This is a genomic window from Bdellovibrio bacteriovorus (genome assembly GCF_002208115.1).
GTDB classification, from domain to species: domain Bacteria; phylum Bdellovibrionota; class Bdellovibrionia; order Bdellovibrionales; family Bdellovibrionaceae; genus Bdellovibrio; species Bdellovibrio bacteriovorus_C.
The window spans coordinates 453,362-511,032 of record NZ_CP020946.1; the positions used below are offsets into that span (position 1 = coordinate 453,362).

Annotated in this window: 50 protein-coding genes (2 of these 50 running past the window's edge); 23 read left to right on the top strand and 27 right to left on the bottom strand. The window is 50.8% G+C overall.

Translation table 11 applies throughout. The features are described 5' to 3' along the window. The 3 genes in view from B9G79_RS02320 to B9G79_RS02330 are tightly spaced (each overlapping or abutting the next) and all read right to left on the bottom strand, a layout consistent with a single transcriptional unit that may run on beyond the window. A protein-coding gene (locus tag B9G79_RS02320; protein WP_088564118.1) for a PAS domain-containing sensor histidine kinase crosses the window boundary here: on the bottom strand, positions 1 to 1,703 show its 5' portion. 145 nt of this gene lie to the left of the window's left edge; only the first 1,703 of its 1,848 coding nucleotides appear in the window; it begins with the start codon at positions 1,701 to 1,703; its stop codon lies off the left edge, out of view. Beyond that, positions 1,691 to 2,374: an HAD family hydrolase gene (locus tag B9G79_RS02325; protein ID WP_088564119.1), complete on the bottom strand. Its 684-nt coding sequence runs from the start codon at positions 2,372 to 2,374 to the stop codon at positions 1,691 to 1,693. Before B9G79_RS02325 ends, B9G79_RS02320 begins: the two co-directional genes overlap by 13 nt. Further along, positions 2,375 to 3,070, bottom strand: coding sequence for a M14 family murein peptide amidase A (locus B9G79_RS02330; RefSeq protein ID WP_088564120.1), 696 nt, complete (start codon positions 3,068 to 3,070; stop codon positions 2,375 to 2,377). It abuts the gene before it with no gap. A 57-nt stretch (positions 3,071 to 3,127) separates the two neighbouring features. On the opposite strand from B9G79_RS02330, the gene glmU reads away from it, so the two are divergent. Further along, positions 3,128 to 4,528, top strand: a complete 1,401-nt coding sequence (glmU, locus tag B9G79_RS02335) for a bifunctional UDP-N-acetylglucosamine diphosphorylase/glucosamine-1-phosphate N-acetyltransferase GlmU (RefSeq protein WP_088564121.1) — start codon at positions 3,128 to 3,130, stop codon at positions 4,526 to 4,528. Between the two features lies 1 nt (position 4,529). Continuing rightward, complete coding sequence (glmS, locus tag B9G79_RS02340; RefSeq protein ID WP_088564122.1) at positions 4,530 to 6,416, top strand: glutamine--fructose-6-phosphate transaminase (isomerizing); 1,887 nt, start codon at positions 4,530 to 4,532, stop codon at positions 6,414 to 6,416. On the opposite strand, the gene B9G79_RS02345 is transcribed toward glmS, so the two are convergent. The 3 genes from B9G79_RS02345 to mltF are packed head-to-tail and all read right to left on the bottom strand — an operon-like array spanning position 6,399 to position 8,923. Continuing rightward, entirely contained in the window at positions 6,399 to 6,956 is a 558-nt protein-coding gene (locus B9G79_RS02345) for a DUF1772 domain-containing protein (protein ID WP_088564123.1), read from the bottom strand. The two genes, glmS and B9G79_RS02345, sit on opposite strands and share 18 nt — an antisense overlap. 57 nt (positions 6,957 to 7,013) lie before the next feature. Further along, positions 7,014 to 7,502 carry a DUF1772 domain-containing protein gene (locus B9G79_RS02350; protein WP_088564124.1) on the bottom strand — a complete coding sequence of 163 codons (489 nt, stop codon included), beginning with the start codon at positions 7,500 to 7,502 and terminating at the stop codon, positions 7,014 to 7,016. Then, the gene (mltF, locus tag B9G79_RS02355; protein ID WP_088564125.1) at positions 7,499 to 8,923 is read right to left on the bottom strand and encodes a membrane-bound lytic murein transglycosylase MltF; all 1,425 of its coding nucleotides are present in this window, start codon (positions 8,921 to 8,923) and stop codon (positions 7,499 to 7,501) included. Before mltF ends, B9G79_RS02350 begins: the two co-directional genes overlap by 4 nt. Before the next feature lie 231 nt (positions 8,924 to 9,154). Here mltF and B9G79_RS02360 point away from each other — a divergent pair, with 231 nt between their 5' ends. After that, positions 9,155 to 9,769: a thymidine kinase gene (locus B9G79_RS02360; protein WP_038448527.1), complete on the top strand. Its 615-nt coding sequence runs from the start codon at positions 9,155 to 9,157 to the stop codon at positions 9,767 to 9,769. On the opposite strand, the gene B9G79_RS02365 is transcribed toward B9G79_RS02360, so the two are convergent. The 3 genes from B9G79_RS02365 to trmFO all read right to left on the bottom strand — a co-directional run bounded on the left by B9G79_RS02365 (position 9,766) and on the right by trmFO (position 16,540). Then, positions 9,766 to 13,983, bottom strand: a complete 4,218-nt coding sequence (locus B9G79_RS02365) for a LamG-like jellyroll fold domain-containing protein (protein WP_088564126.1) — start codon at positions 13,981 to 13,983, stop codon at positions 9,766 to 9,768. The two genes, B9G79_RS02360 and B9G79_RS02365, sit on opposite strands and share 4 nt — an antisense overlap. Next, the gene (locus B9G79_RS02370) at positions 13,980 to 15,005 is read right to left on the bottom strand and encodes a LysM peptidoglycan-binding domain-containing protein (protein ID WP_088564127.1); all 1,026 of its coding nucleotides are present in this window, start codon (positions 15,003 to 15,005) and stop codon (positions 13,980 to 13,982) included. The genes B9G79_RS02365 and B9G79_RS02370 overlap by 4 nt, the downstream gene beginning before the upstream one ends. Before the next feature lie 212 nt (positions 15,006 to 15,217). Next, positions 15,218 to 16,540 carry a methylenetetrahydrofolate--tRNA-(uracil(54)-C(5))-methyltransferase (FADH(2)-oxidizing) TrmFO gene (gene trmFO, locus B9G79_RS02375; protein WP_088564128.1) on the bottom strand — a complete coding sequence of 441 codons (1,323 nt, stop codon included), beginning with the start codon at positions 16,538 to 16,540 and terminating at the stop codon, positions 15,218 to 15,220. Positions 16,541 to 16,662: 122 nt separating this feature from the next. On the opposite strand from trmFO, the gene B9G79_RS02380 reads away from it, so the two are divergent. Further along, a complete protein-coding gene (locus B9G79_RS02380; protein WP_232469013.1) occupies positions 16,663 to 16,959 on the top strand; it encodes a DUF721 domain-containing protein in 297 nt (98 codons plus the stop codon). Positions 16,960 to 17,095: 136 nt separating this feature from the next. On the opposite strand, the gene B9G79_RS02385 is transcribed toward B9G79_RS02380, so the two are convergent. The 8 genes from B9G79_RS02385 to B9G79_RS02420 form a co-directional block, all read right to left on the bottom strand. After that, entirely contained in the window at positions 17,096 to 19,669 is a 2,574-nt protein-coding gene (locus tag B9G79_RS02385) for a hypothetical protein (protein WP_088564130.1), read from the bottom strand. A gap of 12 nt (positions 19,670 to 19,681) precedes the next feature. Further along, complete coding sequence (locus B9G79_RS02390) at positions 19,682 to 20,833, bottom strand: hypothetical protein (RefSeq protein WP_232469015.1); 1,152 nt, start codon at positions 20,831 to 20,833, stop codon at positions 19,682 to 19,684. Positions 20,834 to 20,997: 164 nt separating this feature from the next. After that, positions 20,998 to 21,831: a S1 family peptidase gene (locus tag B9G79_RS02395; protein ID WP_232469016.1), complete on the bottom strand. Its 834-nt coding sequence runs from the start codon at positions 21,829 to 21,831 to the stop codon at positions 20,998 to 21,000. An 81-nt stretch (positions 21,832 to 21,912) separates the two neighbouring features. Then, positions 21,913 to 22,209: a hypothetical protein gene (locus tag B9G79_RS02400; protein ID WP_232469018.1), complete on the bottom strand. Its 297-nt coding sequence runs from the start codon at positions 22,207 to 22,209 to the stop codon at positions 21,913 to 21,915. 148 nt (positions 22,210 to 22,357) lie between these two features. Continuing rightward, positions 22,358 to 23,173, bottom strand: coding sequence for an MlaD family protein (locus tag B9G79_RS02405; protein ID WP_088564134.1), 816 nt, complete (start codon positions 23,171 to 23,173; stop codon positions 22,358 to 22,360). Continuing rightward, positions 23,173 to 23,919 (bottom strand): ABC transporter ATP-binding protein, encoded by a 747-nt coding sequence (locus tag B9G79_RS02410; protein WP_088564135.1) that lies wholly within the window; start codon positions 23,917 to 23,919, stop codon positions 23,173 to 23,175. The genes B9G79_RS02405 and B9G79_RS02410 overlap by 1 nt, the downstream gene beginning before the upstream one ends. Next, positions 23,916 to 24,704: an MlaE family ABC transporter permease gene (locus B9G79_RS02415; protein ID WP_088564136.1), complete on the bottom strand. Its 789-nt coding sequence runs from the start codon at positions 24,702 to 24,704 to the stop codon at positions 23,916 to 23,918. Before B9G79_RS02415 ends, B9G79_RS02410 begins: the two co-directional genes overlap by 4 nt. Further along, positions 24,704 to 25,105 carry a hypothetical protein gene (locus tag B9G79_RS02420; protein WP_232469020.1) on the bottom strand — a complete coding sequence of 134 codons (402 nt, stop codon included), beginning with the start codon at positions 25,103 to 25,105 and terminating at the stop codon, positions 24,704 to 24,706. The genes B9G79_RS02415 and B9G79_RS02420 overlap by 1 nt, the downstream gene beginning before the upstream one ends. Before the next feature lie 677 nt (positions 25,106 to 25,782). Between B9G79_RS02420 and B9G79_RS02425 the strand changes: the two genes are divergently transcribed. The 19 genes from B9G79_RS02425 (at position 25,783) to B9G79_RS02515 (ending at position 47,357) form a co-directional block, all read left to right on the top strand. After that, positions 25,783 to 28,563, top strand: coding sequence for a tetratricopeptide repeat protein (locus B9G79_RS02425; RefSeq protein WP_232469022.1), 2,781 nt, complete (start codon positions 25,783 to 25,785; stop codon positions 28,561 to 28,563). An 8-nt stretch (positions 28,564 to 28,571) separates the two neighbouring features. Continuing rightward, on the top strand, positions 28,572 to 29,414 hold the full coding sequence (locus B9G79_RS02430) for a sigma 54-interacting transcriptional regulator (RefSeq protein WP_088564139.1): 843 nt from the start codon (positions 28,572 to 28,574) through the stop codon (positions 29,412 to 29,414). Next, positions 29,411 to 29,821 (top strand): flagellar basal body rod protein FlgB, encoded by a 411-nt coding sequence (flgB, locus tag B9G79_RS02435; protein ID WP_088564140.1) that lies wholly within the window; start codon positions 29,411 to 29,413, stop codon positions 29,819 to 29,821. Before B9G79_RS02430 ends, flgB begins: the two co-directional genes overlap by 4 nt. Positions 29,822 to 29,824: 3 nt before the next feature. Next, complete coding sequence (gene flgC, locus B9G79_RS02440) at positions 29,825 to 30,268, top strand: flagellar basal body rod protein FlgC (protein ID WP_015092407.1); 444 nt, start codon at positions 29,825 to 29,827, stop codon at positions 30,266 to 30,268. Positions 30,269 to 30,348: 80 nt separating this feature from the next. After that, entirely contained in the window at positions 30,349 to 30,684 is a 336-nt protein-coding gene (fliE, locus tag B9G79_RS02445; RefSeq protein ID WP_088564141.1) for a flagellar hook-basal body complex protein FliE, read from the top strand. A 24-nt stretch (positions 30,685 to 30,708) separates the two neighbouring features. After that, positions 30,709 to 32,358 (top strand): flagellar basal-body MS-ring/collar protein FliF, encoded by a 1,650-nt coding sequence (fliF, locus tag B9G79_RS02450; protein WP_088564142.1) that lies wholly within the window; start codon positions 30,709 to 30,711, stop codon positions 32,356 to 32,358. Then, positions 32,358 to 33,392 (top strand): flagellar motor switch protein FliG, encoded by a 1,035-nt coding sequence (gene fliG / locus B9G79_RS02455; protein WP_011165739.1) that lies wholly within the window; start codon positions 32,358 to 32,360, stop codon positions 33,390 to 33,392. Before fliF ends, fliG begins: the two co-directional genes overlap by 1 nt. Further along, a complete protein-coding gene (locus B9G79_RS02460; RefSeq protein WP_088564143.1) occupies positions 33,379 to 34,164 on the top strand; it encodes a FliH/SctL family protein in 786 nt (261 codons plus the stop codon). Before fliG ends, B9G79_RS02460 begins: the two co-directional genes overlap by 14 nt. Next, entirely contained in the window at positions 34,164 to 35,492 is a 1,329-nt protein-coding gene (locus B9G79_RS02465; protein WP_011165737.1) for a FliI/YscN family ATPase, read from the top strand. Before B9G79_RS02460 ends, B9G79_RS02465 begins: the two co-directional genes overlap by 1 nt. Before the next feature lie 12 nt (positions 35,493 to 35,504). Continuing rightward, positions 35,505 to 35,954, top strand: a complete 450-nt coding sequence (gene fliJ, locus B9G79_RS02470; protein ID WP_015092402.1) for a flagellar export protein FliJ — start codon at positions 35,505 to 35,507, stop codon at positions 35,952 to 35,954. 4 nt (positions 35,955 to 35,958) lie between these two features. Continuing rightward, positions 35,959 to 36,762, top strand: a complete 804-nt coding sequence (locus B9G79_RS02475) for a MotE family protein (RefSeq protein WP_088564144.1) — start codon at positions 35,959 to 35,961, stop codon at positions 36,760 to 36,762. A 38-nt stretch (positions 36,763 to 36,800) separates the two neighbouring features. Continuing rightward, the gene (locus B9G79_RS02480; RefSeq protein WP_232469024.1) at positions 36,801 to 38,624 is read left to right on the top strand and encodes a flagellar hook-length control protein FliK; all 1,824 of its coding nucleotides are present in this window, start codon (positions 36,801 to 36,803) and stop codon (positions 38,622 to 38,624) included. Between the two features lie 67 nt (positions 38,625 to 38,691). Further along, positions 38,692 to 39,696 (top strand): flagellar hook assembly protein FlgD, encoded by a 1,005-nt coding sequence (locus B9G79_RS02485; RefSeq protein ID WP_088564146.1) that lies wholly within the window; start codon positions 38,692 to 38,694, stop codon positions 39,694 to 39,696. Next, positions 39,696 to 40,127: a TIGR02530 family flagellar biosynthesis protein gene (locus B9G79_RS02490; protein WP_088564147.1), complete on the top strand. Its 432-nt coding sequence runs from the start codon at positions 39,696 to 39,698 to the stop codon at positions 40,125 to 40,127. The genes B9G79_RS02485 and B9G79_RS02490 overlap by 1 nt, the downstream gene beginning before the upstream one ends. 170 nt (positions 40,128 to 40,297) lie before the next feature. Next, on the top strand, positions 40,298 to 41,581 hold the full coding sequence (locus B9G79_RS02495; protein ID WP_088564148.1) for a flagellar hook protein FlgE: 1,284 nt from the start codon (positions 40,298 to 40,300) through the stop codon (positions 41,579 to 41,581). A gap of 251 nt (positions 41,582 to 41,832) precedes the next feature. Further along, complete coding sequence (locus B9G79_RS02500) at positions 41,833 to 42,507, top strand: response regulator transcription factor (protein WP_088564149.1); 675 nt, start codon at positions 41,833 to 41,835, stop codon at positions 42,505 to 42,507. Beyond that, positions 42,488 to 43,900 (top strand): ATP-binding protein, encoded by a 1,413-nt coding sequence (locus tag B9G79_RS02505; RefSeq protein WP_232469026.1) that lies wholly within the window; start codon positions 42,488 to 42,490, stop codon positions 43,898 to 43,900. Before B9G79_RS02500 ends, B9G79_RS02505 begins: the two co-directional genes overlap by 20 nt. A 231-nt stretch (positions 43,901 to 44,131) precedes the next feature. Further along, positions 44,132 to 46,156, top strand: coding sequence for a hypothetical protein (locus B9G79_RS02510; RefSeq protein WP_232469028.1), 2,025 nt, complete (start codon positions 44,132 to 44,134; stop codon positions 46,154 to 46,156). Continuing rightward, on the top strand, positions 46,140 to 47,357 hold the full coding sequence (locus B9G79_RS02515; protein ID WP_232469029.1) for a hypothetical protein: 1,218 nt from the start codon (positions 46,140 to 46,142) through the stop codon (positions 47,355 to 47,357). Before B9G79_RS02510 ends, B9G79_RS02515 begins: the two co-directional genes overlap by 17 nt. On the opposite strand, the gene B9G79_RS02520 is transcribed toward B9G79_RS02515, so the two are convergent. The 10 genes from B9G79_RS02520 to B9G79_RS02565 all read right to left on the bottom strand — a co-directional run. Beyond that, positions 47,349 to 50,519, bottom strand: a complete 3,171-nt coding sequence (locus tag B9G79_RS02520) for a hypothetical protein (protein WP_232469031.1) — start codon at positions 50,517 to 50,519, stop codon at positions 47,349 to 47,351. The genes B9G79_RS02515 and B9G79_RS02520 overlap by 9 nt on opposite strands. Positions 50,520 to 50,742: 223 nt before the next feature. Then, positions 50,743 to 51,456 (bottom strand): ABC transporter ATP-binding protein, encoded by a 714-nt coding sequence (locus B9G79_RS02525; RefSeq protein ID WP_088564153.1) that lies wholly within the window; start codon positions 51,454 to 51,456, stop codon positions 50,743 to 50,745. Beyond that, positions 51,453 to 52,229 (bottom strand): ABC transporter ATP-binding protein, encoded by a 777-nt coding sequence (locus B9G79_RS02530; RefSeq protein WP_232469033.1) that lies wholly within the window; start codon positions 52,227 to 52,229, stop codon positions 51,453 to 51,455. Before B9G79_RS02530 ends, B9G79_RS02525 begins: the two co-directional genes overlap by 4 nt. Further along, entirely contained in the window at positions 52,210 to 53,181 is a 972-nt protein-coding gene (locus tag B9G79_RS02535; protein ID WP_088564155.1) for a branched-chain amino acid ABC transporter permease, read from the bottom strand. Before B9G79_RS02535 ends, B9G79_RS02530 begins: the two co-directional genes overlap by 20 nt. Beyond that, on the bottom strand, positions 53,181 to 54,083 hold the full coding sequence (locus tag B9G79_RS02540; protein WP_088564156.1) for a branched-chain amino acid ABC transporter permease: 903 nt from the start codon (positions 54,081 to 54,083) through the stop codon (positions 53,181 to 53,183). Before B9G79_RS02540 ends, B9G79_RS02535 begins: the two co-directional genes overlap by 1 nt. Before the next feature lie 8 nt (positions 54,084 to 54,091). Continuing rightward, a complete protein-coding gene (locus B9G79_RS02545; RefSeq protein ID WP_088564157.1) occupies positions 54,092 to 55,213 on the bottom strand; it encodes an ABC transporter substrate-binding protein in 1,122 nt (373 codons plus the stop codon). A gap of 89 nt (positions 55,214 to 55,302) precedes the next feature. Beyond that, entirely contained in the window at positions 55,303 to 56,292 is a 990-nt protein-coding gene (gene pfkA, locus B9G79_RS02550) for a 6-phosphofructokinase (protein ID WP_088564158.1), read from the bottom strand. 91 nt (positions 56,293 to 56,383) lie between these two features. Next, entirely contained in the window at positions 56,384 to 56,656 is a 273-nt protein-coding gene (locus tag B9G79_RS02555) for an HU family DNA-binding protein (protein ID WP_015092386.1), read from the bottom strand. A 161-nt stretch (positions 56,657 to 56,817) separates the two neighbouring features. Then, a complete protein-coding gene (locus B9G79_RS02560; protein WP_088564159.1) occupies positions 56,818 to 57,039 on the bottom strand; it encodes a DNA gyrase inhibitor YacG in 222 nt (73 codons plus the stop codon). A gap of 46 nt (positions 57,040 to 57,085) precedes the next feature. After that, positions 57,086 to 57,671, bottom strand: partial view of a hypothetical protein gene (locus tag B9G79_RS02565; RefSeq protein ID WP_088564160.1) — the 3' portion only. It continues 122 nt past the right edge of the window; the window shows 586 of its 708 coding nt (coding positions 123–708); the start codon falls outside the window, past its right edge — the gene reads right to left on this strand; it ends in the stop codon at positions 57,086 to 57,088.

A 57,671-nucleotide genomic window follows, 5' to 3' on the forward strand; every position in this document is an offset into this window, starting at 1 on the left:
TCAGGGGTGCCGTTATCGTGAACCAGAATTTCAGGCACACCATCAGTCATCAGGATTTCGATGTCCATCAGAGCCTTAAAATCCTTGTTGTGACGGATACGATCAGTAACCCGGTCAATGGATATCTGCAGGATGTTTTTCAGCGCCTGGGCCAGCATGTTCAAATGTCCGCGAATGACGATATCATCCGCCGGGAAGTGCAGTTTGACCTCGATCCCCTGGGACTTCGTCTGAAGTTCGACGATTTTCAGGGACCGCAGGCAGACTTCCTTCAGGCTGACTGCGCCCTCGCGGTCGGCGTTGGGGTCGCGGGTAAAGCCCAGCAGGTTCTGCACGATTTCTTTGCAGCGCTGGACGCCGGCTTCCATTTCCACGACATCCGGATAAAGTGGATGTTGGGGGTCCATGTCCATTTTGATCAACTGGGTGAAGGATAAAATCCCGCCCAGAGGATTGTTCAGTTCGTGAGCGATGCTGGATCCGATTGTTCCCAGTTCGGCCATCTTGGCGGATTCCAGAATTTGACGTTCCATTTTCAGTTGCTGGGTGACGTCGTGATAAAGGTTCACGAACACCGGCGGTTTTTCTGAATCCAACACCAGGCTTTGCGAATAGACCTCAAAGGTGCGGGCGGTGCTGCGCGATTGCACGCGGAAGTTGGAGCCGCGCTGACAGCCCGGACAGGGTTCATCGCGGTTGTATAATACCTTGTAGCATTTGCGCGAGGTTTCCTCTTTGCTTTCGCTCAGGCGTTCATTCAGGGCCTTGTTGGACTGAATGATGTCATAATTTGTATCGATCAGAACAACCGGGTCGGACATCGAGTTGAATGTCGCCTCCCATTGTTCCTTCATGGATTCGGATTCTTTCAGTTTCTGAATACGATCCAGCGCCAGCGCCACGGCCTCGGCCACGCGGGTCAGGAAGTCACTTTCATCCTTGGAAAAAGGATGGTCCGGGGCGCGCAAAAAGAAGATCGAACCGACTTTTTCATGCTGGCGGAACAGCGGCACCTGAAACTGGGTGAAGCTCAGTTGTGTCTGCACCTGTTTGGCAAAAAGTTCGTCCTGGGGATGGAAGAACAAACGAATCCACGATGTCTGCACTGTTGCCGCCAGGGAATCATTCAGCAGTTGCTCGATTTCAACAACGGAGCTGGCTTCGTGCACCGCCATCAACGCGCGTTTGAAACCTTCAATGCGCGAATTGGTCAGGAAAAGTTTGCGGCGGGCCTCGGTTAGAAACTTGGTTCTTTTCTGAACCCGTTCTTCCAGTTCGATTTGCAGGCGTTTAAGTTGGGCCGTCTGTTCACGAATCAAAAGGGCGAGGTTTTCATCCTGTTTGCGCTGATTGGCCTCTTCCAAAGCTGAAAACAAATGTGTTTCCAGATCCGGATCCTGAAAGCTTTCCATCACCCGCAGGAATGTGAATTCCTCATGCAGCAGCGCCAGTTGGTTGGCGGAAAAGTCCGCCGGAACCACGGCGATAAACTGCGTGGCCGGATGGGCACGTTTGACCTCTTCGTAAAATTCGGGAAATTTTTTACCCAGAATCAGAGTCACTGACAAAGCCACCACGTCATAGGTGGAATCCTGGATCCAGTGCCAGGCCTGATTTAAGTCCGTGGCGATGTGAGCACCCAGCTCTTGCAGGCGCGCATCCCAGGGACCAATAAGCAGGAAGCCGGCTTTCAAAGTCCGCATGTCGGGATCAGATCCTTGTGGTGAGTGATGGTAAAGTCAGGATGATCTTCCGGATACATCGGTTTTTCGCCGGTGTGTTCTCCATAGGCGAAATAGCAGGTGTCAGCGCCCACGCGTTTGCCGTCGCGAATCTCGCTGGACAGGCGGTTTCCGATGCTCAGCAGATGTTTTGGGTCGTGACCTTGGGTGCGCAGAATTTCACGGAAGGCACTGTCTTTCTTTTCGCCGATAAAGCCGTTCAGAATGTAAATGCCGTCAAAGAAGCCGGCGATGTTCAGGGCTTTGATCTTTTTTTCCTGCGAAGGGCGGGAGCCCATCGTGACTAAAAACAGTTTATAGCGTCCGCGCAAAGCTTCCAGATTTTGCAAAGAGCCTTCCAGCAGGGGAAGTGTTTCCGGCACCAGAGGGTTGTAGAATTCCTCCAAGGCGTCGTGGATGGCCTTGCCTTTTTGGTTGGTGCCGAAGCGATTGGCAATCTGGGTGAAGATTTCGGTGTGGGAAAGTTCTTTAGCCAGCTCTTCGCGGGCGCTCATGCATTCGTCCAAAGTGCATCGCAAACCGGCTGCCAGCATAGCTTCGCAGGCCCGCTGGGAGGCGCGAGGCACCAGCAAACCTGAAGTATCTAGCAGAGTGTCATCCAAATCGAAGGCGATGCTTTTGTACTTTGTCATTTATACATTCCGTCCCGTGATCAGAAGTTCCAGGCCCGGCTTAAAGTGAGGCCAGACCAGATTCAGATCGATGTGCTCTTGCTCTTCGATGCAGATCACAGGAATTTGATGTTCAATCCATCCATACTGTCCAAGGCTGCCCGGTGTCGGATAGCCAATGTCCTCGCGGGCTTCATAGTCGGTGCCGGTGGCCAGAATCTCGGCCGCCTGTTTGCCCGGAGCTCCCGTATAGACAACGCAAGGCTCCCACGAATGAAAGTGTACTATAAGCTGTGGCTTTTCGTCCTCAATGAGTTTTACCAGAGCCTGAACTTCCCTCTCACTCCCAGGCGAAGGGCCAGGATAGTATCGAGGAGCTTTGCTTTCGGGGCTCCAGTCCCGACACGGGAAGTTGCGATTCAGGTCGACGCCATTGGCGTTGGTGCGCTGATTCTTGCCGTAGCCGTCGGGATTGATGCAGGGAATGAGGATCCACGGGCGCAGGCGACCGCTGTTGGCGGCTTCCTCCTGCTTCAACCAGTGCAAAAACTCTTCTGCCAGACGGACCCCCTCGGGTTCGTCGCCATGCACACCGCCGATAAACAGGATCGGGCGTTCAGAAAAGTCACTGAGGCTGTGTGATTTTTTATACAGCTCAATGGAAGTTCCCTGAGAGGTGGTGGCCCAAGAAGTTTGGTGAAAAATTTTTGCTTGCATGAGACAATTAAGCCTGTTTTTTTCAGATAAGAAAAGCTTTTAAAAGGAAGTTTCGAAATGTCAGCAAATGCATCTGAGAAGTTGACGGTTATCGCTCTTGCGGCAGGCAAGGGAACTCGCATGAAGTCCCCCCTCCCGAAAGTCCTTCATCCTGTAGCGGGCCGTCCGATGATTGAAAAAGTGATTCAAGCCTCCAAACAGGCCGGCGCTGCCGAAGTGCGCGTGATTGTCGGTCATGGTCAGAATCTGGTTCGTCAGGTTGTGGAGCCAATGGGTGTTGCCTGTTACGTGCAGGATGAACAACTGGGCACCGCCCACGCGGTTCGCTGTGCGAAGCCGGAAACCATCGAGGGCGTGGTCGTTATCATGAACGGGGACCACCCGCTGATTGAAGCTTCCGACATCAAGGATTTCGTGCGCATTTTCCGCGACGAAAAATGCGATCTGGCCGTGGTGACTGCGGTCTTGAAAAATCCGGGCGAGTTCGGCCGTATCGTGCGCCACAAGGGTGACCTGGCGGCGATTGTGGAAGCCAAAGACGCTTCTGCCGAAGCTTTGAAAATCCGCGAGATCAACACCGGCATCTATATCGTCAAGGCGTCCATCCTTGCTGATTATCTGCCAAAGATTTCCAACAACAACGCAAAAAAAGAATACTACATCACGGACCTGATTTCTTTGTGCATTCAGGACAAGTGCCGTGTGCAGGCAATCCAGTCCACTCCGAAAGTGGCCGTGGGCGTGAACAATCAACTGGAGCTGGCGCGCGCCACCCGTCTGCTGTTCAAGCGCAAGGCTTTGCGTCTGATGGAAGACGGCGTGCTGATGATCGATCCACGCACCGTGTATGTGGAAGAAAGTGTTGAGATCGGTGCGGGCACCGTGATCTATCCGAATGTCTTTATTCGTGGTCGCACCAAAATCGGTTCGTTCACGGTGATTGAATCCAACGCCTTTATTTCGGACTGCGAAATCGGCGACAGTGTGCAGATCCGTGGCGGCAGTTATCTGGAAAGCTCAAAATTGCACAACAAGGTGTCTGCGGGACCTTACGCGCGCCTGCGCCCGGAAACTGAGATCTTCGAAGAAGCCCACGTTGGCAACTTCGTCGAGATGAAAAAAGTGAAGTTCGGGAAAAAGTCCAAAGCCGGTCATCTGACTTATCTGGGGGATGCTGAAATCGGCGAAGAGGTGAATGTGGGCTGCGGAACTATCACGTGCAATTACGCTGCTGATAAAAAGAAATATAAAACGAAAATCGGAAACCGCGTCTTCGTGGGCAGCGACACTCAGTTTGTGGCGCCTATTGAAGTCGGCGATGATGCCATCATCGGTTCCGGCTCCACGATCACCAAAAACGTGCCGGCGAAAGCATTGGCTGTGGCCCGTGGAAAACAATTTGTAAAAGAAAACTACGCCGCGAAAACTGCGGAAACTGAAGAAAAAGAGCAGGTGTAAGATGTGTGGAATTGTTGGTTACTTGGGTCCACAAAATCCTAAAGATATCATTGTGAGTGGTCTGAAAAAACTTGAATACCGCGGTTACGACAGTGCCGGGGTGGCCATTCTGGATCACGGCAAGACCAAACGTGTGCGCGCCCAAGGCAAACTGAAAGCCCTGGAAGACAAACTGGCGACTGAAAAATTCGACGGCCACATCGGTATTGGTCACACCCGCTGGGCGACCCACGGCAAGCCTTCCGAGCGCAACGCCCATCCGCACCAGGTGCGCGGAATCAGCCTGGTTCACAACGGCATCATCGAAAACTATCTGGATATTCGCGAAGAACTGAAGGCCCAGGGTGCGGATATCACTTCTGACACGGACTCGGAGCTTGTGGCTCACTTGATCGCCAATGAAGTGGAAGTGACCAAGGATCTGTTCAAGGCCGTTCAGAACGTGCTGGAAAAGATCCGTGGCGCGTTCTCGATCCTGGTGATGTGGGAGCAGGAACCGGACCGTTTGGTGGCCTTCAAAGACGGCCCGCCGCTGGTTGTGGGCATGGGCAAGGACGAAGTCTTTGTTGCCAGCGACGTGCAGGCTCTGATTCAGTACACCAAGAACTTCGTTTATCTTGAAGACCGTGAAGTGGCTTCCATTAAGGGTGCTGATGTTCAGTTCTTCTCTGCCAATGGTTTCCCGATCCAGAAGAAAGTGGTTGAGCTGAACTGGAACCCGGAAATGGTTGAAAAGCAGGGCTATGCCCACTTCATGCTGAAAGAGATCTATGAACAGCCACGCGCGGTGGCGGCGGCGATCGAACCGCACGTGAATCCAGAGACGTTCTCTGTGGCTTTGAAAAATGTCGGCTTCGGTGGACAGTCCGTGCAAAAGCTGGAAGAGCTTGATGCCAAGGCCGACTGGGCAAAAACCCAGGAAGTTTTCAAGAGTATTGAGCGTGTGTTCATCATCGCCTGCGGCACCAGCAACTATGCCGGGAACGTCGGTAAATATCTGATCGAACAACTGGCGAAAGTTCCGGTTGAATGCGACATCGCCAGCGAATTCCGTTACCGCAACCCAGTGATCCCGGCAAAAAGCCTTGTGATCACAATTTCTCAATCCGGAGAAACAGCCGACACTTTGGCGGCCATCCGTATGGCCAAAGAAATGGGCGCGACCACTTTGAGTATCTGCAACGTGAAGAACTCCACGATCGACCGTGAAGCGCATGGGCACTTGTACATGAACTCGGGTCCTGAAATCGGCGTGGCTTCCACGAAAGCCTTCACCAGCACCATGGCGGTTCTGAACACTTTGGCAATCGCCATTGCACGCACTCGCGGGGTGATGAACGAAGCAGAGGAAAAAGAGCTGGTGAAATCCCTTCTGGCGGTTCCAAGCCAGATGGAAGGTGTTTTGTCTTACGATAAATACTTTGAAGAAGCGGCTTCCAGTCTGAAGTTGTTCCGCGGTTTCCTGTACATGGGCCGTGGCACCAGCTTCCCGATTGCAATGGAAGGGGCTTTGAAACTGAAAGAACTGGCTTACATGCACGCGGAAGGTTATGCCGCTGGCGAAATGAAGCACGGTCCTTTGGCGTTGATTGATGAGCGTATGGCGATTGTGATGGTGGCTCCGACGGATCACCTATACGAAAAAACCATCAGCAATCTGGAAGAAGCCCGTGCCCGCGGTGGCAAGGTGATTTCTATCGGAACTGGTGACAACGAAAAACTGCGCGAGATCAGCGAGCACTATCTGGCTATTCCAAAAGCTCACTGGACAGTGAATGCAATCCTGTCAGTGATTCCGTTGCAGCTGATGTCCTATCACCTGGCAAGCAATCTGGGGTACGACGTGGATCAGCCACGCAACCTGGCTAAATCAGTGACGGTGGAATAAACTTTTAAACCCCGGGCGTCCCCCGGGGTTTTTTGTTTCTGTGGCGACCTTCTTTTCGCCTTCCAGATAAAAATACAGCCCCATCAAAATCAGAATGAATCCCGCAGTGATAATCAGTAAGTGGATGAACATGAACTGAGTCCACTCTTCGCGCAGAGACAGCCATTGCGCGGGGATGGTTCCGGTTTTTCCGGCTTCACGCAAGATAGCATTGATTTTGTAGTGCCCCTTATAGGACAGAACGATTTCATCCAGCACGCAGAACAGGGCTGAAGCCACACAGATAAATTCAAAAGACCGCCATTTTTTACGGCGCAGAATCAGCCACAGGGTGGCTGAAGCAATCATGGTCAGATAAACCAGTCGCACCCGGGGTTCAAACAGGGGTTCCGCGACCCGATAGAATTCCAGGTATTGTTGCAGTGGCATGCGCGCCAGAACTTGGCTGGCAAAGACCGCAAAGTACAGCACAAAGCCGGTGAACAAACCGATGCTCAGAACGCAGATGTAAATGCAAATTCGCAGCGGGAGTTGTGCCATCCTTTTTTATTGTCGGCATGGCGGCAGGTTATAGCAAATTTTAGATCAGTAAGATTACTAAAGGACTTCTGTTTTTTGACGGCGATGATGGGCAATCAGCAGCAGGATAAAGGCAACCACACTGAGCGCCAGGTGGTATTTCATCATAGACAGCCACTCTGTTCGCAAGTGTTCCCAGTTAGATGGCAAATGATGAGTCTGCTTCCACGCGGTCATCAGTTTGTTCAAGGGAACCTGCGCACGATAGGTGACGTAAAGCTGATCCACAAAACATAGAAGCGCCAGATTCAGCATCAGGAATTCACGGGACTTCCAGTGCTTCACCAGGCAGATCCACCAGATCGCAAGACTGCCAAGCAGAACTGCAAAGAAGTAAGGAAAGATCGCCGCAAATGTGGGCTCTGTGATGGAGTTTACTTCGACAAAGGATTGAGGGCCAAGACTGTTAACAGCGGGGCCGATGATGGCCACCATGGACAAGCTGTGCCCGGCCAGTAATCCCATGCAGATGATGGCGACAAACCGGGCCCAGGCGCGAATCTTCATCCGGCAGAGTTCATCAGGTTATAGAAGGATTTGACCCGCTCTACGAAGTCCACTGTTTCATAACCACGAGCCGGTCCGTATTCAAATTCGGCTGCGTATTCCGGGTCTGCCAGTAAAGGCAAGACTTCGCGCATGTGTCTCCAGGAATAAGGATTGCGGCCCATTTTTTCTGCCAGCTTCTGGGCGTCTTTCAAGTGAGCCCAGCCGACATTGTAAGCGGCCAGAGCCAGCGCCAGACGGTCTTTATAGTTCAGGTGTGACGGCACGCGGTCCATCAATGAACGCAGATATTTGGATCCGCCCCAGATGCTTTGCAGTGGATCCGTGCGGTCTTCGATACCCACATGCAAAGCTGTGTCGGTCGTCAATTGCATCAGACCACGCACGCCAGTGAAACTGCGAGCTTCCGGATTCCAGTGAGATTCCTGATAAGCGACAGAAGCGATCAGCTGCCAAGGCAGATTGTGTTCGCGACCGGCATCCCGGAAGGCGTCTTTATATGTCGGCAACGTCGTGCGGATTTTTTTGAAGAACTGAGCGATATCGCGCTTATCCAGCTGGGTCAGGTACGTTTTATAACGATCCAGAATGCGCATGATTTCGTCTTCGCGGGAAGCCTGCTGATACCAGTGTTGCATCAGATGCAGAAGACTTGAGTTGTCCGGTGAAAGCTGCCAGCTCAAAGAGTACGGGGCCGTCAGGTCCGCGACCTTTTCGATCGATGTGTGATAGCGGGCATAGAAATCACCGCTGAAGTTTTCTGCGATCACACAGTCATTTTTGCGTTGAGCAAGGCTGGCGATCAGATCCTGGGTTTTGATGTTTTCCTGAATCTCCACCTTCACTTGTGGTGAAAGCTGGGTCAGGCGTTGTGACAATCCCAGATAATTGTCTTTTTGCAGCAGCGAGATGTTTTTGCCATTCAGATCCTGGATGTTCTGGATCTGGGCCTTCTTGTGGCAGTAAAGGCTAAGATAAGTTTCTTCGTAAGCAGGGCCGGTCAGGAAGCCGGTCATATTGTGAGGAGTCCTCAAGCGGGCTGCGGCGATATCCCCTTCGCCTTTAGACAGCGCCCGCAACACCGAGTCCTCATCCGGAAGTACGACGTACCTCAGTTTGAGGTTGTAGCGGGTGGCGAAGTTTTCCAAAAGATCGTGATCGATCCCGAAAGCACCGCCGCGTTTGGGCTGACTATATATAAGAGGACTTTGCGTGGTCAGCACCACGATTTCACCTTTGGACTGAACTTGAGCCAAGCTCTCCTGTTCGTCCATAATCATGGCGTCGCAGCCATTCATGGCGACCGTGGTAAACCCAAGGCCTCCGATTAGAAAGGCCCGGGCGATTTTCTGTCTTAATCTTAAAATCGTTCCCATAGCGTGGGGCAGTGCTATCCTTTGGCGCGCCGCCAGTGCAAGCATTAAGCACCGAATTTGTGTCTTTAAATGTGAAAAGCGCGCGGTTTTTGCACAAAATCCCCGGCAAATTGTAAAAAAGCTCAGTCCTCGGCGACGCTTACAGGCTGGCGTCAGAAACCCAGAAATCGCTCGTTTTTATGACGCAAGCTAGTTGAAAAAGCCTGTCTGGAGCGTTGACTCCTCCGCCAGATTCCACGATCGTTTTTGCCAATGGCCACTAAAAGGAGGGTTTTAGTGTCTGAGTTTTCTTATGTTCACACTCGTGGTTGGGTTGAGGTTGTTGTTGGTTCCATGTTCAGCGGTAAGACCGAGGAACTGATCCGTCGCCTGCGCCGTGCGGAATTCGCGCGCCTGCAAATTCAGGTGTTCAAACCTATTATAGATAAACGCTACAACGAGATGGCCGTGACTTCCCACGATCTGACGACCATTGATTCCACTCCGATTCACGATGCTGAAGAAATCTGGAACCTTCTAAAACCCAACACGAAAGTGGTGGGGATCGATGAAGGTCAGTTCTTTGGGCAAAACCTGGTGCAGATCGCCCAGGATCTGGCAGACCGCGGATTGCGTGTGATCATCGCGGGTCTGGATACAGACTGGCAGGGGAAACCCTTTGAACCCATGCCGACGTTGATGGCCGTGGCGGAAAGCGTGACCAAACAACATGCCGTGTGTGTGGTGTGTGGGTCTCCAGCCAGCCGTACGCAAAGAACGGCGGGTGGCGACGGTCAGGTTCTGGTCGGAACTCATGACGCGTACGAAGCACGCTGCCGTCAGCACTTCAAACCGGAAGTGGATGCTCCCACGCTCGACTGGAAACTAAAACGCGAAATGGAAATTTCCTAGTACTTCTTACCCGTCAAAGTCAGGCTGTTCAGCTCACACTGGGACAGCCCTGTTGATTGCAGGTAAGCTCTTACCTGCAAAGTACCAGTTCCCACTGTCGATGCAAAACTGTCCAGATTCTCAGACAAGGTTGTCGCATCGTTAGCCGTGGCAGCATTGGTCGAAGCCGCCCACGTCGTTCCATTCCAATAATAGTAATTCACACCGTTGTGGCTAAGGGCATATTTCACCCCGGCAGAACAGCCATTGCCACCCAGGTTTTCGCTGAATGAATTTTTATCCAAAGCTTCATAGACGGAAGTCACCGCGGCCGCCGTCGCTGTGACAGATGGAGCGGAGCTGTTGTAGCGGCTTGGGCCGGTGGCAGCATATTGAATTTCCGGCGAACAAGAAGCCGCGGCAGCATTGTAAGTGCATCCGGTGTTGGCGTCGTCACTGGCAAGATACGCGCGATACTGGAAGTAACGATTGGCGGTCACAGACAGCGGACCGAAGTTAGCGAAGGTCATCGTCGGAGAACCCGCTGCCACAGTTCCAGCCAAAATATTATTGGTTGTGTTGTAGAGTTCAGAGAACATGGACTGCGCAGAGTTGTCCGGGCCTTTCCATCCTGCATTCGTGGTCACATCCTGATCAGCACAGTTGCTGGTTGAACAGGTGCGAACCTGATAACCCACGCGATTCACACCACGACGGTAAAGCTGATGAATTTCAGCGGCAGTAAGACTGCGCTTCCAGATACCCATTTCATCAATCAGACCGTTGAACGAAGAGCTGGCACTGCTATAACTGCCAAGGCGTGTGCCGAACGATCCTCCGGCCAGCAAGTCGGCGGCATGACAGGCCCCTGCTGTGGTGCCATTGATGTACATCTGGAAGCAGGTGCCATTGAAGGTCAAAGCCACGTGAGTCCACACATTCTTGGGCATGTTCGTCGTCGAGCTGACAAAGGCTGTTGTGGATTTCGTATAGAACATCAGCTTGTTGGTGTTGCCAAGTCCGAAAGCCATCGTGCTGCTGGCGACACTGCCGGAATGGATGGAAATAATACGATTGTCGATAGCGCCAGCACCTCCGGTTCCGATGTTGTAAGCCAGGACCCAGGCGCTGACGGTTAACGGGCTGTTGTTCGACGGGATAAAGGCACTGCCTGAATCTGTCACGACAGAATCTCCGGAAGAGCCAAACAATCCTGAACTGCCAAAACGGCCCACGGTTGAAGTGGTTGCAGTTCCCGTGCGCACGCCGTGGCGATTGTTGCCTGAAGCATCGATAACTTCACCGGCGGTGCCATTCCAGGCGCTTTCATTCATATGCCAGAAACCAGCAAGGTTTGTATTCAGACTGCCAATCAGGCCTGAATAGTTTGCGACATTTTCACTGGTGGCAGGAATTTCTTTATAGAATGGCAAAGTGGTTTTCAGGCTTAAAGACGACCAGATATTGTAGGTTGATCCCGTTGTGTGGGAATCGATCACACGCGACGTGAACAGGCCTGACGTCTTCGCGCGCTGAGTGGCGAAAATATTCGCGACCTGAGAGCTGGTCAGCGCCGTTGTCCAGATCGCAAACTCATCCATGTTGCCGTTAAAGCCATTTGTTCCCAGTCCCTGACCCACGTACATGGTGCCGGTTCCTGCGAAATTGGCAGCGGCCGTATCGGAGGCGATCACAACGCCGTCGCGATACAGGGTTCTTGTTCTGGTCGTGGCATCGTAAGTGGCTGCCAAGTGAACCCAGCGCTGATAATCATAAGTCATATAGTTGGTGGCTGTGGTCAGGTCGTCGTTATAGAAACCCACACGCAGTGTGCCGGTGCTGGTGTAACCCAGGAATAAACCGCTGTCTGTGGTGGTGGTGCCATAGCCCAGAATGTGTTGATGAACTCCGGCGTTGGAGGTCGGGTAAACCCAGGCTGAAATTGAAAACGAACTGTTGGCCAGGGCCGGGGGGGATGCAATGGAGCCATAGCTTCCAGAGCTGAATGTGCCGTAGTGGCTGCCGACTTTTCCGGGGCTGGTGGCTGACGGACTGCCGACGATCGAGGCATGATAAGTGCCCACGGAGTCGTTGAAGTTGTTATCCATTTTCCAGTAAGCCACCATGCTGTTTGCCTGAGGTGCCCAGGTGCCGTCGAAGATTCCGCTGTTGTATGCAGAATCGAGGCGCAGATAGCCTCCAGTGCCGTCCCATTGAACTCCAGAGAGGGTCCCGGCTTGAAAATCCGTGCTGGCTTCATCCGTCAAAGACGGGGAAGTCAGACGGGCCACACCACCGGCAGTGAATTCAACGGAAGCAGCATTGCTAATGGCATACTGACCCGTTGTGCCTGAAGTGAATGGAATCGACAGAGTGAAGGTCTGATAAACCGCACCGGACAATTCATTGGTGGAAACCACAGATCCATAAGCATTGTTGGCGCGCACTCGGTAATAGTACGTCGTCCCTGCGCTCAATCCTGAAATGTTGGCCGGAGAGGTGACGCCCACAGAGCTTGAAGCATAAGGCTGAACAGCTGTGTGAGAGCTTGTATCGTAAAGCACATCATATGAGGTCGCGCCCGCCGTCAGTGGGAAACTGACTTTGGTGCTGCCCGTGTCTGGCGTCAATGAGGTGGCGTTAAATGCGTTGATAGGAATTGCAGAAGCTTCTGCGGTGGCATTGACAGATCCGTAGGCATTGGTGGCAGTTACCATCACATAGTAAGTGTTTCCGCCTGTAAGACTTGCGATTTCATAAGGGGATGTCGCGGATGTGGAATCAGTGAAGGAATAGACTCCCGAAACTGTGCCGAACTTCACAGTGTAGGCCGAGGCGCCGGTGGAATTTCCAAAATTAACCTTTAGTTTGTTGGTGGCGTCCACGGTGATTGAGGAAATTGTAAATGCAGAAAGAGGTCTTGAAACAGCTTCGCTGGTGGCAGAGGTGGTTCCGGTGATATTGCTGGCTTCAACCTGGAAGTAATAGTCAGTGCCTGCCGTTAAGGAAGAGATTGTGACTGGAGAAGTCGCATTGGTGCTGACTGTGGTGGGATAGCTGCCTGAGCTTGTTCCGTATTTCACTGTATAACTGGCAGCATCGCTGGCCGAGCCCCAGCTTAATACCACCTGGGAATTTCCAGCAACTGCACTGGAAATTGTGAAGGCGCCCGGTGCTGGAGGATGAATAAGAAAGCTGCCGGAAGTTTTCGTCAGAGCCCCGGTGCCACCGGAGCCCACAGTGCTTGATTTCGTTGCTGTGAGGACTTTGCCAGAGCCCTGGCTGTTGACCGAGATATCTGTGAAAGTCGCGACACCGGCAACAGCGGCCACGGTGGCTGTGCCACCCACGCTGCCAGTTCCGGAAGTCAGGGACATTGTGATATTGGCCGTGGAATCAGCGCCGATGGTCACGGTGTTTCCTTGCGCATCCACGATTTTGACTGCCGGCTGAGTTGAAAGAGGCACGCCCGGAGCAACATCACCAACGGGAGACGAAGTAAAGAACAACTGTGACGCCGGTCCCGGCAAAACAGAGACGGTGGGATAAACACTCGTCACAAGTTGAGCGCCAATCGCAGCCCGCAGTGACGTCGCCGTGCCCACGGTGATTCCAGTGAATGTCGCAGAGTAGGTGCCGTTATTGTGATCGGTGACAGCACCAAATGTTCCGGTGCTGGTGCCTCCGGTGGCAGAGAACTGTACGCTTAGGCCTCCGGTTGTAAATGGATTTCCAGAGGTGTCATAGGCATGCAAGGTGACTGTGACGGCAGAGTCGGATTTTACGGTGGCTGCTGCGACCGAAACTTGTGACAGGGCCAGGGAATAGTTCCCCGGTAAGACAGTGATGGATGGGATGTCGCCAGAAAGTTCCGTGCCGTTTATTCTGACGTTCAGTTTCGAGGCTGTTCCGGCATTGTGGCCGCTGAAACTGACGGTGTAAGTGCCGTTGGCGTTGTCTGTAATCTGACTGAAATCCCCGGTGCTGGTGCCGCCAGAGAGCGAAAGTTCAATTTCAGGCGTGCTATGGGGAAGATAAAAAATATTTCCCGATGAATCCCGCGTGGTCATGGTCATGGTGACGGAGTATCCCGACATCACCGTGGTTGCCGAAAATTCAACGGTGCTTTTTTCGGAGGAAATAGCGACTCCGGCCAGGAAGCCGTCTTCAATTTTGGATCCGGGTTTACAGCTGACGATCGTCAGGAAACAGCAGAGCAGAAGAAGGTAATTCATTTTTCCTCCTTGAAGAGCTCAAAACCCCAGATCAGGCGACCGAACACAGTTTGTTCGCTGATGTCGACCAGGGATGTGTTTTGGGATCTTTGACGGACCCCAATTTCCAGATTGAACAGATTGGCATTTTTAAGACGGCGAATGAACAGGGCACCACCATAAGTCGTGCCATTCTCAACACTGTAGGTGTCAGCGGTGGCGCTTCCCAGGTATCCTGCCTGTGCAGACAAGCCCAGAGCGGTTGAGCCTTTCACCATCACATCGTAAGAAAATCCAAGGTGGGCCTTAACAAGGGGAAGCGAATCAACCGTGATATCCGTGGTGGAAAGACCCTGGATAAACAGTTCTTGTCCATAACCTGCGTCGTACAAAAGTGTGAAGCGGTCTGAAATCTGGTTCTGGCCAGCCAGTGTGATGCGCATCAGATTTTGTGATGGTTTCAATAAAACCTTGGTGGAATTTGTTGAAGGCATGAATTCCAGATTGCGCAGGAAGATTCCCATATGGGTTTTAAAATTCTCATCCCATTGCTGCGACCATTTAGCACCCAGTTCAATTTCCTGTTTGGTGTAAAGCTGAGCTGTGGCTGTCGTGGTTGCATCCTGCGCTTCCAGCGTTGTGAAGTCGTAGCCCGCTGAAAGTTCAAAGTGATGTGGGACTTCTTCTGTGCTGATTTGAACTTGCTTTGGTATTGGCGGGGAAAAAATTTGTTCTTCAGTGGAAGGTGATGGGGCTGCCGCGGGTAAGTGATCTGTTGCTGTGAAGTTTTCGGAACCTGCAGGAATGAAAATACTTTCGCCGATATAGATTCGTTGTTCGCTGCGAACTCGTGGATTCAGTGCCAGGATTTTTGCGAGATTTTGATTCTTGCCGTAGGTGTGACCGCCTTTGATTCTGTCTGCGATCAGAGACAGTGAATCCCCTTTTTTCACGACGTAAACGCGGACGTCACTCTCGCCAGCTCTGACTGTGCTGGTAAGGAAGAAGATGCAAATAAAGAGATACTGTCCAATGTGTCTCATTCAATCCCGACTATTATTCGCCTAACACTTGTAAAGTTTCGGTTAAGGCCTGTATTGATAGTCGGAATGCGAAGAAAATTCCTGAAGATAAAGTTCCGGAATTGCCCGGACATTACAAATATTTAGAACTTAATGTGAGCTATATCCACGAAACACTGCCCAAGCGTCTCAGAGTGAGACACTCGGGCTAATTGTGGAATATTCATGGGAATTTATGGATTCCACTGCTCCATCGCCGTGCGGGCGATAGTGATCTGCTTTTCTTTGCGCAGGGTTTTGTCGCGCTCTTTTTCCGCCAGTGGTGGCAGTAAAGCAAAGTTGATATTGGTCGGCTGGAAGTGTTCAGCACGGGTTGGATCCGTGATCGCTTCAAGCAAAGAACCAAAGGCACTTTCGCGCGGCGGAGGATTGAATGACTGGTCTTTCAATTTCTGATTCAGGAACCGGGACACCATCAAGCCTGTGCAGGTCGATTCAAAGTAACCTTCAACACCCGTGATCTGACCGGCAAAGAACAACCAAGGATCATTCTTGCTGGAAAGGTCCTTGTTCAGACGCTTCGGGGAGTTGATGAACAGATTGCGGTGAATGCTTCCCAGTTTCAGGAACTCGGCGTTTTCAAGGCCCGGGATCATGCGGAACACACGAACCTGTTCGCCGTAAGCCATGCGGGTCTGGAAGCCCACCATGTTATAGGCTGTGCCTTCTTTGTTGTCCTGACGAAGCTGAACCACGGCCCATGGATAACGGCCGGTGCGAGGGTCATCCAAGCCAATCGGCTTCATCGGACCGAAACGCAAAGTCTGCGGGCCACGATCCACCATCACTTCAATCGGCATGCAGCCTTCAAAAAACTCTGTAGTCTCGAAGTCTTTTGGTTCGATCTTGCGCGCTTTTTGGATTTCTTCGATGAAGCGGTTGTATTCTTCCTTGTTCATCGGGCAGTTGTAGTAGTCCCCGGTGCCCTTGTCATAGCGGTCGGCCTTCCACGCGATTTCCGTATTGATGGAATCCGCATCAATGATCGGTGCAATGGCATCAAAGAAATAAAGGAATTCGTCACCAAAATGCTGGCGCATGCTTTCGGCCAGATCATCGTGAGTCAACGGACCGGTGGCAATAACTGCCGGACGGGGGATGTCGTTCAGGGACTTCACCACGTCGGTGCGGACTTCAATATTGGGATGATTTTTGACTTTTTCAGTCATGATGGCAGAAAAGACCTCGCGGTCCATGCCCAAAGCCTGACCGGCCGGAACTTGAGCCTCGAAGGCGGCCTGCAGGATGTGAGAATTCAGCTTTTTAGCCTCCCACTTCAATTGGCCAGGAGCGGAATGTTCACCCAAACTGCCAAAAGAGTTGGAGCACACAAGTTCTGCGAATTTATGAGTTTTGTGCGCCGGGGTCATGGTTTTATCGCGCATCTCGTAAAGAACGACACTGTATCCCATGTCAGCTAGTTGCAGAGCGCATTCTGAGCCCGCAAGCCCTGCTCCAACGACTGTAATTTTTTGATTTTGAGTGATATTTGTCATCTTTGTGGTAGACCTTTTCTTACATGGATCCCAATCAGAAACCCAAAGGCAAATTATCTATCGGCTCGGAAGTACTACAGAGACTTTTCGAAAATGGCAAGTCGCCATTGTCCGAGCAGTTTATGCGCTGGAAACTATGGGCAAAATGGGAAGAAGTTGTGGGTCCGACCATCGCCAAAAATGCCGAACCGGTGGGTTTTCAGAGGGGTGTTTTGTACGTTTGGGTGCGAAACTCGTCCTGGATGCAGCAGATGATCTTTATGAAGGATCCTATCCGCGACACCATCAATCAGAAGTTTGAAAACAACTTTGTAAAATATATCAAGTTCACCCTGGATCGCCGGGAGGTTCCGACTGAGGACACCTCCACTTTCAAAGAGATGATCCAGAAAATCGCACCAGAATCCGACGACGACTAAGGCTGATGAAAAAGGCTCATCTGACTGCGTTGTCTGGGCCAGTCCTCGCTTCGACGTGCTTGGAGCACGCCTGCGCTGCGGGTTGGCCCATCCGCCTTGCATCTGAACCTTTTTGATCAGCCTTTTTTTTAAATATTTATTTTAGGTTTTTTAGAGCGGATAGCCATGGGTTCATCAGTTTTTCGAGCTGAAGGCGGCTTTCTTCCGGCAGATGCGGTTTCAACTCGCTGAGTGCCAGCAGGGTGTTGATACGCTCGGGCAGACTGAGTTTGCTGCCGTCGCTGTTGATATAGAATTCTTCTTTGGCGTTGAACATCTGGCGGTTCATCGCATAGTAAACTTCCTGAGCGGACCACAGATAAGAATCAATTTTCGTGATCTGCCAGCCCTTTAACAGCGCACGAATCGCCAGGGCCTGTTGTTCGACGCGATAGTCTTTGTTCACTTCCAGCGTGCGTTCATTCAGATTCATTTTGGTCACAGCCAGCTTGTGGGCTTTGATCAGCTGATTGGAAATAAAATTGGAAAGCGCCAGGATCAACAGACGCATGTCTTTGCGGCCTGCATTTAAAATATCCAAAGGCGCTTCGCCGTTGGCGTCTTTTTCAAGCAGGATCGATGATTTGGTGTTTTCTACACCTTCGGTGGCATCCAGGAACTCGCTGAGCGCCAGCAGGAAGTTTGCCGTGTCGCGGGTGCTGACCGTCTGCGTGCGTTCGCCTTTTTTGATGTCAACGATTCCGGCCATGACAGCGGTTTCATTGGTTGTGCCATAGCTGTCTGCCCAAAGCAGATTGTTGTTCAGACTCAGCATAAACACCGGGGTTGCTTTTTTGGTGATGTCCTGAAGCAAAACCGCCGCATTCCCCAGATTCAGAGCAAAGAGCATGTCTTTCGGGAACAGCGGCTGTTGCAGGTCTTCGTGCTGGGCGTCCTGAGTCAGATCCTGCGCTTTGATCGGACCCAACTGTTCATCATAGGCGGTTTTCTTCCAGTCGGCCGTCAGGCGCATCATGCGGCTTAAACCACGAATTTGCGATGCAAAGGCTGCCGCTGAAAAGTCTTTTTCATAAGTCAGCTCGTGATCTGCATGATAGGCATCACGCAGCTTGATGATATCAGGGACGCGGAAGGAAAGTCCCGGGTCTTTGGAGGCATCAAAATTCATTATGTCCAGCAAGGTGCCTTCATGATTCACCGGAGCCAACAGGGCCGGAACCAGATTGTTCTCCATGTCACGATAGCCAGCAATTGCCACCAGCTTGTTCACCTGCGCCAGCATTGCGGCAAAGGCATTCGGATCGTTGGCAGGCGATTCTTCCAGTAAAAGGACATTGGCCGACATCGCCGGACCAATGGAGTCTGCGCGCAATTGCGGGGAGGCTGCCGCCGGCTTCAGATTCAGAGATTTGCTGGTGGAGGCTTCAAACAGAACCTGTCCGCCTTCAAAGCCAGGCAGCATGCCGTCGGTGGCGGGCAGGACTTTCTTTTGCCAGACCTTAAACAGGTTGCGCACATAGTTCTGATAGCCGTCACGCACCCGTGTGATGGCTGCCGCTTTATCCGTCAGGCCCACATCGATGTTGTCAGCGAAGGTCTGGGGCATTGTCTTTACGAATTCAGCAGCGAAGGCCTCAATGGAGGTCACAACATACTGGCGGGTGGCGTTGTTCAAATCGCGCTGCAAAGTCTCTACACCGAATTTTTTGATTTTCGGAAGGATGAAGATCTTTTTGGTGATGCCGTCGATGATGCCGCCGTTGCAGCCTTCGGTGGCCAGGCAGATCAATTCGTCCTCGTTCTGTTTGGACAGGAAATCATACAGTGTTTCATTCACCGGTTTGAAATTCTGTTCGCGCTCGGCGGGGGTCAGCATGCGCCATACGTCCACGATCACAGTTAAAGCGCTCTGAGCATCCGACATGCGATCCAGGCCCACCGCGAGTTTGCGTCCCTGCAGCATGCTGGCCTGAAGTTCCGGGGTCAGTTCGACCTCAAATTGCTTAACGGCGTCGTCAATAAGGCGCAAAGTTTCTGAAAGGGTTTTGGTGGCCGCAAGTTTTGCCAGCAGGGCGCGCACTTCCGCAAACAAGGGTGTGGTTTTCTTCTGGAACTCTTCCGTCAGACCACTTTCGATAACCGGGATTAGTCCCATATTGGGGATTTCCGCCAGCACCATGCCCGTGAATATTTCGGCGCGAGAAAGAATCTCGTTCAGATTTTTAATGGGAACCTGAGGCAGTCCCGGGCCCAGAGCCTCAATGTGTCTGCGAATCACCGGACGCGATTTTTCGATATCGGCCAGAACTTCAGTCAAAGTCCCGCGGACTTGTTCCTGGGTCTGAGAAGTGGCCAGAGATGCAAACGGGGAATCCGCAAGCTCCGTTGTCAAAGTGGCCTGAGGAGTGCTGTAATATTTGCGAATCCAGGAAAGCCCGGTCTGCTTTAGCGCCGGTGTTTCGGTGGAAGCACCCAAGTGGTGCAGAGCCTCAGCAATTTCAAAGAACCGGGCGCTGCCGATGGTGCCAGCCCAGTACAATTCCGGAGTGTCTTTGCCAAACTGACGAACACGCAGGTTCAACCGGGTGTCTTTGGATTGCGGGCCGAAAGAGGTTTGGGGTTTTTCAAAGACACGTTCTTCCACTTTCGGAGCGCACGCCGAAAGAACAAGGGCCGAGGACATCAGAATGTGCAAAGACTTTCTTAACATGGGCCCTCCTTTCTAGAAGAACATCATCAAGTTCATTTCCTGCGCCAACTGGCGTTCGATATTGACGCCGGCAAAGACGTCGGAAATCTGATAGCTGATCATCATGGGAATCAAGGCGGTCTTTTTAAAATATGAATTCACCGTGCTGTAAGTCAGCTCGGCCTTCACGCGGTGAGCGGTGGAGGCGGAATTCAAAGCCAGCAGGTCATAGCGTGTATTGCGATCGCCACGATAGACGTCTTTTTCTTTGGTCGAATAGTCATAACCTGCCCCCAGCGTCCAGCTGTCGCTGAATTCATAGAAGGCATTGCCACCGACGGTGGCGATATTACCCAAAGTGCGGGTCACGTCCTCTTTAGTGGTGGCATCAGGCAAGGTGTCGTCTTCATCGGTGGGAACCCGCGCTGTGATGTTGTCCGGGATGTTCACCAGATAAGAAACGTAAGGAACCAGATAGGCTCCGGCAAAGATCTTGTGGGAATAAACGAAAGAATTCGTGATGTTCGTGCGACCGAATACATTCAGCGCCGCCAGATCGTCGGTGTCGTATTTAGGGCCCGTCGGCAGATTCAACTGGGCTTGATGGGCCATGGTGATGTCGCCTTTTTCATAGAACTTGTAAATGCTCACCACGTTGACATCACCGATGAAACTTTCATCGCGGTTCGCAAGTGGTTTGTAACCCTTTGCCGTCAAAGTCTCGTTGGTGGCTTTGCTCAAGTCCGTATTCAAAGCCGCATCCAGTTCCGGATTCAGTCCTGAGAACTGCTGGCGATAGTATTCAATATTCGAGAACTCCTGCGAAAGGGAGATCTTGTTGGTGTAAGACACGACCGGCACGCCGACACCGATTGTCCAGTTCTTGGTGATACCGCGGGCGAAAACCGGGGCATAGTATTGAACCTTCGGCATGGTGTCCACGCGCAGGACGCCCAGATTGAAGGCATCCCCCAGATTGTGACCACCGAAGCGGTTTAAAGCGTCAATCAGGCGTTTGGCGTCGGAATTAAACTTAGCCAGGGATTTGGCGTCGAAGACTACGGATTTGTAGTCCCCCAGATTCATCAGGCTGCCGCTTTCGGTGTATTTCTGGCTGATGCCGTCGATCATCCCAAAGCGCAGGGAAGGGCTGTTGATCCCCTCGGGCAGTGTGCTTGTTCCCATAAGCGAACCATAGGCGCAAATTGAGCCTAAAATTCCGCAAAATGTTACAAGTAACGCCCGAATATTCACAGCATTTCCTTCTAAAGCATTTAGATTGTATTTAAAAGTTTCTTCTTAATCTTACTAACTAAAACCTGAAATTCTCATGCCACTCACGCTGCGTATTACTCTTGTGAAAGAATCTTTGCCGTCGCTTCAATCCAATCCATGTGGAACTGAACGTTCATGTACTCACCCTGCATGATGCACAAGTTCCATTCTTCCTTTGGCAATTTGTCATCGAAGAATGTTTTCGAAGCCACGCCCACCACCATGGTGTCGCTGCCAATCGTGGTGATCGCAGGTCCGCCGGAATCACCCTGACAGAAGCCTTTTCCTTGTGATTGATCCACGATGAAAGCAGGTTCGGTCGGACTGTACTTGGCGATATTCAAATCTGCCGTGCGCAGAATGCCGACATTGCCTGGGAAGGACGGACGGCCGTCCATGCGACCGAAACCAGCCGCTTTGATGCTGTTTAACCCCAGATCCACGTCTTTGGCCGGCAGTTTCATGATCTCGATATTTTCTGGCAGGGCCGTCTCAAGCAGTACCAGCGCCAGATCGTACTTTTTGTTTCCGTTTTCGTATTCAGGATGAACCAGGAATTTCGAGGCCTTGTAATAAATCGCCTCGCCATCCTCGTTTTTCAATTCAATTCGGTGTAAAGCGTCTTCGCGCTTTGAAATGCAGTGGCCCGCCGTCAGAATCAGACGGGGAGAAATAGCACTGGCTGTGCACTGGGAAACTTTGTATCGGGTGATGGTCCCGCGCTCATCTTCGGTGATTTGCGGGTCATACAGCACGCGGAAGTTCAGGGCCTGTTTTGCCGTGGCTTCAGTCACGGCCACGTCGTTCCCGCCGACTATGCCGTCAAAGTTGGAATTAACCAGGGAATCTTTGGAGATCTGACCCTGGCAGGCGGACAATATGAGTGACAATACGATCAACTTTCTCATGCCGGGTCTGACTTGCAAAATTGCAACTCAGCTTATATGCATCCCAAGGGGTTTTCGGCTGTCAAAAAGTTGGATAGTGCCCTAAAAAGACCACGAAATTTGGGCAGCCGCTCCCACAGCTTCCGTTTGCATCAGGCTGGAAACCTGCAAAGTGGCGGAGGTGGCTGGGATCTTTTCAGACCAACTGACCTTCATTTCGCGCACATCGCCGGTGGAGTCTTCATTGTCGATGTAGATCACTTCGGAGCTGATGCGGTTTTCGCCCAGTCCATCCATCGGAAGTTTCAGGCGGTGTTCAGAGGCCTGCGCCGTGCCCGCCAAGATCAGTAGAAGAGTAACGCCGATTGAAATTGCTTCGAGTAGTTTTGAATTTTCCATGAATCTAAAACTAAAGATCTTTGAAACGATTCTCCACTCGGGTTTCCAGGATTTCTGGACCAAGTGGAGGAAGCTTGCAGAATTAAAACGGTACTAAACCGAAAAGACCAGCAGAAAGCCAGTCTTAGAAGGGGACTAGCTGAAAGGGCTAGTCTTTGGTTTCTTTTTCGATGGAAGTGCGAAGCAGGGACTCGACGTGATTCTTGCGATTGGAACCACCCAGCATGTTTTTCAGGCGGTTGTGAATGGACGGATCGTTGATCAGTGCGCCCAGACTGCCTTCGCCACGGTCGATCTTGGACAGAATGGAATCCAGTTTTTCGATGGATTTACCCAGCTTTTCGCCGCCTCCGTGGGCATTCATCTGCGCCACGAATTTCTGGCTGTCTTTGCTGGTCTGGGAAAAATTCGTGCTGGCGGTTTCAAGGTTCGCCATGATTTTACCCATGCGGTTTTCCACGTTCATCGCATGGGTGATTTTGTAAAGCTCGTTGATGATATCAAAGATTCTGTTGGTTTCATTGCCACGCTCAGAAACGATACCCAAAAAGTCCGTGGGCTTTGCCACTTCCAGAATATCGCCTTCTTTCAGGCTTTCAGCGCGCGGGTCCCCTGGGATGATAAAGACGAACTTGTCACCCAAGGCCCCTTGCGTGCGGATTTCCACCTGGGAACCCTGACGGATACGGTCGATATAGTCCTCGTTGATTTTCATCTTTACGTCCAAAGAGTTTTTCTCGGGCAGGAAGGTGATGGTCTCAACGTTCCCGACGGTCACACCGGACAAGGACACAACGCTTCCCACCGCCAGGCCCTGAACCTGATCAAAGTGAGCATGCACACGCACATAGCTTGTGAACAAGGCCTTGTCCGCGCCGAGCATAAAGATGGTGGCCAGAATCAGGAAGATCCCGATGGTCAAAAAGATTCCGACTTTGATTTGGGTGCCGAAGTGAGATTCCATTAAGCACTTTCTCCGTTGATGAACTGGCTCATGGCCCCTGGGGGCTCTTGTTTGAGTTTTTCAATTGTGTACTGCTCGCCGATTTTTCCATTCAGCAGCAGGGCGACCTTGTCACAGACGGCATAGACCGTCGGCATGTCGTGGGTCACCAGAATCGAGGTCACACCCTTGGCCTTCAAGCTTAAGATGGATTCCTGGATGCGTTTGGTGTTGTAAGGGTCAAGACCCGCTGTCGGCTCATCGTACAAAACGACTTCGGGGTGCATCATCATCGCGCGGGCCAGGCCCACACGCTTTTGCATACCACCGGAAAGATTTCCCGGCAGCAGGTGTTCAGATCCCGGCAGGCCAAACTCCTGCAGGGTTTCTTTGATCTGGCGCGAGATTTCCTCTTCGCTGAAGTTGAAATGTTCACGTAATGGATACGCCAGATTTTCGTACACCGACATCGAGTCAAACAAAGCCCCGCCCTGGAAGGCATAGGCCACTTTCTTGCGGATTTCGATCAGTTCGTTTTCTTTCATCGGAGTGATATCCACGCCGTTGATCAGAATCTGCCCGCTGTCAGGTTTTTCCAAACCCACCAGACTGCGCAGAATAACACTTTTTCCGGCGCCGGATCCGCCGATCAGGCCTAGACATTCACCTTTACGCACATAGAAGTTCACCCCCTGGTGCACTTTCTTGCTGCCAAAGGACTTTTTAAAGTCCACCACTTCGATAACGCCTTGTCTGGTTTCGCTCATATCATTTTCTCCACGATCCAGAAAAGTTTTGAAAGGAAGAAGTCACCGACCACAATCAGAATAGAGGACACGACCACCGCTTTGGTGGTGGCGATGCCGACTTCTTTCGTGCCGGCTTTCACATTCAGACCGAAATAGCAGGACGGGATGGCAATAAAGAGGGCAAAGAAGAAGGTCTTCGCAAATCCGGACAGATAATCCTGGATGTTGGAAGTCGTCATCACTTTCAGATAATAGAAATTAGGATCCAGATTCAGTTCGGTCGCACCGATGATCAGGCCGCCCAAATTTCCGACGATGTTGGCGATAGACACCAGGATCGGCAAAGTGATCAGGCACGCCAGAACACGGGGAATAACGATTTTCTTGATCGGGGATGTGCCCAGAGCACGAATCGCATCAATTTGCTGGGTCACGACCATACTGCCAATTTCACTGGCGATACCGGCACCCACACGCGCCGCCAGCATCAGACTTGTAAACACCGGACCCATTTCACGCAAGATGGTCACGGCCAGCAGTTTAGGAACATAAAGTTTACCACCGAATTTTTCCAGACCCATCCCAAACTGCAGGGACATCACCATGCCGATGCTGACTGCGGTGATCACGATCAGCGGCAAAGAACGCATGCCGATCTGATAAATTTGTTCAGAGATCAGTTTGTAATAGATACGGCCACGGATGGTTTCACGGAAAACATCACGGCTTAGCAGCCCCACTCCACCAATAAAGTGGAGGACTTCCATCATAAAGACTGTGAAGGGCAGGGCGAGGTTATTCATCACGGAGCCTTAAACTGAGCCTTAAAGTCTTCAAAGTGTTTCTGTTCAGCCGCAAACTGCTTCTGAACGCCACCATAACTCAATGTATAGTTGCAGTTGTTTTTCTTAAAAACCAACAAAGCCAATTGCACTGGAATGCCATCGACCGTGCCCGTAGCAACGGATTGACGGGCCTCGCGGCCATTGAACATCAAAGTGTCTGACTTAACATCCAGATTGGAAAGCGCCGCCAAAGACTCGGTTTCCATTTGCTGTAAGGAAGGATCCGAGCCACCACAATCAGAAACAAAAGAAATGGTATTGCCCGTAGCCGAACTCAACCAGGCTTTGTCAGAGTTACCAGCATCAATGGATTTAAACGGAGAAGCAGGCGAAGAAAACTCCACACCCTTAGCAGGCACAGATTTCCGCCCCGGCAAATTCACCGACACACACCCAACAAAAAGCAAACTCAAGATGCAACAAACAAAGATGTTCTTCATAGCACCCATCCATCGGAATAAATTGAGGAAAAATCCAGAGCCAGAATGCCTAAACAGTGCCTCGGTCTAGGGAAGGGAGGGGGCCCTACCGGCTTATCCCCTGCGAACACATCCTCGCGGACGCGATCCCCGTTGGGGATCTGCTGCTGCGGAACTTGGGGCTAATCCGGTAGGGCCCCCTCCCTTCCCTAGACCAAGCTGTAACGTCTTTCTAACTCAGAATTTTCCCACTGCTTCTAGCGCCCCACCGAGAGCTCTCGTTAGCGCGTAGAAAAAGTTCAGAGAACACACGTCGTGTGCACAAGCCCACAAAATCTGCCGGCACACCAGGCGCTTGGCAGGGGCTTAGGCAAGCCAGACGCGAGTTCCGCAGCAGCACGTCCCAAAGGGACGGCGTCCGCGAGGACTGTCCGAAGCGGCTGGATTGACTAAGCCCCTGCCAAGGGCCGGGTCGTTTGCCGTCAGCGTTTTGGCGGTGGTGTTGGAAATTCTATGAAACTTTTTGCCCATCTGGAAATTATTTGCCAATGGACCTTTGAAAGAGGTGGCACCGTATGTGCAATAGCAGAGCGAAGGGAAGAGAAGGGGTTCAAGGAGTGAACACTTTACGCAATTTGATCGTGGCAGGATGCCTGTTCTTTGGTCTAGCTTCAGCGCAAGCGGCGAAGGTCAATGGAATCATTAATTTTCAGGGCGACACTGTTCACATGGAACTGTCGGGCCAGCAAAATTGGGATTACGACGTCAAACGCCTTGATAAAAAAGGTCAGGTTGTCGTTGAAATGACGGTGCCGGCGTTGGATGAATCCACGATCGGTTCTCTTTCTTCATTTAAAAGTGATTTTGTGACGTCGGTGGCTGTGGACCGCAAGGGTCCGGATGGCAAGAACGTGATTCAGTTCACCCTTTCCGGTGAAGACATTGAGACATTTGATTACCTGACGGATCAGCCTTCTCGCCTGATCATGGATTTCTATGTGAATCCTTCCGCGAAACCTAAAAAAGACAGCAAAGCGGTTGCTAAAAAAGACACACAGATCCCGACCGAGCTGCCTGCTAAAGATTTGAAACCTGTAGCAAAAGCCAAAACAGACAAGAACCGCAAACCTGCGGCGGATACTTTGGCGATTGCGGATCAGGGTGTGGGCTTTGCCGCTAATGATTCGGTGAAATCCGGTATCTTTGATGGTGGCGATCCGGACTATTCCCGCTTCTCGGTTAAAGACTATGAGATCAAAGAAGAGGCGATGATCCGCGCCAAGGATAACTACTATATTCCGTTCCCGATGCTGGAAACCCCGGTCAGTTACTGGGAGAAAATGAAGATCACTCCGGCGATCTATCAGATTTCCCCGCAGTCCACGGAAGAAAACAAACAGGCTCGCTTGCTTTTGACGCTTTTTGAAAAGCAGCGTTATGGCGTTTATCTGAAAACGCAAGCTTGGTTCAAAGACAAGTATCCAAAATCTGAATACAACGAAGTCATTGATTTCATGACTGCCGACGTTCACCTGGCCCTGTGGCAGGAAGAAGGCCGCATGAAGGATTATGACGAGGCGATGCAGAAATATAAGGAAGCGGTCGCAAAGTATCCGCGCTCTCCTCTGGCGGAAAGAACGTCCGTGAAGACAGGCTTTTTGGCTTTGGAAAAAGGCGATGCGCTGAATTCCCTGCGTTTGTTCCAGGAACACATCGACAATAAAAAATTCTCTGGCAAAGAATCCGTTTCAAAAGACCTGGCTCGTCTGGGCATGGGTTTGGCTTTCATGAAGCTGAACAAATGGACTGATGCGATTGCCCAGTTTGATCAGGTTGAAAAAGAAGCGACCAACCGCGATTTGAAAGTGGAAGCAGCTTACCGTCGTGGAGACGTTTGGGTGCGTGGCAAGAACTATGCAAAAGCGGTTGATGAATATCAGAAAGCTTTGAAGAAGTATCCAGAGGGGCAGGGTTCTTACCCGAATGCCTTCTTCAATCAGGCGGAATCTTTGTTCATGATGAACAAGTACCCGCAAAGTCTGGACACTTATCGTGAATTTGTGAAGAAATTCCCAAGCAGCAATCACTCGGCCTTTGCGATGACCCGCATGGGTGAATTGCTTGAAATCTTCGGTGCCGACAAGTCCCGCGTGATGGGGGCTTATCTGGAAACTTACTTCCGCTATGGTGAAACTCCGAATGCGGTGATTGCGCGTTTGCGTCTGTTGAGTGCGCGCATGAAGGGCATGAAGCCGAAGGAAGTGAACCATGCGGTTGAAGAAATCATGTCTTTGGCTAAAAAAATTGACCTTCCGAACATCGAGCAGTTTGCAACTGTGATGGTCGCGGATGGTTACACTCACCGTGGGGAACACCAAAAAGCGGTGGATCTGCTTTCCAAATACTATAAAGAACATCCAACATCTGTGGATGTTCCGTTGCTGACCAACCGTATTGTTTCCAACATCAACGACAAGCTGGAATCCGAAGTCAATGAAGGCAACTTCATCAAGGCTTTGAAGACCCACAGTCAATATGCTGACAACTGGCTGAAAAATTCAAAGCGTCTGGATACAAAATATAATGTCGGTCGTGCCTTTGAAATGGCCGGCGTTCCGGTTGAAGCGGAAAGATACTACAAAGATGTTTTGAATCGTATCTATGCGATTCGTGGCACCGCGGAAGCCAAAGAAATCCAGGTGAAAGAGCAGATTCCTTCTGAAGACGAGCTGAACCTGCGTCTTTCCAACGTGTTCACTCAAGAACAAAAATACAACCAGGCCTATGACTATCTGAAAAACATCAAAGCTCCTGAAAAGATGGATGAAAAAGCCCAGATTGAACGCGTGAACATCGCGGTTCGTCTGCTGGAAAAACGTGGTGATAATGACTCTGCGGTTCGTTACCTGGGAGAATTGCTGCGCACCTGGAAAGGCCAGCCTCAACTGGTGGCAGAACCTTACTTGAAACTTGCAGAGCTTCAGGTGAAACAAAGCAAGCCGGATGAAGCCATCCAGTCTTTGGAAATGATCGACAAATTGCAAAGTGATTCGGGCAAGATTTCCCCGGTTATCCACGCCAAAGCGCTGGAAATGATGGGTGATATCTATCTGGATAAAAAGCAGCAGGATCTGGCGACAGGTTCCTATGAAAAGCTGCTGGAAAAATACGAAGACAATCGTCCTCTGTCCTCTATCCGCTACAAGCTGGGGCAGATCTACTTCAAAGCAGGTGAGATCCAGAAGGCGGCTGAGGTTTGGAATGACTTCAAAGGTGACAAGAGCGGGTTCTGGAAGAATCTGGCTCAGGAGCAGTTGAAGAATTCAGAATGGCGCGACGGTTACAAGAAATATATCAAAAGAATTCCAGCTATGTCTGAGAACGAGCAAGGCCAATAGGAGTTTGGATGTCGTACTTTGATTTTGATGCTCTACACATCGAAGATAGAAGAATGCACGAAGTGAAACAACTGAGTTTGCAGTTGGCTTCAACGCAGGCAAGTTTGCTTCTGGTGGGTGAAGCCGGTGTGGGTAAAACAAGTCTGGCTCGTTACATTTACACAAAAAGCCGTTCAGCACGTCTGTACTGCCTGGATTGTAAAAACGCCGGTGGATTTGATTTCTCCCGCGTGGATGGCGGTACTTTGCTGATTGAGGATCTGGATTGTGCTTCCGTGGCGTTGCAAAATGACCTGATGAAGCTGGTGGAAAGAACCGACGGCACTCGTCCTCGCTTCATTTCGACTTCCCGCCGCGATCTGCGCGCTTTGGTGAAGCAGGAGCAGTTCCGTCAGGATCTTTTCTATAAGCTGGCGGTTGTGCATCTGGAAATTCCGCGTCTGGAAGACCGTCGTCAGGATTTCCAGAATATTGTGAACTTTATTCTGGAAGTTTCCCAGATCATGCACGGCAAGTCGGGCTTGCGTTTGACGGCCGAGGGCTATGAGCGCCTGAATAGCTGGAACTGGCCGGGGAACATTCGTGAGCTTGAAAATGTGCTGGAAAGAGCCGTGGTTCTTGCAAAATCTTCACTGATTGGGCCTGAATCCATTCAGTTTGAGGCTGTGGTTGAGGATATGGACCTGGATTTTGCACCGGGCATGTCCCTTTCTGAGGTCGAGAAGCGTCTCATTATTCAGACCCTGGAGCTGACTGCCCAGAACCGCACCCGTGCGGCGCAAATGCTTGGAATCAGTATTCGTACATTGAGAAACAAACTTAATGAATATAAGGAAGCAGGTGTTTTATGAGTAGTATCTTCGATAAAACAACCAACGCTCTGGCGACCTCACTGAGCATGAGGCAGCTCCGTCACAATGTGACATCCTCCAATATCGCCAATGCCGAGACTCCGGGGTACCACGCCAAGAAAATGGATTTCGAAGGCGCTTTGCAAAGAGCCCTGGATCTGGATGGCGCGAACTCTTTGAGCACGAGCAATCCCGAACACTTCGCGGTGGGCGGAATCTCTGTGAACAAAACCCGCCCGGACATTTACGATGATCCGGAAGGCGCCGTGAACAACGACGGAAACACCGTCGATGTGGAAAAAGAAATGTCGGCGTTGTCAGAGAACGCGATCATGTACAAAGCGGCTCTGCAACTGATCAACAAAAAAATGGCGGCACTGAAATATGCCGCAACCGAAGGGCGGTAATAGATGGCTGATTTTTTGACGGGGATGAGAATCAGCAGCAGTGGTATGGCGGCGCAAAGAATGCGCATGAATACCATTGCCAGCAATATTGCCAACATTAACACGACCCAGACCCCTGAAGGTGGTCCGTATCGCCGTAAGGACGTGGTTTTCGAGGCGATGCCCGACGCCAAGAACTTTGGCGAGATTATTACATCGACCGATCCGGCGGGAAGCTTCCAGCGGGTCCAGGTGACAGATGTGGTTTCGGATCGCAAGGCGCCGTTGCTCAAGTATGAGCCGGACCATCCTGATGCAAATGCAGATGGATACGTGGCTTATCCGAACATCAATTTGATGGAAGAAATGACCAATATGATACAGGCGTCGCGTTCTTACGAGGCGAACGTGACAGCGGTTCAGGCGTCCAAGGATATGGCCCTTTCCGCGCTGGAGATAGGCAGGTAATTCCTTCCTAGACCCCGGCAAAAATTAAGGACTTTTTTACGCAAGTTTAATACAATTTTCTAAGAGGAGAAGGTGAAGCCATGGAGGGTTTTACTGTATCAAATGCAAACAGGTTTCTCGATAATGGAATCGTTCGTGATTCCAAGTCACTAAGTATCGAGAACACCCCTTCAGCTAGTTCGACATCCGGTACGGGCAAGAGCTTCGCCGACACCCTGAAAGACGCCGTAGGCAGCGTGAATGAAATGCAGAAGGCTTCAGACAAAGCCATGCAGAATCTCGCGACTGGCAAAACGGACAACGTGGCCGATGTGATGATCGCCGCGGAAAAAGCAGACATCGCCCTGAAGGTGATGGTGCAAGTGCGCAACAAGATTATTGATGCGTACCAAGAAGTTATGAAGATGCAGGTTTAGTTTCCTTAGGCTGGAGGGGTTTCCTTGAATAAGATTTTTGGTGGATTGGTTGTCCAGTTTCGCGAGTTCTTCAAAAACCTGGGTCCGACCAAAAGACTTTCAGTAATTGCGGTTACTGTAATTGCGGCGGTGGCACTTTTCACGATGCTGTTTATGGCTTCAGGAAAAGACTATGTGCCATTGTTCACAAACATTCCGACGGAGCAGGTTTCCACAATCGTGGGAAAACTGAACGAAAAGAATGTGCCGTTCCAGTTGCGTGATGGCGGTAAAACAATCGCCATTCCAAAAGAACTGCTGCACTCAACCCAGATGACATTGATGTCCGAGATCGGTTCCCCAAAAATGGGTTCCATCGGTCTTGAGATCTTCGACAAGCAGGATTTCGGTATGAACTCCTACGCTCAGAAGATCAACTATCAGCGTGCCCTTCAGGGTGAGCTGATGCGTGCGATCAACACGCTGACCGCCGTAAAACAATCCAAAGTGATTCTGGCATTGCCAAATAAAAAGACTTTCCTTGAAGAGGGCGGTCAGGCGTCTGCGTCTGTCGTGGTGGAATTGCACCAGGGGAAAGAACTGGCTCCGGAGCAAGTGCGTGGTATCCGTTACCTGGTGGCGAACTCTGTTGAGGGTATGGACGCCGACAAAGTCACAGTTCTGGATGAGCGTGGTAAAGTTCTGACCCGCGTGGCGGACGGTACAACCGGTGGTTCCAATGAACTGCTGGATCTGAAAGCGAAAATTGAAGGCGACCTGGAAGACCGCATCGAGGACATCCTGTCCAAAGTGGTGGGTCATGCCAAGGTGGTGGCGAAAGTGGATGCCACTTTGAATCACCGTGTGATTTCTTCTGTGGAAGAATCCGTGGATCCGGATAAAACAGCGATCCGTTCCCAGCAGTCTGAAGAGGAATCTTTGGACGGCTCCCGTACCAATCCAGCCGGTGTGCCGGGCTCCCGTTCCAATCTGCCGGGTGCCGAGGACCAGGGGACTGTGGGCTTCCGTCAGGATGTTAAAAAAGAAATCAAGACAACCAACTATGACGTGCCAAAAACCGTGCGCAACATCCGTGAATCCGCCGGGAATCTGGAGCGCGTGAGTGTGGCGGTCGTTGTTGACGGTATGATGACCACAACCACCAAGGCCGACGGCACAACTGAAACAACCTGGAAACCGCGCTCTGCCGAAGAGCTGCGCAAGTACGAGGACCTGGTTAAAAACGCGATTGGTTTCAACACCGCCCGCGGTGACAGTGTTAAAATTGAAAATATCCAGTTCCAGCCGGAAGACTTCTCTGAAGCAGAAAAGATTCTGACGACGCTGGAAAGAAAAAAGCTGATCCACGCGTTGTTCAAGTGGGCATTGCTGGGCTTCAGCTTGGCGCTGTTCTTCTTCATCGTGGTTCGCCCGTTCATGCAGTGGATCACCGACAGCTTCCAGGATTCTGTTGAGGAAATGCTTCCTCGCACGATCGAAGAGCTGGAAGAGCTGCAGTCTGTGGATAACACCCTGCCGGGCATGTCCACCGCGTTGCCGGTCCTTCAGGAATCAATTGATCCTGAGAAGGCCGAATCTGAATTGCTGAAAGACCGTATCCTGTCATCAATGAGTCGTGACGAGGAAAAAGCAGCCAACGCCTTTGGTATGTGGCTGGTTAGGAAGGATGGCTAATGAAACTTCATAAGTCAGATAATATTGAGTATGAAAATCTCAAGGGCTTCGACAAGGCCGCAATCCTGATCAACTACCTTGGCAAGGACGCGGTGAAGGTTCTGCTTCGCCGTATGGACGACTCCGACATCCGCAAGCTTATTAACCAAATGAGCAAATTGCGCGTGGTGCCGGTTCATGTGACCAAACGTGTACTGGAAGAGTACTACGAAATGATCTCTGAGACGGAAGACTACATTTTCTCTGAAAATATCTCTGCCAAGGACACCATCGTGGACGCCCTTGGTGAGGAAAGAGCCCGTGGTATCCTGGGGGGCTTGAACATCACTTCCGGTGGTTCCCGTTCTTTGGAATCCCTGGAGATGGTCGACGCGAAATCTTTGGCGACCTTCCTGGTGAATGAGCACCCGCAGACCGTAGCCGTGATCCTGGCGCATCTTGAGCCCGAGAAAAAAGGCGAGGTTCTGAAACGTCTTCCTGAAGCCCTGCAGGCCGAAGTGGTTCTGCGTATGGCGAATCTGGAGCACGTCGATCCTGAATTGATTGCTGAAATTGACCGTGTATTGAAGAACCAGTTGTCCAATACGGCGACTGTCGAGCAGGCGGCCTTGGGTGGCGTACATCCGGTGGCGGAAATGCTCAACGTCATGGACAAGAACACGGAAACCGCGATCATGTCCCGCCTGGAGGAAAAAGATCCTCTGCTGGCGGAAGAGATCCGCAAGCTGATGTTCGTCTTCGACGACATCGTGAAAATCGACGACCGTGGTATCCAGTCCCTTCTCAAGGAAGTGGCGAACGAAAAACTTCTGCTGGCGCTCAAAACATCCAGCGAAGAGATTCGTACGAAGATCTTCAAGAACATCTCTGCCCGTGCGGCCGAGATGCTGCGTGAGGATCTGTCGAACATGGGTCCATCCCGTCTGTCCGACGTCGAGTCGGCTCAGCAGGAGATCGTGAACGTGGCACGCCGTCTGGAAGCCGAAGGAAAAATCCTGATCGCAAGAGGTGGTTCAGAAGATGCAATGGTCTAATCGCGCCTCCAAGTCCGTTCTGTCCAAGGAAGTGGCTGAAAAGACAGTTCTCGAGTTCGTTCCCATGCGTTTTGATCTGGGGACTCCCGAGCAGGCCATGAACTATCTGGCAGAAAAGAAAAAGGGCTCTGACTTCCGCATGAACGATGCCGTGCGTGTGCAAACGGGTATCGATCAGGTGGAAAAAGGCAACGACGAGGAAAAAGTCGAAGTCGCCGCTTTGGAAAAACTGAAAGAGATCCAGGAAGGCGCCTATCAGGAAGCCTATCGCCTGGGTCTGGAAGAGGGCCGTAAAGAAGCCTTCGAGCAGGTTTCTGCGGATATCGCCGAGCGTATGGCCGGTTTGGACACCCTGCTTTTGACTATCAAAGAACTTAAAAAAGAAATGTCCGGATTCAATGAGGCCCATCTGCTGAAGCTGATGTTCCAGATGGCCTCCCGTCTGGCCAAAACCGAGCTTCAGAGCAATAACGACGCGATGGTGGGAATTCTGCGCGACGCGGTTGGTTTGGCTCAGGACGAAGAAGAAATCACCGTTCACGTGTCCCAGGCTCAGTTCGACTTCCTGGAAGAACTGAAATCCGAAACCGGCCGTGAATTTGAATTCATCAAAAAAATCAAATTTGAACCCAACGCCGAAGTTGCTGATGGCGGCTGCATCGTTGAAACCAACTATGGTGAAGTCGATGCGCGCATTGAGCAGCGTGTGGAGCAGTTGTGGTCTGTTCTTTCTGAAAACATGCCCAAAGTTAAAGACAGGATTGCCGGTTAATGAGCGAATTTGAACTGAACCTGGATAAGTATTCTGACGTGATCCAGTCTGTCCATTTGACGAAGGACAGCGGTAAAGTCACGGAAGTGAACGGGATGCTTATTAAAGGGTATCTGCCCGGCGCAAGTGTTGGCAGTATCGTGTCCATCAATCCCAGTGGGATGGAAAAGTCCTTCCTGGCGGAAGTGGTGGGGTTCAAGGACAAGCATGTTCTGATGATGGCATTAAACGACATGAGAGGCGTGGCCCTGGGATCCAAAATCGTCCTGGCCCGTCAGATTGCCACCGTGCGTGCGGGTGAAGAGCTTTTGGGCCGTGTGGTGGATGGCCTGGGTCGTCCTTTGGATGACAAAGGCGAAGTCGAAAATTTCCGTGAAGTTCCTTTATACAGTGAAGTCCGCAACCCTCTGGATCGTCGTCCGATTCGTGAGCCTATTGACCTGGGGATTCGTGCCATCAATGGTGCATTAACCGCAGGGCTGGGCCAGCGTGTCGCTATTATGGCGGGTTCCGGTGTGGGTAAATCCGTATTGCTGGGCATGATGGCCCGGAATACGAATGCCGACGTCAACGTGATCGCCATGATCGGTGAACGTGGGCGTGAGGTGCGCGAATTTATCGAGCACGATCTGGGCCCGGAAGGGATGAAAAGATCGGTTGTTGTCTGTGTGACCAGTGACCAAAGCCCGCTGCTACGTATGCGTGGCGCCTATGTGGCGACGGCACTGGCTGAATACTTCTCCTCTCAGGGGAAGAATGTTTTGTTGATGATGGATTCGGTGACTCGTTTTGCGATGGCTCAAAGGGAGATCGGTCTGAGCACCGGTGAACCGCCATCCCAGAAGGGTTACACCCCGAGCGTCTTTGCCACCCTGCCTAAGCTCCTTGAGCGGGCCGGGTCCTTTGAAGGCGAAGGCAGTATCACTGGCTTCTATACGACGCTGGTCGAAGGGGATGACATGAATGATCCGATCGGGGATTCCGTGCGTTCCATCGTGGACGGGCACATCGTTCTAAGCCGTTCGTTGGCGCAGAAGGGTCACTTCCCGGCGATCGATATCATGCAAAGTGCCAGCCGGGTGATGCGGGCGGTGTCTTCGCCGGAGCACTCCAAACTGGCGCAAAAGCTGCGTGAAACCCTGGCGGTCTATAAAGACGCCGAGGATCTGATCAACATCGGAGCCTACAAACCTGGATCCAATCCCAAGATTGACCGGGCCGTGAAGGTGATTGATCAGGTGAACGACTTCCTTAAACAGAGAGTCGAGGACCCGACCAACTTCACGCAGACCGTGCGTCAGATGCAACAGATTCTTATCAACGCCTAGTAGAGGTGGATCATGAAATTCAAATTTCCACTTCAAAAGGTTCTTGAACACCGCAAGATCAAAGAAAATCTGGCACAAAAGGACTTTCAAGAGGCCGTGAACCTTTATCAAGAGGAACTGGAGCGTCTGAATCAGATGGGCAGCCAGGTTCAGAACGCCCATGCACAGGTGGGAGCGCTCAGTAATCAGGGCGGGGCCCAAGGTCCAGCTCTTTCTCAGATCCACGAGTTTCTTCAGGGCCAGCAAATCCGCATCCAGAGGCAAATGCAAAAAGTTCAGGAATTCGAGAAATTGGTCGAGGCCAAGAGAGAAATTTTGCGACAAGCCGCTCTGGAATATAAAATTATGGAGAAGATGCGTGAAAACAAGTTCGAAGAATATCGGGCTGAGCGTCTTTCCAATGACCAGAAGGAAATGGATGAACAGTCCATTCTGCGGTTTAAAGCTGTGAAGGAATCATAGGCAGATGAAAAGCGGATACGATCAGTTCTTCAAAAATGCACGTCAGGTTGCCGACCAGAACAACGGAGTGAAGTTTCAAAAAAGAAACGCGTCTCCGAAACTGCATCTGGATCTGGCGTCCGAAGACGTCGAACAGCAGATCCGCCGCCGAATGAAAATGTCTGCTCCAAAGAAGAAGAAAAAAGCCCCGGTACCATGGAAAATGATTGGCGTGTCCTTCATGGGTTTCATGGTGGCCATCTGGGGATTCCAGAATCACGAAGAAGTTGAAAACATCATCAAACGTGTCGAAGTTCAGATGACGGGTGAGGCGATTGCCCAGCCGTCAGCGGCTCCTGCAGAGCCGGCACCTGCCGAAGCGAAAGCGGAAGCTCCGGTGACCGCGGCGATGAGTGGTGCTGAAATCGATCACCTGCAAAAACTGAATGAAAGAAACAAAGAACTCGATGCGCGTGAAGAAGAGCTGAACCGCATGGAGACCGAACTTGCCACCCAGAAGGTGGAACTTGAAAAACGCCTGAAAGAGCTGGAAGAGATGCGCAGCAAGATCTCCGGCATCCTGGAAGACCGGGTCAAGGCGGACGACGAGAAAGTCGATACTTTGGTACAGATGTACACCAATATGAAGCCACCCCAGGCGGCCAAAGTCTTTGAGACGATGGACGAGGATTTGGCAATTGAAATACTTGGTCGTATGAAAAAGAAGAATGCTGCTGATATTATGAATTTGTTGAAGCCTGAAAAAGCTCAGATTTTGTCTGAGATGTTTGCGGGCTACAAGCGTCGTGCTCCTGCGAGCGCGAAATAATAAAGTAACGACAGTTTTTTCCAGGGAAGGAGGAAGGTTTGTTACAAAGTATCGTACCCCCCATGGTGGGTGCGACCGAGATGAAGTCACCACCTGACAGAGGGGTGGAGAAAGACTTCAAGGGAACCGGATCCGGCTCTTCTTTCGGCAAAGCTCTCGAGGAGAAAATAGCCTCGAAAGACCCGAAAGAAACGAAAGAGCCACCGCAGCGGGAACTGAAGGCGAAGAATGAAAAGCCTGAAAAGACCGAAGCGCAAAAAGGCAAGGAACCCGAGGTCAGCCAAAACGATGGGAAAGCAGAACGAAAGGGAACGGTTCGACAGCAAAAAATAAAAGAATTCATGGACTCCTTCGAGAGTGAATTCGAAATATCCCCCACGCGACTCGTGGAGGCGATGTCCCAGCTGGACGACACCCAACTAGTACAATCCCCGGAAGAGACGGCAGAAGCCGTGATCTCTCAATTGGGACTCAGTGATGAGGACGCAGACAAAGCGCAAGCGATGTATGCGGGCTTGCTGCTGCAGTTGAAGCAGACTCCTGCGCCTGCAAAGGCTCCGGAATTTGCGGTGGGTGCTGGCGTGGTGACTCAGGCCGGTGTGCAGCTGCGCGCTGAACAGGCGCAGGCCAAGCAGACCATGCTGGGTAATACCGTCGACCGTTTAAATCAGAAATTCTGGACAGACGCGCAGGCAAAACCTTTGCCTTCGGCAGCGTTGGGACAGCTTGATGCTGCAGCCCTGCAGAACATGGATCTGGATGAGGCATCTTTTGCGGATATTCCAAAACAGGAAATCCCGATGGATATGCCTCTGCCGGAAATGCCACAGCAGGCTCCAGGCAAGCTTCCTGAACTTCCTCCGCATCTGCAGGGGCAGATGAAGGACACCATGTCGCCGGCGTTGCTGGCGGCCTTGGCGGCAAAGAAAGCGACTGAAGCTCAGGCAGCCCAGGGAACTGGTGTTGCGGCTGAAGCGGCAGTTTCAGAGCAGGGCGCGGAACTGATGGCAGAGTTTACTCAGGCGGTTAAAACGCCGGAGGCTCCGAAGATTCCGACGGCTCAGGCTTTGAATCCGCTGGAGGTGCAGGCCAAGCTTTCCCAGGAATTCATGCGCAATGAATCCCAGGGTGGTAATCTGATGCAACAGGGCAATGACTTCATGAAAGGCATGAGCGCCGAAAAGGAGATGGGTGAAAAATCCACTCTGACATCCGGTGAATTCAAGCAGGGCCTTGAAGGGCTTCAGAATGTCCATGGCGCTCCGATCAAGGGTGAATCCCTGAAGATGGATGCGGCTTTGCCTCTGGCAGGGACGGCACCACAGGCACCGGTTGATGCCAAGGAAAACGAGGCGGCCGTGAAGCAGCTGATGAATCAGGCTCAGTACCTGATCAAACGCGGTGGCGGCGAAATGAAGGTTCAGATGACCCCGGAGGGCATGGGAACCATTCACCTGAAAGTCATGCTTCAGGACGGCAAAGTGAACATGCAGATGTCAGCAGATACTCAGGAGGCTAAAAAAGCCATCGAGTCCAGTCTAGCTGAACTGAAAACCAGTCTTGCTGCTCACAAACTGTCCATGGAGAATGTAAAGGTGGATGTGGTGAACACGACATCCGCGGATACGGCTACCCAAAACCAGACCAACATGAACGGCAATCAGCAAAGAGATCAGGCGCGCCAGTTCTGGAACCAGTTCAATGAGAACTTCGGATCCCAGGGCCGCAAGGAATCTTTCGCAGACATGCCTTCACTGAAAGGTTATGGCGGTCGTCGCGATCCACTTCAGCCAATCGAGACGCGCTCAGCGCCGACTCGCAAAGTTGAAGGCCGTGGTAGTGGACTGAATCTTGTAGCGTAACGGCTATGCCGGCAGAGCTGAAGCCCCGGCAGGGGCGTAAGCTGAAGCAGCTTTAAAAGGAGCAAAGATGACAATGGTGAACGCGAAACTTGGTGTGAATGCATTCGGAGCGACTCAGACAAAACCTGAGAACGCCGGGCCTTCCAACATGAGCGTGACAGACAGAGAAAAGCTGGGCGGTGAAAACGTCGGCGAAGTTCTGAACAAGATTGTCGATGCCAACTGGACAGATCCATCCAAAAAAGTTCGCACGGTCGGCAACCCGAGCTTGGACAAGGATGCTTTCTTCAAGCTGATGCTGACACAGATGAAAAATCAGGATCCGACGAATCCACTGAAGAGCCATGAGATGGCGGCACAGTTGGCAAGCTTCTCCTCTCTGGAGCAGATGCAGAACATGAACAAGTCACTTGAGGAAATGAAGAACGGTCAGAAGCCTTCAGAAAACTTCCAGGCGCTGAATCTGATCGGTAAAGCAGTTGCAGGTGATTCTTCGAAAGTGGTGCGCGGCACGAATGACAGAGAGCATGATTTCAAATTCACTCTGCCAATGGCTGCCAGCGAAGTGTCGGTGAAAGTTCGTGATGCCGAAGGAAACATCGTGCGCACGTACAATCTGAAATCACTGAAAGCGGGCGAAAACAAACTGACCTGGAATGGTGAAGACGAAAAAGCAATGAAGGCTCTGCCTGGTGAATACCAGTTCATCGCAGAAGCCAAAACTGCTGACGGTAAGAAGATGGGAATCAAAACAGACTTCGACGGAATGATCACCGGTGTGAGCTATTCCAATGAAGGCCCTGTGCTTCATGTGGGAAATCAGGCGATTCGTTTCTCTGACGTGAAGAAGATTACAGACCCACGTCTTATGACCACCGACCAGAAAGTAAATGATGTAACAAACCTAGACTTGAAGAAAGATGATGCTAAAGGACAAACTATGAAAGAGGGGAATGCAGAGTTACAAAACTCTTCCATGAATCCTGCTCCTGTAGCAAAATCTAACATCATGAACAATGTGGGCTTGTCCCGCGACATGATGGAAAAGATCGCCAAGGAGACAGCGAAGTAATGGTCGATTTAAAGAAGATACAAACTCTTGATCAACTCATCCCGCAGCAACCAGGGAAGGTAAAACAACCGGATCTGGCTGGGGGACCCTCCTTCAAGGAGACTCTGAATCAGGTCGGTGGTGTGAAGCCGCAGAACCTGGGACAGATGCAACCTCCTGGGCTTGCAAAAGCTGTTGAAGGGGTGAAGTTTTCGAATCACGCGATTGAGCGCATGAGAACACGGGGAATCAATTATTCACCGGAAGATGTCTCAAAAATCTCAGAAGCGGTTTCGAGAGCGGCGGCGAAAGGTTCCAAGGATTCATTGATTCTGATGAATGACTCGGCACTGATCGTCAGCGTGAAGAACAACACGGTTGTCACGGTGATGGACAAGAATGCGCTCAAAGAGAACGTGTTCACCAACATCGACTCAACAGTGGTGTTATAAGCGCGGAATCCTCCTTCGCTCATGAATGAGCTACGGCGGATAAATTGTGAAGCTGTCCTGAAGTGACAGATAGCAATGGATTGCACAATTTAATATTAGGGCTGGTCCTCGTAGAGGAGGCCCTCCAAACGGCGGAATTCGACTAATTCTGCCAACGACATGGAGGTCACATGGGTATTCTTTCTTCATTGTACACTGGTGTATCCGGTATGACAGCACAGGGCGAGGCTCTGGGTGTTATCGGGGACAATATCGCCAATGCGAACACTATCGGTTTCAAAGCAAGCCGTGCAGAGTTCCAGGACATCATCTCCAAAAATCTAAAAGGTATTGTTGGTGGTAACCAAATTGGCCGCGGTGTGAAGATCGGTGCCGTAAATCCAATCCTTTCCCAGGGTAACATCGACGCCACTGAAAAAGTGACGGACCTTGCGATCTCCGGTGATGGTTATTTCAAAGTTAAAGGCTCCGATGGTGAGTCTTACACTCGTGACGGTTCCTTCCACTTCGACCGTGAAGGTTACCTGGTAACAAACGACAATCAGCGCGTACAGGGCTTCTCCACAGACGAGAAGGGCAATATCGTCAACAAAATGACCGATATCAAATTCCCTCGCGCTCTGATCCCGGCTAAAGCTACAAAAGAACTGAAACTGGATCTGAACCTTGACTCCCGTATGGAGCCGACGAAGAAATTCGATGTTAACGATCCATACTCCACTTCTCATTACTCTACAGGCGTTGAGATGTACGACTCTCAGGGTAACAAACACCTTGTCAGCTTCTTCTTCAACAAAGTTAACGACCGTGAATGGGAATTCAAAGGTTTGGTTGACGGTAAAGAGATCACTGGCGGCGAAGAAGGCAAAATGTCTGAAGTGGCTGCTGGTAAATTGATGTTCACAGTTGACGGTAAACTGGATTCCCAGGAAACAACGTCCACGAACTTCAACTTCAAAGGCGGTGCTTTGCAGGACCAGCAGGTGAAGCTGAACTTCGGTGATGCTATCAAGGACGGCGGTAAAGGTTTGGACGGTACTAAGCAGTACGGTAAAAACTCGGACCTGATCTCCTGGCACCAGGATGGCGCGGCTGCAGGTACTATCACTGGCCTGTCCTTCAATGACGAAGGTACATTGACAGCGGTATACTCCAATGGTCAGGCCAATGACCTTGCCCAGATCGCTTTGGCGAAGTTCGAGAACCCGGAAGCTCTGTTCAAAGTCGGTAACAACCGTTTGAAAGAATCCAGAGACTCCGGTACTGCCTCCGTAGGTGCCCCAGGCGCTGCCGGCCGCGGTAAGTTGTTCGCGAAATCCCTGGAAAGATCCACAGTGGATCTGGCTACAGAGTTCGTAAACATGATCCAGAATCAGCGTGGTTTCCAGGCCAATGCCAAAACCATCACGACGACGGACGAGCTTCTGAACGAAGTTATTCAGTTGAAACGTTAATTCCCGCTAGTCTAAACCTACCATGACCATGTCGACAGGCTCCCTGACCAGGAGCCTGTTTTTTTTCGTTTGGCAATAGTGAATACCAAGTTGTTTAGTTTCATCTTTGCAATCTCACCTCTGTGACCGATTAAATCTATGTAATAATGGCTATTTAGGGCTCCAATATGAAATTTGCTACTTTTGTTTAGAAACAAATCTGCTATAAATTGCATATAGATTTTACGAACCAGTAACAAAGGTGACTCTCGATGAGATGCTTAGTAGTCGAAGATGATAACGAGATCGCAACAATAGTGAAACAGGGCCTGGGTGAACTTGAAGGTGAAGTCGATGTTGAATCCAATGGACGCCGCGCTTTTGAAAAAGCACAAACCAATCATTACGATATTATCGTTTTGGATTTGATGCTTCCTGAAATGGACGGTTACACTTTCGCAAAGTCTTTGCGCGAAAAAGAAATCAACACACCCATTCTAATCCTCAGCGCTCTGCGCGAACTGGATGACCGCCTGAAGGGTCTAAGTATGGGTGGTGATGACTACTTGACCAAACCTTTCGCAATGGCTGAACTTCAGATCCGTGTGAAGAACTTGTTGAAGCGCTCTCAGAAGGCATCCGAAGTGACTCAACTGGTATTCCAGGACCTGAAACTGAATCGTCTGAATCGTGATGTGGTTCGCGCCGGCAGAAAGCTGGACCTTCAGGAAAGAGAATTTGTTCTTCTTGACCTGTTCATGAGTAATCCAAATAAAATCATTGGTAAGCAGACGATCCTGAAGGAAGTCTGGAACTATGATTTTGACCCTCAAACGAACGTGGTGGACGTACTTGTATGCCGACTCAGAAACAAGCTGGAAAAAGATTTCCCTACACGCCTTATCTACACGGTTAGAGGCGTAGGATATGTCCTCAAGTCGTCTTAAACCGACACTCTTCCGAATCAGCACCAAGCTGACGCTTGCGTATTCTTTGGTGCTGATTCTAAGTTCCACAGTCATCTTTAGTTTCCTTTATTTTCAGATCAGTCACGGCCTGCAAGAACAAGAACGTGGCGTGCTTTCTTCCAAGCTGGAAGAATACCGCAATCGCATTGAGGTGCGGGGTCTGGGGGAATTCAATGACTACTTCCTTTATATTCCCAATTATGACCGCGACGCTGCGTTGCTGGTCAGTGTTTTCAGTCCCAAAGGTGAAATGACCTTCCATCACGAGCCGTTCCCAAGCTTCAAATTGAACATGGAAAAGCTCAAAGAAGAGATGAATCGTCATCGCGGTCAGATCTTTGAATTTGCCATGCGCGAAATGCACGGGGGCGACACGGTCATCATTCTGGGCTCGACCCTGAAAGATGGCAGCCGGCTGGTCGTGGGTAAAAGCACCGAAAGCCTGAGTCTGCAGCTGCGCAACTTGCAAAAGATATTCTGGTGGTTGCTCCTTCCCGTGGCTTTGATCGGCTTCCTGGGGGGCTTGTTCCTGTCCAACAGAACGCTCAGCCCGGTGCGGGAGTTGATCACCTCAATGAAAAAGATCGAAGGCGGTTCCCTGTCCACACGTGTTCCGATCGGGGGCAGTGATGACGAGCTGGAGGAACTTAAGGTTCTGTTCAATAAGATGCTCGATAAAATCGAAAATCTGGTGAATGGCCTGAAAGAGGCTTTTGATCACCTGGCGCACGATATTCGGACTCCGGTGACTCGTTTGCGCGGGCGCGCTGAGCTGGCTTTGACAAGCGAAGGGGATGTTGAGTCCTATCGTGAAGCTTTGCAGAGCTGTTTTGAAAACTCGGACAAGATCCTGAATTTCCTGCAAGTGCTGACGGATATTACTGAGGCTGAAAATCGCAGTAAGAAACTGAAGATCGAAAAGAAATTCATCAGTGACCTGGTGAAAGAGATCATGAGCCTTTATGAAATGGCCTTCGAGGAAAAAGACATTCGTGTGGTGCAAAAGCTCGACAACCATGACTGGGCCATGGTCGATGCGAAACTTATCAGTCGCGTGATTGCCAATCTTCTGGATAATGCGCACAAGTACACACCACCAGGCGGTGAAGTGACGATTGAAACCATCAATCAAACTGAAAACGTCATCATTCGCGTGACGGATTCGGGCCCGGGTATTTCAGCGGATGAGCACGGCATGGTCTGGCAGAAGCTTTATCGCAGTGACAAGAGCCGCTCTGAATACGGCATGGGTTTGGGATTGACGTTTGTAAAAGCGGTCGTCGAAGCGCATGACGGTAAAGTTTCTGTGCGCAGTCCGGTGAAAGACGGTCGTGGTACGGAGTTCGAAGTTCTTCTGCAGAAGATGTCGTGACCTAGGTCGCGGTGTCCAGAAGTTGGAAATGTTCTGGCCGGTCAAGATTGTGTCGGCCATAATGTATTCAACACCATGAAAAAAATTATTTTCGCAAGTCTTCTTGTCATCTCAGTACTGTTCTTTATTGTGGCGAAGCAATTTTTTTTCAAAGCCGAGGTGAGCAATGAGAGTCTCGGTGCCACGCTAGCTGAGATTCGTTCGGTTAAAAATGAGGCGCGCTATAAGCATGTGACGGGTGCCTTTTGGGCTGATGCGGCTCAATCTCAAAAGCTTTTTAATGGATCTGAAGTTTTCACGGGTGCTTCTTCCGAGGCACTGCTGGAGATGCGCAACAAAGACTTGCTGCATGTCCCGGCTGATACTCTTTTGCGAATATCCGAGGATATTAAAACTGGAGCTTTGGCCTTGAATCTTGACAAGGGAAGCGTTCAGGTTGAGGGCAAGGGGCAGGGGCAACCGCTGAGTTTGCGTGTCGGAAATTCAGATGTGAAGTTAAAATCTGAATCTCCATTTGGTGTTTATGCAAAGAAAGACCTGTCGGGAAATGTAACACTTTCGATGTCTTCAGGCACAGTGAGCCTTGAAAGTGGAGATCAGAAGAAGGCGCTTTCCGTTGGTGAGGCATTGCAGATTTCTGATCCTTCAGCAGCAAACAAAGGTGTTAAATCCGAGCAGCCTGGGGCGGCAACTGGAACCCAAGGCGCGGGTGGGGCCATGCCCGGCACGAGCTATGGAGGCAGTGGCGAAGTGAATGTTGCGGCTGAGTCTTCGCCGGCAACAGCGTCCGCGTTGCAGATGACAGCTTTGCCAAGGGAAAATCTGATTTTGCTGGAGCCTGAAAGCAAGAGAGTTTTTTATGGAGACGGTCTTGATTTCTTCAAGTGGAAATCAACGGATGATAAAAAGGTAAAGTTGCAGATCAGTCGTAGTGCAGACTTTTTGACGGAAACACGCACTGAAGATGTTTCCGGCAAGGCGGAAGCAGTAATTCCCAAAAGCATGAATGCAGGGGAATACTTCTGGCGTTTGGTTGATGAATCAACGGATGTACCGAATTTTTCCGAATCAAGAACTTTCACGATCGAGAATCTGGGTGGGGTCGCGCTTGGTCCGCCGGTTCTGAAATTGAAAGAGCGGGGCAAGTGGACACTGACTGTGCCCGTGCAGGGATCGAAGCCGGGTGAGGACTATCACCTTCAGGTGGGCAAGAGCAAGGGCTTCAATGAAATTTATGATGAGTACGAGGGTACGGAGCCACTCAGAAGTTTTATTGATACCTCGGGAGAGTACAATATTCGGGTAAGACGATACTTCGGTAACATGAAGTATTCTGAATGGTCCGATGCTGCCAAGGTCATTGTTCGCCCTCCGTTGTCGGCGCCGTTTCTTTCAAAATCAGATGAAAAGATCAACTCTTCAGGTTTATCAGAGATGACATTGACCTGGAATGCCGTGCCCAATGCTGTGGATTATGTGGTGCAAATGGCTGATGGTCCCAAATTCAGTAATGTACTGAAGAACGTCATTGTTGAAAAAGGACCTTACGTATTCAAGCATAACGAATCGGTCCCGGGGTATTTGCGTTTGTTGGCTCGTTCGGCGGATGGTGAATATTCCCCGTCTTCGGATGTCTATCGAATTAAAGGTGTTATCAGGGGGCCCGCATTTGACAAGAAGGAAGTGCTGCCGCCAGAAATGGGAAAAGCGGGGGCCACGCCTCAGTTCCATTTGTTATGGGCGCATCGAAGCTCAGCGAAAGGATATCGGATAGAACTTAGCCGGGATGCCAAACTTGCGGGTGCGCAGGTTTTGGAGACTGATCATATTGAATTCCTGCATCCGGTAAATGAAGAGGGATGGTACTACTTCCGGGTTTCGCCGATTGTTGATGAAAGCAGATACTTCAGTGTGCCGACTCCGATTCTGGCGGTGTCCTATGGCAAACCAGGGCCGTTGATTACGCCAACAATTTCCTCTCCGAAAAAGAGTGAGGTATTCCTGATCCCCCGAGGTGTACCTGTTTCCATTAAATTCAGATGGTCAGAGTCCCCGGAAAATGAATGGTACGTTCTGGAAATGTCGCAGAATCCTGATTTTTCCGGCAGTACAGTGCTGAAAGTTACGGGACAGGAATACATCTTAAAGAAGGCAATCAAAAACGGTCAATGGTACTTCCGAGTCAAGGGCCGCAATAAATACCAGGAATCAGCCTGGAGTGACACTGGAGTGTTTTACTTTGGCGTTTCTCAATAGGGTTCTTCTGATATTTTTCCTTTGTATTTCTGTGGTTGCGCCCGCATTGGCGCAGCAGACGCTGAACAAGTCGCCTGTCAGTGTGGTTCCTTTTGCATCATTGCAAAAGAATATTCATCCCTATCAGACAGATTGCCGGAATATTCTGCGCGAACCAAAAGTGGAATGGGATCAGTTTGAGATTGTGAAGTTTCCAGAGCAGAATACCCTGCAGTTGAAGATATCCGGAGAACTGAAAGAAGATCTGGATATCCGTTTCTGGAGCCGGCAGATTTTACTTTACGACAAAGAAAAGAAGCCGCTGAAGTCAGTGGTGTTGCCTCTGGTGAATCTGCCTTTGAAAACAGAGACCGGAAAGTTTTTGATCTCATTGAACATTCCGGAAAATGCCAATTTTATCACGGTGCCTCTGGAGCTATTTGGTTCAGACAGTTTCAGATACATGTTTTATGTGCGCGGAGTGAACCGGGAGATGACGGTTCTGGCCAGACCGGTGCTTGATAAAGTGGGCGGTGGTTTTTGTGCACGGGATATTATGTGGGTGGGTGCCGGTTTGATGGGGGCCGCACAAAAGCAGGATACCAGCCCTATTATTACCACCCTGGATTTGCAGTCATTCACGTTTGACACCCTGTCTTTTGCGCGTCGGTGGAACTGGCGAATAGACCGAACGATCAGAACCAGTGCTTATACCAGCTCTTTCCAGTTTAATGACTTCCTCGATGTCTCCGGAAGTGAGCGCTTATTTGATATCAAGGGTGAGGTTGCCTTCACCGATCGCAACTGGGGATACCGCAATGCCCTGTTTAAGGTGCAGTATGGTTATCTTGCAGGAGCTGATTTTGAAAAGCGTCCTTTTGCCTACATAGCCAGTGCAAGCTCGGGAGGGATCAGCTCCGGGCAGCACATCAGCGGGACTGTGGGGGGATTTGCAGAATTCTTTTCGCATAATAAACTCTGGTACACGGATGTTTCCCTGAGGCTGCATCCCTTCTATTTTGGTTTGGACCATACCTACAGCGGAATAGGTCTTTCCGGAGAGCTGGGGGTTGCACATCCCTTGAGTTATGAAAGAAGTATCGGCGTATACACCTATGGAACCATGTTTCAGGGTAAGCATTCAGGCAAGGATGCAAAAGACAATTCCGATGTCTTTATCTTTGAAACACATCTTGAATTCAGATATGGCTGGCTATTTTAGAACGCCCAGCGGGGTGGTTCTGATAAATGCGTCATGCCCTTCCCCAAGGATTCCGGTGCCCCAGCACTTCAAATCACCCAGTGAAGTGATGGAACACGCGTGAACCGTACCGCTGCCGGTTGGATTCATGCCAAGGCTGACTGTGGAAGCAATTCCATAACCTAGTGCAAAGGCATTGGTGGGGGAGGTGTGGAACTGGCTGGCGTATGAAATCAATCCGGAATTGTCGATGCCCCAGCACTTCACACCACCGATAGCCATTGTTGCGCATCCCTGGAAAACGGCCAGATGGATGCTGGTGGCACCGGCAAGCTCGGGTACTGCCGTTGGCGTTGTGGTTTTGACGTTGTCTGCAACACCCGTCAATGGGATTGATGCATTCACTGAACGCAGTCCCCAGCATTTGACTTCCTGATTCAGCAGATAGCAAGCACCTTCATATCCAACAGAAAGCTTGATTGTACCTGTTGTGGATATTGTATCAATCAAGGTCGGAGTCCATTGATTTCCAATGGCAGCACCCACCACGCCATTTGTATTCGTGCCCCAGCAATAGATTTCCTTGGTGGATTCATCCTTCTTTTTAACAGCACATGTGTTTTGAATATAAGTTGCAATGCTTTCCACACCGCTGGTCAATGCCGAAACGGCGATAGGATAGGAGGTTGCTGTTGAAGTGTTTGAGTGTCCTGCTTCTCCGGTGGTGTTGTTGCCCCAACAAAGGACTCCACCTGCAGAATTGACGGCACATGTGTGGTAGTATCCCGCTGAAATGTCTTTTATCCCAGTGGGAAGACCGGCTGTTGCATTAGGATAGGTTTGCGGAATTTTATAGGGCGTAAGCACGCGCTCGGCAGAGGGGGTTCCAGCAGTGGCATTGTTGCCGATCTGACCTGCCATATTACTGCCCCAGCAATAGACATCTCCTGCAGAGGTCAGAGCACAGAAGTGTTTGTGCATGCCACTGACCTTTGTGACATTTGAAATTGGCAGGGTGTAAGAGGGGCGAACCAGATTATTGCGGGTGCCAGTACCAAGCTGACCGTCATCATTTGATCCCCAGCAGCTGACAGTTTTGTTGGTGCGAAGAGCACAGGTTGAAAACAAACCAGTCGCAAGCTGTTGATAGGTGTCGGTGAAGTTTCCGACAGTAAGGGCCACGGATCTGTAGAAGTCAGCAACTTGGCCATTTCCCAGTTCGCCATAGCGATTGAACCCCCAGCATTTGACCTGGGTTGAAAGTGTGACCGCGCAGCTGGAGGTTTCCCCCAGATGGAAGTCAGTAATTGTTTCGCCAAAGGCATTGAATAAAACAGGTGTTGACGACTCTGTGAATTCATATTGATTGGTTGAGGATGGTATTCCGGCGCCCCAGCAATATAAAAGGCCGTTTTCACCCAGGGCGCAGGAGCTGTCTGTGCCGACTTTCACCTTCAGGGCTTTTACGGGCAGGGTGACTTTATTAGCCGCGTCCCAGGCGACACTGGTGGATGCGGTGCCTCTGCGGGATCTATAGTTGCTGCCCCAGCAATAGACGTCTCCGGATTCAGTGACACCACAGCCATGTCGGACATCCGCCAACGGACTGCCGCTGGCCGAGATGGATTGAATGTCATTGGGAATTCCGGTCACAGTTGCAGGAACATGAGTGGAATTTACTCCGTCAAGCAGGCCCCAGCATTTGACCGTACGGGTTCCGGTGACTTCGTCAATTGCACAGGCAACTTTGTTGCCCGCTGTAACGTCAATGGCCTTTGTGATGCTGCTGAATAGAGTGGGTGAAGAATAGTTCGTGGTTGTTTTATTCTGCCCGATGGTGGATTCGGAGTTATCGCCCCAGCAGTAAACTTGGTCATTGGAGTCAATCATGCAGGTGAATTCCACACCTACGGTGATTTTTTTGATATTGCTATAGCCGGACAGCTTTATTGGTACAGCGCTGCTGGTGGTACTTCCGTCACCCAGTTGGCGAGAGTCATTTCGTCCGAAGCAGTAAGCATCTCCTGAAGTGTTGATATAGCAGTTGTGGGTGCCATATCCGGTTGCCACATCACGAATATTTTCAGCCCCGGCGACTTCTCGAGGATAAGACACTCCGGATGTATGTCCGTTGCGGTGGCTGTAGCCACCCCAGCAGTCCATTTTTCCATCCAGCCTTTGAGCACACATATGTCCCGCAGCTGCACCAAATAAAGATTTATAACCTGTTCCATTTGTAGCTGGTACCGCGGCCTGAGTGTTGGTGAGAGTAACGGTGCTTTCACTGGTTCCCACAGCTGCGTTGGTGGCACTGGTGATCTGCATGCCAAAGGATTTGTTGGTTGCTGGAGTCATCCTTGTGAAAATTGAATAGTAGGTTTTCTTGCTGACTTCGCCTGCCGTCAAAGTGACTTCAGTCGGGACGATGTCCGGGAAAAGGTAGTCAATGCCCGCAAGAGCAGATCCGGAACTTGATTTCACCAGCACTGTGGTGGAAACGGGGCTGGCGCGCGAAAGCAGAATCGACACGTATCCCATGGTTTGTTCCTGATTGAAAAGCGGGGCATTAATGGTAACCACGGGACCGGCGATAAAGCTGGGGGACGATTTTTCTGAACTGACATTGCCGACTTTGTCGGTCGCGCGAACAATATAGTAGTATGAATCGGCTTCAGAGTCTGGCAGGTTCAGATTGTCAAAGTAGAGGGCGTCCTTTGGCTTCTCGGTCCAGTCCTTGATTATCGTGTTTCCGGTGGTTTTTACCAGTTTGATCTCAAGCTTATCAACACCGGACAAGGCGTCTGTAACAACTGGAACATTCAAGCGCGGAGAGGCTGTCAGCAAAGATCTGTTTGAAACCAACGTTTGAGTGTCAGACACAACGGGGCTTGTTTTATCCAAAATGATTTTGGATTTGGTGCATTCACTGAAGAAGCCTTCTTTATTGCGAGCCCTCACGGCAATGGTGTATTCGCCTTCCATGTTGGGAAGGGTGACTGTTTTTTCAGTGGTGTCTGATTCCCAGTTTTCTGAGCAATTGCTTCCCACTGCAAAGCTGGTCTCTGCAATTTCACTGGACGATGCAACCTTGACCGCAACGTTATTTAGGCCAGTGTACGGATTCTCGTTGTTTACCTTTACGGAAATTTGCGGAGTGTTTTCGCTGGAAAAAACAAGCGACAACGCGTTCTTGGTATTACAAGAGCACAAAAAAAGAATTATGAATGATAGTCCAAGACATGCTCTGAGCATGGAGTACTATTCGGATATTTTTCAGAGATTATAAAGGTTTAATGGGATCCACTCTCAAATTGAGACGCATTGAGAGTGAAAAAATCTCAGGGCGAAATATCAGACTAAGCCTTAGTCCAGAAACAGGAAAGTGCTGGGGCCATTCAGAGGGCTTTTAAACTCCCAGATAGCTTTTACGGACTTCGTCGTTGTTCAGAAGACTCTGGGCAGAGTCCTGCATCACAATGCGACCGCACTCTAGCACATAGGCACGATGGGAAATCTTCAGCGCCATGCGCGCATTTTGTTCAACCAGAAGGACGGTCATGCCCTCTTCCTGATTCAGCTTTTTTACGATTTCAAAAATCTGCGCCACAATCAGCGGAGCCAGCCCCAAAGACGGCTCATCCAAAAGCAGCAAACGGGGTTTTGCCATCAGTGCGCGGCTGATAGCCAGCATCTGCTGCTCACCACCGGAAAGAGTTCCGGCCATCTGGGAAATACGCTCTTTCATTCGTGGGAACAGAGTCAGGCACATTTCCAGGTCTTGTTTGATTTTAGCTTTGTCTGAACGGGAATAAGCTCCCATCTCCAGGTTTTCACGCACACTCATTTGCGGGAAGACACCACGGCCTTCCGGAGATTGAGCAATGCCCAGGCCCACGCGCTTGAAGGTGGAAACTTTATTCAAGTCCTCACCGCGAAACCGGATATTGCCCTGGCTGGAAACAATACCTGAAATCGCACGCAGGGTGGTGGTTTTGCCTGCACCGTTGGCGCCGATCAGGGACACCACTTCACCTTCATTGACGGTGAAGTTGATGCCTTTTAAAGCGTGAATAGAACCGTAATAGACATCCAGATTTTCAACGGTCAACAGGGGATTCATTCAGCCTCCTCAACGCCCAGATAGGCTTCGATCACTCGTTGGGAGCTTTGCACTTTTTGCGGGGCCCCTTCTTCAATCTTCACACCATGATCCAGAACAATGATGTTTTCACAAATACCCATCACCAGTTTCATGTCGTGCTCAATCAAAAGCACGGTCAGTTTGAAATCCTCGCGAATTTTCGCAATGGTTTCCATCAGATGGTGGGTTTCGGAATGGTTCATGCCGGCAGCGGGCTCATCCAAAAGAATGATCTTTGGATCCGTCGCCAGAGCGCGCACGATTTCAAGCTTGCGCTGTTCACCGTACGGCAGGGATGTGGCTGGTTTGTGGGCTTTGTCGTGCAGTTTGAAAATCTTTAGCAGATCGATGGCCTTTTCCTGCAGACGTTGTTCGTCCACACGGAAAGAATCGGTCTGAAACAGGGTATCGAACAAACCATAGCGAACATGCTGGTGCCCCGCAATCAGAACGTTATCCAGAACCGTGAGGTTTTTAAACAGGCGGATGTTCTGGAATGTGCGCGTGACTCCGCGGTGGGAAATTTCATACGGGGCCAGGCCCTTCAGGCTTTGACCTTCCATGGTGACTTCGCCGGAAGTGGGCTGATAAACCCCGGTCAGCATATTAAACACCGTGGTTTTGCCAGCACCGTTGGGGCCGATCAGTCCCGCCAACTGGCCTTTTTTGATTTGGAATTCCAAAGAGTCAACGGCCTTCAATCCGCCAAACTGCATGGTGATCTTGCGGGCCTCAAGCAGAACGTCGGACATATTTTCTCCAAACATCGCTGAATTCCATGTCCCCGAACAAACCCTTTGGTCGAAGGATCATCATAAGAATCAAAGCCAGGGAATAAATCACCATGCGCAGATCCACACCGGTCAGCTCCTGCAGCGGGCGCAGGGCTTCTGGCAAAACCGTGATGATGATCGCTGCCACGATGGACCCGGTCATGGAGCCCATGCCACCCAGAACAACCATGATCACCGCATTCACACTTTGCAGGAAGGTGAAAGAGGACGGATTGATGAAATTAGTAAAGTGTGCAAACAATGCCCCCGCCACACCGGCAAAGAAGCTGGAAAGCACAAAGGCTTTCACTTTCATGCGGGTGGTGTTGATACCCATGGCTTCGGCAGCGATTTCGTCCTCACGAACGCTCAGGAATCCGCGACCGTGACTGGAATGCATGACTCTCCAGATAGTGAAGAAGCAAATCACCAGCCAAACGGAAGCAAACATAAAGGCAAATGGAAACGAGCCGACACTGGGAATTCCTGAAAGACCGCGCGGTCCCCCCAGGAAGTCCATGTTCAACAGCGCCACGCGAATGATCTCGCCAAAACCCAGGGTCACGATGGCCAGGTAGTCACCCTTTAAACGCAAAGAAGGCAGACCCACCAAGAAGCCCGCAGCCGCGGCGGCAAGGCCTGCGCCGATCACAAAAACAAAAGACTGAACAAGTTGCAGGGACTCAGGCAAAAAGCCCCATTTGGTGGAGGCGTAAGCCGAGAAATACGCGCCAATCGCCATAAAGCCCGCGTGTCCCAAAGAAAACTGGCCGGTGTAACCGTTTACCAGATTCAAGCTCATGGAAAGCAGACAGTTGACGGTCGCAAAAAGCAGAATCAGTTTGATATAGGCATTGACGCCAAAATCCAATCCGATTCCCAGAACAGCAAGGCATATCAGGGCCAGTGCCGGGTTTTTTAAGGCTTTCATCAGACCTTCTCCACAGAGTATTTACCCAGCAGACCTGCCGGCTTAAAGATCAAAATCACAATCAGAATTCCGAAAGCCAAAGCATCACGATAGGTGCTGGACAGATAAGCCACGACCATTTCTTCGGAAAGACCCATGATCATCGCGCCCAGAACCGCACCGCCGACGTTGCCGATGCCACCCAGAACTGCGGCGACAAAAGCCTTCATTCCGATCATCATGCCCATCAAGGGATCAATTTTAGGATACTTCATGCCGACCAGCACGCTGCCGATACCAGCCAAAGAAGAGCCGACGATAAATGTGAAAGCGATGATGCGGTCCGGGTTCACTCCCATCAGGCTGGCCACCATCGGGTTGGCGCTCACGGCCCGCATCGCGCGGCCGATTTTGGTTTTGAACAGCAGGAACTGAAGTCCCAGCATGGCGACAATCCCCACGCCCAGAACGGTCACATCAAAAGAGCGGATTTCAACGATACCGATAGAGAGGATCACAAAGTCTTTCATGACTTCAGGAAAAACTTTGGGATCGGCTCCAAAAACCACCTGACCGGAATATTGCAAAAACAAACTGACACCGATGGCGGTGATCAGGACATTCAGTTTTGGAGAATTTCTTAAAGGACGATAAGCCAGACGTTCAATCACCAGCCCCAGAAGGCTGCAGCAGATCATCGTGATTACAATCAAAGTCAGAAGAGTGCTGAAACCGGGGTTGTTTTCAATTCCCAGCCAGCGGGCGAAATAGTAGGCGGCAAAGGCGCCCACCATATAGACATCCGAGTGGGCGAAGTTGATCATTTTCAGGATTCCGTACACCATCGTGTAGCCCAGGGCGATCAATGCATAGATGGATCCAAGGCTCACTCCGTTGATCAAATGCTGTACGAAATCCTGCATGCACGTCCTTATGGGTTGATGGTCGTCACAAACTTGCGGTTGTTGCCGTCCACCTGGATGACCACCGCGCTTTTCACAGCGTCACGGTTTTCATTCAGGCTGATTTTCCCGGTCACACCAGGGAAATCTTTTGTCTTGGATAGTTCATCACGAATGGCTTTGCCTGACAAGTCTGGCGCGCGTTCAATCGCTGCCACCAGGATTTTCGCAGCATCGTAACCCAAGGCTGCCAAAGCATCCGGAGTTTCATTGTACTTGGCTTTGAACTTTTTGATGAACTCAGTCACCGCAGGATCCGTGGATTCAGTGGTGTAGTGGTTGGAATAGTAGTTACCGTTGATGGCTTCTTTGCCGATCTCGTACAATTTGTCAGAATCCCATCCGTCGCCACCCATCAAAGGCACTTTCACGCCCAATTGGCGGGCTTGCTGGGCAATCAGACCCACTTCAGTGTAATAACCCGGAACATAGATCGCTTCCGGATTTTTAGAGCGGATTTGAGTCAGCTGGGCTTTGAAGTCAATGTCACCGGCCTGATAGCTCAGGTCCGCAACGATCTCGCCGCCGCCTTTTTTGAATTCCGCAGCGAACACGTCCGCCAGACCCACGCTGTAGTCGTTTTTCACGTCACGCAGGATTGCGGCTTTTTTGATCTTCAGGTTTTCTTTCGCGAACTTTGCCATCACCATGCCCTGGAATGGGTCGATGAAGCAGACGCGGAAGACATAATCACCGGCTTTGGTTACATCCGGATTCGTGGAAGCCGGAGAGACAAAAGGAACTTTGTTGGACTGGGCAATCGGAGCCGCCGCTTTGGATCTGCCGCTGGCAACGCCACCGATGATCGCTACGACATTGTTTTGAGTGATCAAGCGGGTCACGGCAGAAGCCGCTTCTTCGTTTTTACCCTGATCGTCCAAAGTCACCAGGCTGATTTTTTTGCCTTTGACTCCGCCTGCGGCGTTGATTTCATCCAATGCCAGGCGCACACCTTTGTTGGAGCTTAGGCCAAACGTGGCATCGCTTCCAGTCAGGGAATCGTATTCACCGATAACAATTTCATTTTCTTTTTTGGTGCAGCCGCTGACTAGTGGCAGAACCAAAATCAGAGCCAAGAGGAGTTTTTTCATGTGGACCTCGCTGTGGGTTGCTTAAATGGAATACTCCATAGAATTCAAGCTCCTACAGTCGAGGTCAAGGTAAAAACGTGAGGACGGGTCTAAGTTGCCAGAACACTCGCCAGCGAGATCAGATCCAACTGGTTTTTCTTTTCGTTCTTGTACACGAGCTCCAAAGGCACCTGAATAAGTCGTTCACCTTCAGTGCCGATCATGACGTCGCAATAACCTTTGAACAAAGCGTCCACAGCGGCAGCGCCCATGCGGCTGGCAAGAATACGGTCGGCCGCGGTTGGAGATCCGCCACGTTGTTGGTGTCCAAGAATACAGACTTTTGCGTCCATGCCGGATTTTTTGCGGATGGCATCAGCAAGATCATACGCGCGCCCTGGTTTCTGTCCTTCAGCGGTGATGATGATGCTGCTGGTTTTACCACGGGATTTGGCTTCGTTGATGCGGTCGATGGCTTTTTCAACTGTGGTGTTGGCATCCGGAGTGAAGATTTCTTCCGCACCACCCGCAAGACCGACGTGAGAGGCGATGAAGCCTGAGTTTCTGCCCATCACTTCCACGATAAACAAGCGGTCGTGAGACGCAGCGGTGTCACGAATGCGGTCAATTGCTTCAAGGGCGGTGTTCACAGCCGTATCAAAGCCGATGGTTTTATCACTGCCAAAGATGTCATTGTCGATAGTGCCAGGAACGCCGACCACCGGGATCTGATGCTCTTCCCAAAGGGCGTGAGCACCGCGGAAGGAACCATCACCACCGATGCAGACCAAGGCATCAAGTCCCAAATTTTTGATATTCTGAGCGGCGCGCGCGCGGCCTTCAGGGCGCATGAATTCTGTGGAGCGGCCGGTTTTCAGCATAGTGCCGCCGCGTTGGATGATGTTGGCCATGTCACGAAGTTGCAATGGCTCGATCTTGTTGTCGATCATGCCGACATAGCCGTTGTGAATTCCGTACACTTCAAGTTTTTGCGAGATCCCCACACGCACAACTGCGCGGATTGCCGCATTCATACCCGGGGCATCGCCACCGCTTGTGTACACACCGATTTTCTGAATTTTCTTATCAAACTGAGCCATGGGATAAAGGCTACCCCGGGATTATCATAGAGACAAAATAAAAAAGGCGTCCTTGCGGGACGCCTTTTCAGAAATCGAAATCAGGGGTTAATTACTTAACCATAGATTTGAATTCAGCACCTGCGCGGAACTTCGGAGCCCATGCAGCAGGGATTTTGATCGCTTTGCCAGTTTGTGGGTTGCGACCAGTGCGAGCTTTACGTTTAGCTTTAGTGAAAGTACCGAAGCCAACCAATTTAACATCGTCACCTTTTTTAACGGATTTTTTGATGTTTTCTACAGCGCAATCAAGGATTGCTTCTGCTTGAGCTTTGGAAACTTTTGTTTCAGTAGCGATTTTTTCGATAAGTTGAGCTTTGTTCATTTGAACTCCTCTTGTTGGACACGTTTGTGTATCCGATGTTGATTATAAAATCGTGATGATAACTCTTCGTCATCCAATGACAGCCCCATGAAAATCCATAATCAGAATTTCGTCAACTGCAAAATGTGAAAAGGTCTCTGAGTGTGGTTTTGCGGCTGATACTAATGTTTGTCTTCGCCTGGATAATCATCATCATCCATGGAAGTTAAAGCATCACTTGAAGAATCTTTGACGGGAATTCGGTAGGACTCAGAGGCCCACTCGCCAAGATCAATAAGTCTGCATCTTTCAGAGCAGAAAGGGCGGAAGGGATTTTCGTTTGAGTACAAAGCCAAACGCCCGCATTGCGGGCATTTGACCTGTCGAGATTGAGATTCGGTCATAGTCGAAATTTATTCCAAGTCCCGCACCCAGTGCAAGACGCGGAGCTTAGTAACGCTTGAAAACACCCGTTGCGAACTTCGTCGCAACACCATTGTGCGGGAAGTAAAGTTCGTAAGCGAACTGATTCTGCGCCAAAGTGCCTTCTTTCACCATCACCTGGATCAGGCGAAGACCACCACCGTTCAGGTAAGAACCCTGAGCGCGGATTTCAAAGCCTTTGCTGCTGTTGATCAGGCTGAAAGTGTTGTTGTTGGAAAGAATCAGCGGGTTGAAAGCAACACCACCTGCGTTGATTCCCAGGCTCAATGTGTACTGATACCAGTTTGGAGCAGGGTATGCTTCAAATCTGATCACCGGTCTCATGGAACCGTCGATAGAGAAAGAAATCATCAGGGAGCCGGACGCCCAGTTTTCACACTTGGCCAAACCAGCTTCGATACCCCAGATAGTGCGACCACACACTGCCAACGCTTCTTTCAGGAAGGTTGCATAAGCACCACTGTTCACAATGCTCAGGCTGCCGCGGTAGTTCGTGTTATTACCATAATAGTTATAGTCATAGAATTGGACAGGGCCGGTTACGACGTTGCCGCCGCCATTTACCACAACGCAAGATGATCCATTCCAGACA

Excerpts from the sequence above, each read along its gene's own strand:
- B9G79_RS02325 (WP_088564119.1), bottom strand. The coding sequence starts at position 2,374 with ATGACAAAGTACAAAAGCATCGCCTTCGATTTGGATGACACTCTGCTA.
- B9G79_RS02330 (WP_088564120.1), bottom strand. The coding sequence starts at position 3,070 with ATGCAAGCAAAAATTTTTCACCAAACTTCTTGGGCCACCACCTCTCAG.
- glmU (WP_088564121.1), top strand. The coding sequence starts at position 3,128 with ATGTCAGCAAATGCATCTGAGAAGTTGACGGTTATCGCTCTTGCGGCA.
- glmS (WP_088564122.1), top strand. The coding sequence starts at position 4,530 with ATGTGTGGAATTGTTGGTTACTTGGGTCCACAAAATCCTAAAGATATC.
- B9G79_RS02345 (WP_088564123.1), bottom strand. The coding sequence starts at position 6,956 with ATGGCACAACTCCCGCTGCGAATTTGCATTTACATCTGCGTTCTGAGC.
- B9G79_RS02350 (WP_088564124.1), bottom strand. The coding sequence starts at position 7,502 with ATGAAGATTCGCGCCTGGGCCCGGTTTGTCGCCATCATCTGCATGGGA.
- mltF (WP_088564125.1), bottom strand. The coding sequence starts at position 8,923 with ATGCTTGCACTGGCGGCGCGCCAAAGGATAGCACTGCCCCACGCTATG.
- B9G79_RS02365 (WP_088564126.1), bottom strand. The coding sequence starts at position 13,983 with ATGAATTACCTTCTTCTGCTCTGCTGTTTCCTGACGATCGTCAGCTGT.
- B9G79_RS02370 (WP_088564127.1), bottom strand. The coding sequence starts at position 15,005 with ATGAGACACATTGGACAGTATCTCTTTATTTGCATCTTCTTCCTTACC.
- trmFO (WP_088564128.1), bottom strand. The coding sequence starts at position 16,540 with ATGACAAATATCACTCAAAATCAAAAAATTACAGTCGTTGGAGCAGGG.
- B9G79_RS02380 (WP_232469013.1), top strand. The coding sequence starts at position 16,663 with ATGCGCTGGAAACTATGGGCAAAATGGGAAGAAGTTGTGGGTCCGACC.
- B9G79_RS02385 (WP_088564130.1), bottom strand. The coding sequence starts at position 19,669 with ATGTTAAGAAAGTCTTTGCACATTCTGATGTCCTCGGCCCTTGTTCTT.
- B9G79_RS02390 (WP_232469015.1), bottom strand. The coding sequence starts at position 20,833 with ATGGGAACAAGCACACTGCCCGAGGGGATCAACAGCCCTTCCCTGCGC.
- B9G79_RS02395 (WP_232469016.1), bottom strand. The coding sequence starts at position 21,831 with ATGAGAAAGTTGATCGTATTGTCACTCATATTGTCCGCCTGCCAGGGT.
- B9G79_RS02400 (WP_232469018.1), bottom strand. The coding sequence starts at position 22,209 with ATGGAAAATTCAAAACTACTCGAAGCAATTTCAATCGGCGTTACTCTT.
- B9G79_RS02405 (WP_088564134.1), bottom strand. The coding sequence starts at position 23,173 with ATGGAATCTCACTTCGGCACCCAAATCAAAGTCGGAATCTTTTTGACC.
- B9G79_RS02410 (WP_088564135.1), bottom strand. The coding sequence starts at position 23,919 with ATGAGCGAAACCAGACAAGGCGTTATCGAAGTGGTGGACTTTAAAAAG.
- B9G79_RS02415 (WP_088564136.1), bottom strand. The coding sequence starts at position 24,704 with ATGAATAACCTCGCCCTGCCCTTCACAGTCTTTATGATGGAAGTCCTC.
- B9G79_RS02430 (WP_088564139.1), top strand. The coding sequence starts at position 28,572 with ATGTCGTACTTTGATTTTGATGCTCTACACATCGAAGATAGAAGAATG.
- flgB (WP_088564140.1), top strand. The coding sequence starts at position 29,411 with ATGAGTAGTATCTTCGATAAAACAACCAACGCTCTGGCGACCTCACTG.
- flgC (WP_015092407.1), top strand. The coding sequence starts at position 29,825 with ATGGCTGATTTTTTGACGGGGATGAGAATCAGCAGCAGTGGTATGGCG.
- fliE (WP_088564141.1), top strand. The coding sequence starts at position 30,349 with ATGGAGGGTTTTACTGTATCAAATGCAAACAGGTTTCTCGATAATGGA.
- fliG (WP_011165739.1), top strand. The coding sequence starts at position 32,358 with ATGAAACTTCATAAGTCAGATAATATTGAGTATGAAAATCTCAAGGGC.
- B9G79_RS02460 (WP_088564143.1), top strand. The coding sequence starts at position 33,379 with ATGCAATGGTCTAATCGCGCCTCCAAGTCCGTTCTGTCCAAGGAAGTG.
- B9G79_RS02465 (WP_011165737.1), top strand. The coding sequence starts at position 34,164 with ATGAGCGAATTTGAACTGAACCTGGATAAGTATTCTGACGTGATCCAG.
- fliJ (WP_015092402.1), top strand. The coding sequence starts at position 35,505 with ATGAAATTCAAATTTCCACTTCAAAAGGTTCTTGAACACCGCAAGATC.
- B9G79_RS02475 (WP_088564144.1), top strand. The coding sequence starts at position 35,959 with ATGAAAAGCGGATACGATCAGTTCTTCAAAAATGCACGTCAGGTTGCC.
- B9G79_RS02485 (WP_088564146.1), top strand. The coding sequence starts at position 38,692 with ATGACAATGGTGAACGCGAAACTTGGTGTGAATGCATTCGGAGCGACT.
- B9G79_RS02490 (WP_088564147.1), top strand. The coding sequence starts at position 39,696 with ATGGTCGATTTAAAGAAGATACAAACTCTTGATCAACTCATCCCGCAG.
- B9G79_RS02495 (WP_088564148.1), top strand. The coding sequence starts at position 40,298 with ATGGGTATTCTTTCTTCATTGTACACTGGTGTATCCGGTATGACAGCA.
- B9G79_RS02500 (WP_088564149.1), top strand. The coding sequence starts at position 41,833 with ATGAGATGCTTAGTAGTCGAAGATGATAACGAGATCGCAACAATAGTG.
- B9G79_RS02505 (WP_232469026.1), top strand. The coding sequence starts at position 42,488 with ATGTCCTCAAGTCGTCTTAAACCGACACTCTTCCGAATCAGCACCAAG.
- B9G79_RS02525 (WP_088564153.1), bottom strand. The coding sequence starts at position 51,456 with ATGAATCCCCTGTTGACCGTTGAAAATCTGGATGTCTATTACGGTTCT.
- B9G79_RS02530 (WP_232469033.1), bottom strand. The coding sequence starts at position 52,229 with ATGTCCGACGTTCTGCTTGAGGCCCGCAAGATCACCATGCAGTTTGGC.
- B9G79_RS02535 (WP_088564155.1), bottom strand. The coding sequence starts at position 53,181 with ATGAAAGCCTTAAAAAACCCGGCACTGGCCCTGATATGCCTTGCTGTT.
- B9G79_RS02540 (WP_088564156.1), bottom strand. The coding sequence starts at position 54,083 with ATGCAGGATTTCGTACAGCATTTGATCAACGGAGTGAGCCTTGGATCC.
- B9G79_RS02545 (WP_088564157.1), bottom strand. The coding sequence starts at position 55,213 with ATGAAAAAACTCCTCTTGGCTCTGATTTTGGTTCTGCCACTAGTCAGC.
- pfkA (WP_088564158.1), bottom strand. The coding sequence starts at position 56,292 with ATGGCTCAGTTTGATAAGAAAATTCAGAAAATCGGTGTGTACACAAGC.
- B9G79_RS02555 (WP_015092386.1), bottom strand. The coding sequence starts at position 56,656 with ATGAACAAAGCTCAACTTATCGAAAAAATCGCTACTGAAACAAAAGTT.
- B9G79_RS02560 (WP_088564159.1), bottom strand. The coding sequence starts at position 57,039 with ATGACCGAATCTCAATCTCGACAGGTCAAATGCCCGCAATGCGGGCGT.